46 protein-coding genes (1 of these 46 running past the window's edge) are annotated in these 51,864 nt (G+C 42.8%); 12 read left to right on the plus strand and 34 right to left on the minus strand.

Translation table 11 applies throughout. The features are described from left to right. The 3 genes from tig to G4407_RS02765 form a co-directional block, all read right to left on the minus strand. Nucleotides 1-1,043, minus strand: the 5' portion of a protein-coding gene (gene tig / locus G4407_RS02755; RefSeq protein ID WP_173687645.1) for a trigger factor. The gene continues 244 nt to the left of window position 1, outside the view; the window shows 1,043 of its 1,287 coding nt (coding positions 1-1,043); its start codon is at nucleotides 1,041-1,043; its stop codon lies beyond the left edge, outside the window. An 83-nt stretch (nucleotides 1,044-1,126) separates the two neighbouring features. Continuing rightward, nucleotides 1,127-1,807, minus strand: coding sequence for a hypothetical protein (locus G4407_RS02760; RefSeq protein ID WP_173687646.1), 681 nt, complete (start codon nucleotides 1,805-1,807; stop codon nucleotides 1,127-1,129). Further along, nucleotides 1,797-2,348 carry a DJ-1 family glyoxalase III gene (locus tag G4407_RS02765; protein WP_173687647.1) on the minus strand — a complete coding sequence of 184 codons (552 nt, stop codon included), beginning with the start codon at nucleotides 2,346-2,348 and terminating at the stop codon, nucleotides 1,797-1,799. Before G4407_RS02765 ends, G4407_RS02760 begins: the two co-directional genes overlap by 11 nt. A gap of 132 nt (nucleotides 2,349-2,480) precedes the next feature. Here G4407_RS02765 and G4407_RS02770 point away from each other — a divergent pair, with 132 nt between their 5' ends. Then, a complete protein-coding gene (locus G4407_RS02770; RefSeq protein WP_173687648.1) occupies nucleotides 2,481-2,930 on the plus strand; it encodes a CYTH domain-containing protein in 450 nt (149 codons plus the stop codon). 68 nt (nucleotides 2,931-2,998) lie between these two features. Here the strand turns inward: G4407_RS02770 and G4407_RS02775 are convergent, their stop codons facing one another. From G4407_RS02775 to G4407_RS02825, 11 genes are all read right to left on the minus strand, one after another. Beyond that, complete coding sequence (locus G4407_RS02775) at nucleotides 2,999-4,207, minus strand: aspartate kinase (RefSeq protein ID WP_173687649.1); 1,209 nt, start codon at nucleotides 4,205-4,207, stop codon at nucleotides 2,999-3,001. A gap of 26 nt (nucleotides 4,208-4,233) precedes the next feature. Then, complete coding sequence (locus tag G4407_RS02780; protein ID WP_173687650.1) at nucleotides 4,234-5,451, minus strand: homoserine dehydrogenase; 1,218 nt, start codon at nucleotides 5,449-5,451, stop codon at nucleotides 4,234-4,236. An 8-nt stretch (nucleotides 5,452-5,459) separates the two neighbouring features. Further along, nucleotides 5,460-5,900, minus strand: coding sequence for an ACT domain-containing protein (locus G4407_RS02785; protein WP_008374505.1), 441 nt, complete (start codon nucleotides 5,898-5,900; stop codon nucleotides 5,460-5,462). Beyond that, nucleotides 5,893-7,003, minus strand: a protein-coding gene (gene prfB, locus G4407_RS02790; protein WP_173687651.1) for a peptide chain release factor 2 whose coding sequence is annotated in 2 segments (ribosomal slippage) — nucleotides 5,893-6,927 and nucleotides 6,929-7,003 — 1,110 coding nt in all. Because the reading frame shifts where the segments join, the coding sequence is not laid out codon by codon here. The genes G4407_RS02785 and prfB overlap by 8 nt, the downstream gene beginning before the upstream one ends. A gap of 51 nt (nucleotides 7,004-7,054) precedes the next feature. After that, complete coding sequence (gene secA, locus G4407_RS02795; protein WP_173687652.1) at nucleotides 7,055-9,622, minus strand: preprotein translocase subunit SecA; 2,568 nt, start codon at nucleotides 9,620-9,622, stop codon at nucleotides 7,055-7,057. A 115-nt stretch (nucleotides 9,623-9,737) separates the two neighbouring features. Beyond that, the gene (gene hisA, locus G4407_RS02800) at nucleotides 9,738-10,511 is read right to left on the minus strand and encodes a phosphoribosylformimino-5-aminoimidazole carboxamide ribotide isomerase (RefSeq protein ID WP_173687653.1); all 774 of its coding nucleotides are present in this window, start codon (nucleotides 10,509-10,511) and stop codon (nucleotides 9,738-9,740) included. Between the two features lie 126 nt (nucleotides 10,512-10,637). Then, nucleotides 10,638-10,910 carry a hypothetical protein gene (locus tag G4407_RS02805; RefSeq protein WP_173687654.1) on the minus strand — a complete coding sequence of 91 codons (273 nt, stop codon included), beginning with the start codon at nucleotides 10,908-10,910 and terminating at the stop codon, nucleotides 10,638-10,640. Between the two features lie 73 nt (nucleotides 10,911-10,983). Then, nucleotides 10,984-12,936: a fructose-1,6-bisphosphatase gene (locus G4407_RS02810; RefSeq protein ID WP_173687655.1), complete on the minus strand. Its 1,953-nt coding sequence runs from the start codon at nucleotides 12,934-12,936 to the stop codon at nucleotides 10,984-10,986. A 34-nt stretch (nucleotides 12,937-12,970) separates the two neighbouring features. Beyond that, a complete protein-coding gene (gene dapB / locus G4407_RS02815; RefSeq protein ID WP_173687656.1) occupies nucleotides 12,971-13,729 on the minus strand; it encodes a 4-hydroxy-tetrahydrodipicolinate reductase in 759 nt (252 codons plus the stop codon). Between the two features lie 118 nt (nucleotides 13,730-13,847). Further along, nucleotides 13,848-14,738, minus strand: a complete 891-nt coding sequence (dapA, locus tag G4407_RS02820) for a 4-hydroxy-tetrahydrodipicolinate synthase (RefSeq protein ID WP_173687657.1) — start codon at nucleotides 14,736-14,738, stop codon at nucleotides 13,848-13,850. A gap of 56 nt (nucleotides 14,739-14,794) precedes the next feature. Continuing rightward, complete coding sequence (locus tag G4407_RS02825; RefSeq protein WP_173687658.1) at nucleotides 14,795-15,439, minus strand: single-stranded DNA-binding protein; 645 nt, start codon at nucleotides 15,437-15,439, stop codon at nucleotides 14,795-14,797. Between the two features lie 218 nt (nucleotides 15,440-15,657). Between G4407_RS02825 and typA the strand changes: the two genes are divergently transcribed. From typA to hpf, 3 genes are all read left to right on the plus strand, one after another. Beyond that, nucleotides 15,658-17,484, plus strand: coding sequence for a translational GTPase TypA (gene typA, locus G4407_RS02830; protein WP_173687659.1), 1,827 nt, complete (start codon nucleotides 15,658-15,660; stop codon nucleotides 17,482-17,484). A 79-nt stretch (nucleotides 17,485-17,563) separates the two neighbouring features. Continuing rightward, the gene (locus tag G4407_RS02835) at nucleotides 17,564-18,175 is read left to right on the plus strand and encodes a transporter (RefSeq protein WP_173687660.1); all 612 of its coding nucleotides are present in this window, start codon (nucleotides 17,564-17,566) and stop codon (nucleotides 18,173-18,175) included. Between the two features lie 208 nt (nucleotides 18,176-18,383). Continuing rightward, nucleotides 18,384-18,920: a ribosome hibernation-promoting factor, HPF/YfiA family gene (gene hpf / locus G4407_RS02840; RefSeq protein WP_022220288.1), complete on the plus strand. Its 537-nt coding sequence runs from the start codon at nucleotides 18,384-18,386 to the stop codon at nucleotides 18,918-18,920. Between the two features lie 113 nt (nucleotides 18,921-19,033). Here the strand turns inward: hpf and G4407_RS02845 are convergent, their stop codons facing one another. Further along, the gene (locus G4407_RS02845) at nucleotides 19,034-19,690 is read right to left on the minus strand and encodes a YigZ family protein (RefSeq protein WP_173687661.1); all 657 of its coding nucleotides are present in this window, start codon (nucleotides 19,688-19,690) and stop codon (nucleotides 19,034-19,036) included. Nucleotides 19,691-19,906: 216 nt separating this feature from the next. Between G4407_RS02845 and G4407_RS02850 the strand changes: the two genes are divergently transcribed. Next, a complete protein-coding gene (locus tag G4407_RS02850; protein ID WP_173687662.1) occupies nucleotides 19,907-22,618 on the plus strand; it encodes a transglycosylase domain-containing protein in 2,712 nt (903 codons plus the stop codon). Nucleotides 22,619-22,707: 89 nt separating this feature from the next. On the opposite strand, the gene G4407_RS02855 is transcribed toward G4407_RS02850, so the two are convergent. From G4407_RS02855 to ftsH, 12 genes are all read right to left on the minus strand, one after another. Beyond that, on the minus strand, nucleotides 22,708-23,865 hold the full coding sequence (locus tag G4407_RS02855) for an amidohydrolase family protein (protein ID WP_173687663.1): 1,158 nt from the start codon (nucleotides 23,863-23,865) through the stop codon (nucleotides 22,708-22,710). Continuing rightward, entirely contained in the window at nucleotides 23,865-24,935 is a 1,071-nt protein-coding gene (locus G4407_RS02860) for an amidohydrolase family protein (RefSeq protein WP_173687664.1), read from the minus strand. The genes G4407_RS02855 and G4407_RS02860 overlap by 1 nt, the downstream gene beginning before the upstream one ends. A 101-nt stretch (nucleotides 24,936-25,036) precedes the next feature. Next, nucleotides 25,037-26,725 (minus strand): peptide ABC transporter substrate-binding protein, encoded by a 1,689-nt coding sequence (locus G4407_RS02865; protein WP_173687665.1) that lies wholly within the window; start codon nucleotides 26,723-26,725, stop codon nucleotides 25,037-25,039. 27 nt (nucleotides 26,726-26,752) lie between these two features. Next, on the minus strand, nucleotides 26,753-27,742 hold the full coding sequence (locus G4407_RS02870) for an ABC transporter ATP-binding protein (RefSeq protein WP_173687666.1): 990 nt from the start codon (nucleotides 27,740-27,742) through the stop codon (nucleotides 26,753-26,755). Between the two features lie 2 nt (nucleotides 27,743-27,744). Further along, nucleotides 27,745-28,770 (minus strand): ABC transporter ATP-binding protein, encoded by a 1,026-nt coding sequence (locus G4407_RS02875; RefSeq protein WP_173687667.1) that lies wholly within the window; start codon nucleotides 28,768-28,770, stop codon nucleotides 27,745-27,747. A gap of 16 nt (nucleotides 28,771-28,786) precedes the next feature. Further along, entirely contained in the window at nucleotides 28,787-29,731 is a 945-nt protein-coding gene (locus G4407_RS02880; protein ID WP_156337622.1) for an ABC transporter permease, read from the minus strand. Between the two features lie 11 nt (nucleotides 29,732-29,742). Then, nucleotides 29,743-30,678: an ABC transporter permease gene (locus G4407_RS02885; protein ID WP_243259224.1), complete on the minus strand. Its 936-nt coding sequence runs from the start codon at nucleotides 30,676-30,678 to the stop codon at nucleotides 29,743-29,745. Between the two features lie 4 nt (nucleotides 30,679-30,682). Beyond that, nucleotides 30,683-31,345 carry a GntR family transcriptional regulator gene (locus G4407_RS02890; RefSeq protein ID WP_173687669.1) on the minus strand — a complete coding sequence of 221 codons (663 nt, stop codon included), beginning with the start codon at nucleotides 31,343-31,345 and terminating at the stop codon, nucleotides 30,683-30,685. Nucleotides 31,346-31,541: 196 nt separating this feature from the next. After that, a complete protein-coding gene (locus G4407_RS02895) occupies nucleotides 31,542-32,480 on the minus strand; it encodes an ROK family glucokinase (RefSeq protein WP_173687670.1) in 939 nt (312 codons plus the stop codon). A gap of 14 nt (nucleotides 32,481-32,494) precedes the next feature. Next, entirely contained in the window at nucleotides 32,495-33,418 is a 924-nt protein-coding gene (hprK, locus tag G4407_RS02900) for an HPr(Ser) kinase/phosphatase (RefSeq protein ID WP_055246743.1), read from the minus strand. Nucleotides 33,419-33,432: 14 nt separating this feature from the next. Then, complete coding sequence (uvrC, locus tag G4407_RS02905; protein WP_173687688.1) at nucleotides 33,433-35,328, minus strand: excinuclease ABC subunit UvrC; 1,896 nt, start codon at nucleotides 35,326-35,328, stop codon at nucleotides 33,433-33,435. Nucleotides 35,329-35,450: 122 nt separating this feature from the next. Further along, entirely contained in the window at nucleotides 35,451-37,598 is a 2,148-nt protein-coding gene (gene ftsH / locus G4407_RS02910; protein WP_173687671.1) for an ATP-dependent zinc metalloprotease FtsH, read from the minus strand. 159 nt (nucleotides 37,599-37,757) lie between these two features. Here ftsH and G4407_RS02915 point away from each other — a divergent pair, with 159 nt between their 5' ends. Both G4407_RS02915 and G4407_RS02920 read left to right on the plus strand, forming a co-directional pair. Then, complete coding sequence (locus G4407_RS02915; protein ID WP_173687672.1) at nucleotides 37,758-39,236, plus strand: DUF1846 domain-containing protein; 1,479 nt, start codon at nucleotides 37,758-37,760, stop codon at nucleotides 39,234-39,236. Nucleotides 39,237-39,527: 291 nt separating this feature from the next. Continuing rightward, nucleotides 39,528-41,138, plus strand: coding sequence for a CTP synthase (locus tag G4407_RS02920; RefSeq protein ID WP_173687673.1), 1,611 nt, complete (start codon nucleotides 39,528-39,530; stop codon nucleotides 41,136-41,138). Nucleotides 41,139-41,276: 138 nt separating this feature from the next. Here G4407_RS02920 and G4407_RS02925 read toward each other — a convergent pair whose 3' ends face one another. The 3 genes from G4407_RS02925 to G4407_RS02935 all read right to left on the minus strand — a co-directional run bounded on the left by G4407_RS02925 (nucleotide 41,277) and on the right by G4407_RS02935 (nucleotide 43,824). After that, on the minus strand, nucleotides 41,277-42,317 hold the full coding sequence (locus G4407_RS02925; RefSeq protein WP_173687674.1) for a D-alanine--D-alanine ligase family protein: 1,041 nt from the start codon (nucleotides 42,315-42,317) through the stop codon (nucleotides 41,277-41,279). Between the two features lie 119 nt (nucleotides 42,318-42,436). Then, nucleotides 42,437-43,159: an HAD family hydrolase gene (locus G4407_RS02930; RefSeq protein ID WP_173687675.1), complete on the minus strand. Its 723-nt coding sequence runs from the start codon at nucleotides 43,157-43,159 to the stop codon at nucleotides 42,437-42,439. Then, on the minus strand, nucleotides 43,159-43,824 hold the full coding sequence (locus G4407_RS02935) for a DUF1847 domain-containing protein (protein WP_173687676.1): 666 nt from the start codon (nucleotides 43,822-43,824) through the stop codon (nucleotides 43,159-43,161). Before G4407_RS02935 ends, G4407_RS02930 begins: the two co-directional genes overlap by 1 nt. 134 nt (nucleotides 43,825-43,958) lie before the next feature. Between G4407_RS02935 and G4407_RS02940 the strand changes: the two genes are divergently transcribed. Genes G4407_RS02940 through G4407_RS02950 form a run of 3 tightly spaced genes read left to right on the plus strand, consistent with a single transcriptional unit; the run spans nucleotide 43,959 to nucleotide 45,939 of the window. Further along, the gene (locus G4407_RS02940; protein ID WP_173687677.1) at nucleotides 43,959-44,750 is read left to right on the plus strand and encodes a DUF1295 domain-containing protein; all 792 of its coding nucleotides are present in this window, start codon (nucleotides 43,959-43,961) and stop codon (nucleotides 44,748-44,750) included. Between the two features lie 2 nt (nucleotides 44,751-44,752). Then, on the plus strand, nucleotides 44,753-45,244 hold the full coding sequence (locus tag G4407_RS02945; RefSeq protein ID WP_173687678.1) for a hypothetical protein: 492 nt from the start codon (nucleotides 44,753-44,755) through the stop codon (nucleotides 45,242-45,244). A gap of 47 nt (nucleotides 45,245-45,291) precedes the next feature. Then, a complete protein-coding gene (locus G4407_RS02950; RefSeq protein ID WP_173687679.1) occupies nucleotides 45,292-45,939 on the plus strand; it encodes a CPBP family intramembrane glutamic endopeptidase in 648 nt (215 codons plus the stop codon). A gap of 453 nt (nucleotides 45,940-46,392) precedes the next feature. Here the strand turns inward: G4407_RS02950 and G4407_RS02955 are convergent, their stop codons facing one another. Both G4407_RS02955 and G4407_RS02960 read right to left on the minus strand, forming a co-directional pair. After that, nucleotides 46,393-47,028, minus strand: a complete 636-nt coding sequence (locus tag G4407_RS02955) for a DUF5052 family protein (protein ID WP_173687680.1) — start codon at nucleotides 47,026-47,028, stop codon at nucleotides 46,393-46,395. Between the two features lie 47 nt (nucleotides 47,029-47,075). Beyond that, the gene (locus G4407_RS02960; protein WP_173687681.1) at nucleotides 47,076-48,293 is read right to left on the minus strand and encodes a hypothetical protein; all 1,218 of its coding nucleotides are present in this window, start codon (nucleotides 48,291-48,293) and stop codon (nucleotides 47,076-47,078) included. A gap of 170 nt (nucleotides 48,294-48,463) precedes the next feature. Between G4407_RS02960 and G4407_RS02965 the strand changes: the two genes are divergently transcribed. After that, nucleotides 48,464-48,634: a hypothetical protein gene (locus G4407_RS02965; RefSeq protein WP_173687682.1), complete on the plus strand. Its 171-nt coding sequence runs from the start codon at nucleotides 48,464-48,466 to the stop codon at nucleotides 48,632-48,634. A gap of 70 nt (nucleotides 48,635-48,704) precedes the next feature. Here the strand turns inward: G4407_RS02965 and G4407_RS02970 are convergent, their stop codons facing one another. Both G4407_RS02970 and G4407_RS02975 read right to left on the minus strand, forming a co-directional pair. Continuing rightward, the gene (locus G4407_RS02970; protein WP_173687683.1) at nucleotides 48,705-49,175 is read right to left on the minus strand and encodes a hypothetical protein; all 471 of its coding nucleotides are present in this window, start codon (nucleotides 49,173-49,175) and stop codon (nucleotides 48,705-48,707) included. Nucleotides 49,176-49,551: 376 nt separating this feature from the next. Beyond that, the gene (locus G4407_RS02975) at nucleotides 49,552-49,782 is read right to left on the minus strand and encodes a hypothetical protein (RefSeq protein ID WP_243259225.1); all 231 of its coding nucleotides are present in this window, start codon (nucleotides 49,780-49,782) and stop codon (nucleotides 49,552-49,554) included. 690 nt (nucleotides 49,783-50,472) lie between these two features. On the opposite strand from G4407_RS02975, the gene G4407_RS02980 reads away from it, so the two are divergent. After that, nucleotides 50,473-51,738 carry a type 2 periplasmic-binding domain-containing protein gene (locus tag G4407_RS02980; protein WP_173687684.1) on the plus strand — a complete coding sequence of 422 codons (1,266 nt, stop codon included), beginning with the start codon at nucleotides 50,473-50,475 and terminating at the stop codon, nucleotides 51,736-51,738. Nucleotides 51,739-51,864 lie beyond the last annotated feature (126 nt).

The following is a 51,864-nucleotide window of genomic DNA, read 5'->3' on the forward strand; positions in this document are numbered from 1 at the left end:
AGTTCATCCATCATCTTGTCAGCTGTCATGCCTGTGAACTGCATGTACTGGTCAAGAGTCAGTCCCTGCTGCTGCATTCTCTGAGCGAATTCATCAAGCATCTGTCTTGCCTGTGTATCAACCATAGCTTCCGGAAGATCCATCTTAGCTGATTCGATGATCGCATCTACAGCTGCATCTTCCTGTGCTCTCTTACCATCGTTTACTTTCTGCTCTTTGATCTTAGCTTTGATATCAGTTTTTAATTCATCAAGAGTATCGAATTCTGATACTTCTGAAGCAAATTCATCATCAAGCTCCGGAAGTTCTTTTGCTTTGATCTCATGAACTGTGCATTTGAATACAGCTTCTTTTCCTTTGAGGTCTTCTGCATGGTAATCTTCCGGGAATGTAACCTTAACTTCAACTTCTTTTTCCGGTTCTGCACCGATCAGCTGTTCTTCAAATCCCGGAATGAAAGATCCTGAACCGATTGTCAGCGGATAATTTTCTCCCTTTCCGCCTTCAAAAGCTTCTCCGTCTACAAATCCTTCAAAGTCAAGAACAACTTCGTCTTTATCCTGTACCGGACGTCCTTCTACTGTGATTGTTCTTGCGTTCTTAAGCTGTTCTTCCTCAAGCTTAGCGTCGATTTCTTTCTGTGTTACGCGGTTAGAATATTTCGGAACTTCGATTCCTTTGTATTCGCCAAGTTCTACTTCCGGCTTTGTAGCTACTTCAGCTGTGAAGATGAACGGTTTTCCTTTTTCGATCTGTGTTACATCGATCTTCGGCTGAGATACGATCTCAAGTCCGCTTTCATCGTATGCTTTTGAATATGCTTCCGGAATCAGAGCGTTTGCTGCATCATCATAGAAGATTTCCGGTCCGTACATCTTTTCGATGAGCTGGCGCGGAACTTTTCCTTTACGGAATCCAGGAACATTGATTCTGCCTTTCTGCTTCTGGTATGCTTTCTGAAGTGCTCCTTCTAATTCTTCTGCTGAAACTTCGATTGTGAGTTTCGCCATATTGTGTTCTAACTGTTCAACTTGTAAACTCATTACCATTTCCTCCTAAATTTACATATGCAAAAAGTCGACAGACTTATCTACATTACAATCATTTTACAAGTATAGCACAACTTCTACAGTTTATCAAGCTCTAAAATTCGTTCTATAAAGCCATTTAATTCCTCATCACCGATCGACCAGGTATTCCGCCCTTTTTGCGTCACGGTAAAGATATATTCCTGCTTCTCTCCATACTGCATATCGAGATAAGAACTTCTTAAAAGGCTGTATGCACCGGTCATATAATCCAGCACCATTGCCTCTTTGATTTCTTCATCTGTTCCGCTGTACTTTCCTGCATCTTTGTCTGCCTGGATCTTCTCGGACTCTTCCTTCAGTTTCGGCATGAAGCGGGTAAATACATCCACCGGCTGGTACTTTACTGTCACCTCACAGGTCTTACTCCCCGTCTTTTTCACACCACTTACCTGATAACGGACGGAGCTAAAGATCTCTTTGATCAATACACCATATGTCTCAGAAAAGTCATTTTCCGTCTCCACACCATTTAGCAGATAGTCCTGGACAAAAGCATTGATCCCGTTCTCATAGACCTTCTTCAGATCGCTGTCTGATGCTCCGAGGATTTCCTTTGCTTCCTGGGTTTGTCCCTGAAAAGTCAGATCCAGGTTCGCCTGCACATATTTTTCTGCCTTTCCTTCATTGATCCCACATCCGGCAAGCAGTGTGACCAAAAGCAGCACTGCCAGAAACTCACTGCCTGCTTTTCTCTTTTTCCGGAAACTACCGTTCATAGACTACCTGCCTTGAAATGGTATCTGCACTTTCTTTATCCCGCAGCTCGCTGATCAGCGCAAGTGCAAAATCAATCGCGGTTCCAAGTCCCCGGCTGGTTGTGATATGTCCATCTGTCACTGCCGGCTGACAGGTAACTTCCGCTCCGGTAAGTCCTTCTTCCATTCCCGGATAGCAGATTGCCTTCTTTCCTTTCAGGATTCCCATTCCGCCAAATACGGTCGGTGCCGCACAGATTGCAGCCAGATATTTTTTCTCTTCATTATGTTTTAAGATCAGCTCTTCAAGACCTTTGTGTTCTTTTAAATGGATTGTTCCCGGCATCCCTCCCGGAAGTACCAGCATCTTCACCTCTGAAAAATCTGTATTTTCAAACAGGCTGTCTGCTTTTACTATAATTCCGTGTGCCCCCCGGATCTCTTCCCGTCCCATGATGGAAACGGTTCTGGTCTCAATCCCGGCTCTTCTTAAAAGATCAACAACCGTAAGTCCTTCAATCTCTTCAAATCCATCTGCAAGAAATACACATACTTCACTCATAATCCTGTCCATCCTTTCTTTTTCCTGATGTTCCCCATTGTAACAGAAGCCTGCAAAAATGGCAACTTTCTGCCTTGTCTCCCCTGAAAAACTCCGCTATACTGTTAATGAACGTATAAGGAGGACTTTCCCATGGAAATCGAACGCAAATATCTGATCCATAAGCTTCCGGATCACCTTGAGGCTTATCCTCACCGCACACTTGAGCAGGCTTATCTCTGCACCGAACCGGTTGTCCGTGTCCGCAGGGATGCTGATGACTACATCCTGACCTACAAATCCAAAGGTCTGATGATGCGTGAAGAATACAATCTTCCTCTTACCAAGGAAGCCTACCACCATCTGCTCGAAAAGGCAGACGGACGCATTATCACAAAAGAGCGCTACTGCATCCCTTACGGAGATCATCTCATGATCGAGCTTGATGTCTTCGCCGGTGATCTCGCCCCGCTGCTCCTTGCCGAAGTCGAATTTTCTTCCGAAGAAGAGGCCAATTCCTTTACCCCGCCGGACTGGTTCGGTGAGGATGTCACCTTTTCCAGCAAATATCATAACAGTACACTGAGTCAGAAAAAGGATTGAGAAATTTCCCAATCCTTTTTTCTTCCGCAAATGCACCATCCGGTACATTTACGACCACATTCTTTTTATTAGTCTTCCAGACCAAATCCGTCATGGATTGCAACCAATGCACGGTCTGCATCTTTTTCATCGATCAGAACCGTGATACGGATCTCTGATGTAGAAATCATATTGATATTGATATTGGAATTGCTAAGTGACTCAAACATGGTCGCAGCAACACCCGGATTGCTGAGCATTCCGGCTCCTACGATCGATACCTTTGCAACTTTTTCGTTGTAATTCATCTCTCTGATCGTAAGGGCTTCTTTTCTGGCTTCCAGAACTTCCATTGCCTCTTTAAGATCATCCTGTGATACAGTAAATGTAATGTCTTTTGTTCCGTCACGTCCAACTGACTGAAGAATAATATCTACGTTAATATTATGCTTTGCAAGTGTATTGAAAATCTTAAATGCAGTACCTGGTTTGTCTTCTACACCCATTACTGAAATTCTCGCTGTATTTTTATCTGCCGCAACGCCGGTAATTAACATTTTTTCCACCTTTGCTACCTCCTTGACCAGGGTTCCTTCTTCTGTGTTCAGGCTGGAACGTACAACCAGCTCAACCCCGTATTTTTTCGCCATCTCTACAGAACGATTATGTAAAACCTTTGCCCCTGATGTTGCGAGCTCCAGCATCTCATCGTAGGTGATCTCTTCGATTTTACGCGCATTCGGTACCACTCTCGGGTCTGCAGTGTAAACACCGTCTACGTCTGTATAGATCTCACATTTGTCTGCATGCATTGCAGCCGCAAGTGCCACAGCTGTCGTATCGGATCCACCTCTTCCAAGTGTGGTATAGTCTCCATAATGGTTGACTCCCTGGAATCCGGTTACGATCACGACCTTGCGGTTCTCCAGTTCGTGGGTGATACGGTCTGTATCCACTCTTTTAAATCTCGCATTTCCGTTCCGCGCCGTAGAATGCATCTTTACCTGGAATGCATTCAACGAGATTGCCGGAACATTCAAAAACTGAAGTGCCATTGCCATCAGTGCTACAGATACCTGTTCTCCCGTGGTAAGGAGCATATCAAGTTCTCGTTTTGATGGGTACGGATTGATCTCGGCCGCCTTCTCAAGCAGTTCATCTGTTGTATCTCCCATTGCGGAGAGAACAACGATCACATCATTCCCCATCTGATACTCTTCTGCGCAGCGTCTTGCTACATTAAAGATCCGCTCTTTATCTGCAACTGAACTGCCGCCAAATTTCTTAACTACTAGCATAATTTCCTCCTACAGTTCCTGCATTTTTAGACTTCTTCTTCTACTCTTATCATATGCAGGATTTCCGGATAAGCTTTTGCTTTTTCCTCGTATTCTCCCTCGGTCATCACCGGTGTGACAAAACCAAATTCTCCATTGACTCCTGCCTCTACAAATCTGACTTCACCAAAATCATTGCCGATTCGTTCTTTGAACGCATCCACATTTCCACGGATTCGCACCAGGAACTTCTTGCTGGTCTTGCTTCTGTCTTCCAATGTAAGCTTTTCTTCGCTCCAGAAATTCATGATATCTCTGCCCTGATTCTGTACAACTGCCACAATGTCAGCCACAACCGCACTCGCAGTCGGAAGCTTTCCTGCCCCACTTCCGTAGAACATCGCATCTCCCAGCATATTCCCCTTTACAAATACGGCATTAAATACACCGTTCACACTGTAAAGCGGATGTTCTGCATGAAGAAGCACCGGTGCAACTCCCGCATAAAGAGTTCCATCCACATGCTTACATTCAGCAAGAAGTTTGATATTCATTCCCAGAGCCTTTGCATACTGCATATCTTCTGTTGTGATCTTTGTAATACCTTCGGTATAAATTTCTTCAAAATCTACATATTTTCCTGAGATGATCGATGCAAGGATCGCGATTTTCCGGCATGCATCCTGTCCTTCCACATCAGCAGTCGGATCTGCCTCTGCAAATCCATTCTTCTGTGCTTCACGGAGAACCTCTTCATAGTTCGCTCCCTCATAGAACATCCTGGTCATCATGTAATTGGTTGTTCCGTTCAGGATTCCTGCGATTTCTTCGATTTCATCACCTGTCAGGGATGATCCAAGTGCCCGGAGGATCGGAATCCCCCCTCCCACACTTGCTTCAAAAAGGAAATTCACATTCTTTTCCCGTGCTGTTTTAAGAAGCGCGGATCCATGTTTGGCAACCAACGCCTTATTGGATGTCACGACACTTTTTCCTGCTTCCAGTGCTTTTCTGACAAAGGTATTCGCCGGTTCCACACCGCCCATCACTTCTACTACAATTCCAATCTCCGGATCATTCAGGATAATCTCATAATCATGAACAATCTTTTCCTGGATCTTATCTCCCGGGAAATCCCTCAGATCCAGCACATATTTAACTTCAATTTCTTCTTTTGCCCGTGACGCGATCAGCTTCTGATTTACATCCAGAACCTCTACCACACCAGAACCTACGGTACCATAACCCAATACTGCAATCTTCATCTTTTTGTCTACTCCCTGCCTACGATTTTCAAATAATGCACACCTGAATGCTGTTCAATCTCTTCCACCATCTCCGACAGATTCTTCGTTGTCTGCAGCACCTCCACACTGAGCGTCAGTGTTGCCACCCCGTTGATCGGAATACTCTGGTGAATGGTCAGGATATTCGCCTGATACCTTGCCACCGCGTTTAAAAGCTCTGCCATAACTCCCGGTGTATCATCAAGCTGAATAACCATCGTAACAGTCCTTCCTTTTTCATTTTCGTGAAATGGGAAAATATCATCCTTATATTTATAGAAAGAACTTCTGCTGATACCGATCTCTTCTGTCGCTTCCTGAATCGTCATTCCACGTCTGGTTGCGAGCAGTCTCTTTGTCTCGACAACCTTTATGAGCACCTCCGGCACTGCTTTTTTCTTTACCACATAGTACTTTGTATTATCCATTGTTACTCCTCTGTTTCAGATAAGCATTGATAAATGGATCCAGCTCCCCATCCAGAACTGCACTTACATTTCCGGTCTCTTCTCCGGTACGGTGATCCTTGACCAGATTGTAAGGATGTAAAATATAGGATCGGATCTGGCTTCCAAAATTGATATCCTGGACTTCCCCCCGGATGCCGGATACCTTTTCTTCCTGCTCCTGCTTTTTCAAAAGATACAGCTTGGCTTTCAACATCTGCATCGCTTTGTCCTTATTAAAAAGCTGCGAACGTTCATTCTGACACTGCACTACGATTCCTGTCGGAAGATGCGTAATCCGCACCGCAGACGAAGTCTTGTTGATATGCTGTCCTCCGGCTCCGCTCGAACGGTAGGTATCGATCCGCAGGTCGTCATCATTCAGCTCAATGTCAATATCATCTTCAATATCCGGTATCACATCACAGGATGCAAAAGATGTCTGCCTCTTGCCTGCTGAATTGAACGGAGAAATACGCACCAGACGGTGCACTCCCTTTTCTGACTGAAAATAGCCATATGCATTATCTCCCGTTACTTCAAACGTGATTCCTTTCAGTCCGGTAATATCTCCGTCCTGATAGTCCAGCACGGTTATCTGAAATCCTTTTGACTGTGCATATCTTGTATACATACGATACAGCATATTTGCCCAGTCACAGCTGTCTGTTCCTCCGGCTCCTGCATGCAGTGTCACGATCGCATTGCAGGAATCATATTCCCCGGAAAGAAGTGTCCGGATCCTGAGATCTTCAAATTCTTTTTCAAATTTAGAGATCTCACGCTGGATCTCTTTGATCATCTCCCGGTCTTCTTCCTCTTCCGTAAGTTCGATCAGTGCATTGATATCTTCATATGAACTTTCCAGATCCTGGACCTCCTTCACACAGTCCTGCATTTTCCGGAGTTCCTTCATGATCCTCTGTGAAAGCTCTGTCTTGTCCCAGAACCCTGGTTCTTCTATCTTTCTTTCCAGCTCTTCAATCCGTTTTTCTTTGCCTGCCAGGTCAAAGTGAATCCCTCATTTCCTTCAGGGGTTCTTCATACGCATTTAATGTCTGCTTAAATCCGTCTAATTCAACCACTGTATCACCTCAAATCTCATAAAATTATATAAAAACCCAAACTGTCGTATTTTATTTTCTTCCGCAGCACTGTTTGTATTTCTTGCCGCTTCCACACGGGCATGGATCATTTGGATATATCTTTTTCTCGGCACGTACCTTTGGTCCCTTTGCAACACTGTCATCTTTATTGGTACCGGTTACTTTTGCAACCTGTTCTCTTTCAACCTTCTGTTCTACATTGACATGGAAGAGAAGTCTGACTGTATCCACTTCGATTGCACGTGTCATTTCACCGAACATATCATATCCGATCATCTTGTATTCAACCAGAGGATCTCTCTGTCCGTAAGCCTGCAGACCGATTCCCTGACGTAACTGATCCATATCATCAATGTGATCCATCCATTTTGCATCGATCACACGCAGAAGGAACACACGCTCTACCTCACGCAGATGCTCTGCTTCCGGGAACTGTGCTTCTTTTTCTTCATATGCTTTTGCAGCACGTTCTTTCAGGAGATGCTTGATCTCTTTTGGCTCTTTATCCTTTGCATCTTCCTCCGTAACCGGCGGAAGCGTTGGAATCACATCCAGAAGGTCTCGGTTCATTGCTCCAAGATCCCATTCTTCAAAATCCTGTTCCTCGGAAAGATTGGCATCGACGGTATTTTCCACAAAATCTGTGATCATATGGAAGATAGAATCTCTCATATTCTCACCGTCAAGGACTCTGCGTCTTTCATCATAGATGATCTCTCTCTGTTCATTCATTACCTGGTCATATTCAAGCAGATTCTTACGAATACCAAAGTTGTTGCTCTCAATCTTCTTCTGAGCCTTCTCAATCGCACTTGAAAGCATCTTGTGCTCGATCTGTTCTCCTTCTTCTACTCCAAGCTTGGTAAATACATCCATCAGTCTCTCGGAACCAAACAGACGCATCAGGTCATCCTCCAGAGAGATATAGAATCTGGATTCTCCCGGATCGCCCTGACGTCCGGCACGTCCACGCAGCTGGTTGTCAATACGGCGGGACTCATGACGTTCTGTACCGATGATCTTCAGTCCGCCGGCTGCTCTTGATTCTTCATCAAGCTTGATATCTGTACCACGGCCTGCCATGTTGGTTGCGATCGTAACAGCCCCATGCTGTCCTGCCTGTGCAACGATCTCAGCCTCCAGTTCATGGAACTTGGCATTCAGTACATTATGTTTTACGCCGCGTTTACTGAGCATCTTACTGAGGAGCTCGGAAGTTTCGATCGTGATCGTACCAACCAGAACCGGCTGTTCTTTTTCATGTGCTTCACAGATCGCATCAATAACTGCGTTAAATTTCTCTTTCTTTGATTTGTAAACAGCATCCTCCAAGTCAATTCTCTGTACCGGAACATTCGTCGGAATCTCAATAACGTCCATTCCGTAAATGTCACGGAACTCCTGTTCCTCGGTAAGGGCTGTACCTGTCATACCGGATTTCTTCTCATATTTATTAAATAAATTCTGGAATGTAATGGTAGCCAGAGTCTTGCTTTCTCTCTTGACCTTTACATGCTCTTTTGCTTCGATTGCCTGATGAAGTCCGTCAGAATAACGGCGTCCCGGCATGATACGTCCGGTAAATTCATCAACGATCAGAACCTCATCATCTTTTACTACATAATCCTGGTCACGGAACATCAGATTATGTGCACGCAGTGCCAGAATGATGTTGTGCTGGATCTCCAGATTCTCCGGATCAGCAAGGTTCTCAATATGGAAGAACTTCTCAACCTTCTTCACACCGTCTTCGGTCAGGTTGATGTTCTTTTCTTTTTCATTGACAATGAAGTCTCCGGTCTCTTCGATCTCTTCTCCCATGATCGCATTCATCTTGGAGAATTCCCCGCTTGCCTCACCTCTCTCCAGCTGTCTTGCCAGAATATCACATGCTTCGTAAAGTCTGGTTGACTTTCCACTCTGCCCGGAAATGATAAGCGGTGTTCTTGCTTCATCAATAAGAACGGAATCGACCTCATCGATGATCGCATATTTCATTCCACGCTGTACCAGCTGTTCTTTATAGATGACCATGTTATCACGCAGATAATCAAAACCAAGTTCATTGTTGGTGACATAAGTAATATCGCAATTGTACTGTTCTCTACGTTCGTCATTATCCATCTGGTTCAGGACAACTCCGACAGTCAGTCCCAGAAATTCATGGACTTTTCCCATCCACTCGGCATCACGCTTTGCCAGATAGTCATTGACTGTTACAATATGCACGCCTTCTCCGGTTAACGCATTTAAATAAGCCGGAAGAGTCGATACCAGGGTCTTACCTTCACCAGTTCTCATCTCAGCAATACGTCCCTGATGCAGGATGATACCACCGATCATCTGTACGCGGTAGTGGCGCATTCCAAGTACACGGACAGCTGCCTCTCTTACAACAGCAAACGCTTCCGGAAGAAGATCATCCAGTGTCTCTCCTTTTGCAAGCCTCTCCTTGAATTCTTTCGTCTTTTCTTTTAATTCCTCATCGGAGAGCTTCTGCATCTCCGGCTCCAGCGCATCAATATGATCCACGATCGGGTAGATCCGCTTCAATTCATGTTCGCTGTGCGTTCCAAATATCTTTTCAATAATTCCCATTTTATTAAGCTCCTTATATTCCTTGCTTATCACTTCTGTCTGAAGCGTTTTGCTTTTTTCCGCTATAGATAGACAGTATCCATTGTAGCACCATTTCTTTTATTCTTCAATCAGTTTATTTCACCGCTTCTGTCAGCCCGGCATACGGAATCTTACCGCCAAAAAGATCCAGTGCGCTGCCAATCGTATAGTCCAGCTTTTCCCCGCTGATCCGCGCAAACTCCCGCAGATCCTCCATGCTTCCAATTCCACCGGCATAGGTGATTGGAAGTCCGTTCCACGCCGCAAGCATCCTGACCAGATCCTCCTCTGTACCAGATGCTTTTCCTTCTACATCAACCCCGTGAACCAGAAATTCATCGCACCATCCGGACAGCTCTTCCAGAACCTCCGGTATCAGTCTGAGCTCAGTAAATGTCTGCCATCTGTTGGTCACAATATAATAACTGTCCTCCCGCCTCCGGCAGCTGAGATCCAGTACCAGATGCTCTTTCCCTACTGCCTTTTTCAGCCGGTCCAGCCGGTCATACCGCACCTGTCCATCCTGAAATACATAGGATGTAACGATCACATGACTTGCTCCCTCCTCCAGATACTCTGCAGCATTTTCTGCAGTAATTCCTCCGCCGATCTGCATTCCGCCCGGATAGGCATGTAGTGCTTTCAGCGCCTGCGTCTTTGTCGCATCATAGTATTCCGATGTCGGCGGATTCAGCAAAATAATGTGTCCTCCGGTAAGTCCGTCTTTCTTATACATTGTCGCATAATAGTCTGCATCCTGTCTGGATATGTAATTTTCTACCGCTGCATTTCCTGCATCCTTCAGGCTGCCACCCACAATCTGCTTGACTGCACCGTTATGAATATCTATACATGGTCGAAATTTCATGAAGTCCTCCGTTTTTTCTGTTGATCTCGTCTTTGCATACCGTCATATTGTATCACACCCACGGACACTTTACCACCTTTTGTCTGCAAAAAAGGCAAGACTTTTCCGCAAAGTCTTGCCTTTTCCCTATTCCTGACCATCTATTGTATGATTATCATTTACATTCCGGTCATCTGTCCTGTTTCTGGTCATATCATCGACTCCGTCTTCCACATCATCCACTACATCGTCAACACCATCTCCGATATCGTTTGTGACATCATTTACCGTTCCGTTCTGATTTGTTCCACCAGTATTCGTATCCGGATTTGCAGCGTTATCACCATTTCCACACGCTGTAATTCCTCCCATCAGCATCACACAGGTAAAAACCAGAGCCATTCTTTTTAGATATTGCATGTTGTAATTCTCCTTTTTCTGTAAAATACTTGTACTATTACTATCCGCAGAAAAAGGATTTTTATACTTATTTTTAAATTTTTTCGATGATCTGACCACTTCTGTAAGCATCCAGCAATGCCTCCAGATCCCGGATCCGTTCCTTCAGTGCTTTTCCAACATCAGTATCTCCTACCGTCTTGCGTTCGAGCGTCCGCTTTACGATCACACTGTCCGAATGGATATCTCTTTCTTTTTCAATAGCTGCCTCCGTCGACTCAAACGGGTCATGTGCCGCAAGGATCAGTCCATAGGAATTATAGATCAGTGTGTATCCTGCAATTCCGGTTTCTTTCTGGTACGCTTTTGAAAATCCACCATCAATAACAAGCACTTTTCCGCCACATTTGACCGGATTCTCTCCATTTTTCGTTTTCACCGGAACATGTCCGTTGATGATATGGGAAATCTCTCTGTCCAGACCAAATTCATCCAGGATTCCGTTCATCACATTTTCATCTTCAAGAAGTAGATAATACGCATTCTTTTTCTCTTTCCACAGCTCCTTTTCTGCAAGGAAATAACGCTCAAAGGTCGCCATTTTATCTTTGCCAAAAAGAGGAGAATTCGCACCCTGCCAGATATACCACATCAGGTCACGCCCTTTTTTCTTTTCATCCGGATCTACCGCAAAAAATCCTTTTCTCACATAGGACTCCATCACATCATAAAGTGCCCTTCCCTGATAGCTTTTACCGTATATCTTTACCTTTCTGAGTGATCCGTCATCATTCAGCGGAACACAGCCGTGATACAGCAGATTGGAATTGTAAATCTTGTAAAGACTTCCTTTGTTCAAAAGGAAACGCATATGCCGCTGCAGTTTTTCACAGCTCTGGAACGCTTTCACCAGGCGGTTCATGATCTCTTCTTCCTCAGCAGAAAGCTGATATGGATTCTTCGGATCTATGGTCGGAAAATAATCATCCAGAAGCTGATAGATTTTTCCTTCTATCGTTATGGTCCCTTCCTCGTAGTTGATCTTATCCAGAAAGTTTCTTCTCTGGAAACCAAATTCCGGATAAAGCTCTGCTGCCAGTCCTTCTACTTTGAACTGAATAACAGAAATTGCCTTGTGCATTTTCATATTCAGTTCCAGCTCCTGTGGTTTGCAGTTGTCCTGCCCTTTTAATAAAAAGCACTCACACGGATCTTTTGCATACTGTTTCCATGCGAAAGTTGCAAGTGGAAGCAGATTGATCCCATATCCATCCTCCAGAATATCCAGATTCCCATAGCGGGCACAGATACGGATCACATTCGCAATACAGCATTTCTGCCCTGCTGCCGCTCCCATCCACAGGATATCATGATTCCCCCACTGGATGTCCACCGAATGGTACTCCATCAGCTTGTCCATGATCAGATGTGGTCCCGGACCTCTGTCGTAAATATCACCGACAATATGCAGGTGATCCACAACCAGACGCTGGATCAGTTCACATAAAGCTACAATAAATTCCTCCGCTCGTCCGATCTGGATAATTGTACTGATGATCGAATTATAATATGATTCCTTATCTGTCATTCCTGACTTTTCTGTGATCAGTTCCTCGATCACATATGCAAAATCCTTCGGGAGCGCTTTTCTGACCTTCGATCTGGTATATTTGCTCGCCGAGCGTTTTGCTACCTCGATCAGACGGTACAGCATGATCTTGTACCAGTCATCCATATTCGGTTCTTCTTCCCGGATCCGCTCCATCTTCTCCCGCGGATAGTAGATCAAAGTTGCCAGTGTCTGCTTGTCCCTGCTGCTCATTGTGTTTGCAAATACATCATCGACCTTGCGCTTTACCGAACCCGATCCGTTCTTCAGCACATGTGCAAACGCTTCATATTCCCCGTGAATATCCGTCAGAAAATGTTCCGTTCCTTTTGGAAGATTCACGATTGCCTGCAAGTTAATAATTTCTGTGGACGCAGCTGCGATTGATGGAAATAATTCCGACAGCCCTTCCAGATATTTCTCCTCTAATGCTTTCATAACTTCCTCCCTCTTGTACAAAAGCTTTTTCTGCTTACAGTCCGATCACATCACTCATATCGTACATTCCTGCCGGTTTTCCGGCCAGGAATTTGGCAGCTTCTACTGCACCTTTTCCAAAAATTGCTTTTGAATATGCAGTGTGGTGGAATTCGATCACTTCATCTGCCCCCGCAAAGATGACGTCATGCTGTCCAACGATTGTGCCTCCACGTACTGCAACGATCCCGATTTCGTTTTTCTCACGTTTTTTTCGTTCATGGCTGCGGTCATAATTGTATACATACTGGTCAGCCATCGCTTCATTAATCGAATCCGCAAGTGCGATCGCTGTTCCACTTGGAGCATCAACTTTCTGATTATGATGTTTTTCAACAATTTCAATATCAAAGCCTGCCGGAGCAAGAACCTTTGCTGCATCCTTTAAAAGCTTCATCAGAAGATTGACTCCCAGCGACATATTTGCAGAGCGGAGAACTGCCACTTTTTCTCCTGCTTCTTTCACCTTTGCAAGCTGTTCCTCTGAAAGTCCTGTTGTGCACAGAACAACCGGAAGCGTTTTCTCCACACATACATCCAGAAGCTCATCAACTGCTGCTGCGTTTGAGAAATCAATAACAACATCTGCCTGCACATCACACTCTGCAAGGCTTGCAAATACCGGATATGGATTCTCGATTCCGGTAAATTTATCAATACCTGCCACGATCTCGATCACATCATCCTCCTTTATAAGTCCTGAGATCACCTGTCCCATTTTTCCGTTACATCCATGCATAATTGCCTTAACCATTTGTAGTCCTCCTTGTTATCTCTATGTTCTTGTGTATCTTTTCACAAATTCCTGTATAGCACAAAAGGAACTGATGGATACTCCAGTCAGTCCCTTTTCTCTATAATCTGACCCTTTATTATGCCAGTTTGATTCCAAATGCTTCCAGTTCTTTTGCAAGCTGTGCTGTATGTGCTTCTGTCATCTCTGTCAGAGGCATACGCAGCGGACCTGCCTGCCATCCCATCAGATTTAAAGCCTTTTTAACCGGAATCGGATTCACTTCACAGAATAACTTCTCGATCAGCGGAATCGCATCCAGCTGCATCTTACAGCTTCCCTTGACATCTCCTTCAAAGAACTTTGCACAGATGTCATGTGTATACTGCGGAGCCACATTCGCAAGAACTGAGATGACACCCTTTCCTCCAACAGAAAGGAGCGGTACAATCTGGTCATCATTGCCTGAATACAGATCGATCTTGCCATCTGTCAGCTGCATGATCTTCGAAATCTGGGAAATATTGCCTGATGCTTCTTTTACCGCAACAATATTCTCTATATTTTTATGTAAAGTCGCAACTGTCTCCGGAGCAATATTCACACCGGTACGGCTCGCCACACTGTAAAGGATGATTGGTGCTTTTGCTTCTTTTGCAACAGCGGTATAATGTGCGATCAGTCCGTCCTGTGTACATTTGTTATAATATGGTGTTACAAGCAGAAGTCCGTCTGCACCGTCTTCTACTGCCTCTTTTGACATCTGGATCGTTGTGTAGGTACTGTTGGAACCGGTACCTGCGATCACCGGGATTCTTCCCTTGACACGCTCGATCGCAAATTTGATGCATTCCATGTGCTCTTCTTCTGATAAAGTAGAAGATTCACCTGTTGTTCCGCAGATGATAATACTGTCGGTCCCATGTGTACAATGGTAGTCCAGCATTTCATCCAGTTTGTCATAATTTATACTCTCGTCCTCATGAAACGGCGTTACAAGTGCCACTCCTGATCCTGTAAATATAGCCATAATATTCCTCCTGACATGTTGCTTTATGATACTAAACGATTAAAATAAGTTTAGCATTAAATGCAGGCACTGTCAATCAGAGTCTTTTCCAGTTTACTGACCGAAACTTCATAGGCAACCCTCTTTTCTGTCTCGGTATCTGAAATCCGTTTTACATATTCCCTGCTCTGGATCCTTCCCAGAATCTGTACATGCTCTCCCACTTCAAAGCCGGAGGCATATCTTGCATTTCTCCCCCAGCAGATACATGGAATATAATCAGATTTTCCATACGGGCGGTTAACCGCAAGCAAAAGATCTGCGATCTCCCTTCCAAGCGGTGTCTTCCGGTAGATCGGTTCCTTGCAGATATAGCCATCCAGCCAGATACTGTTGGTCTTGGTCCCGTCAGGTTCTTCTTCCATAAAGGAAATCTCCCGTACAAATACGGATAATACCAGACGGTTTTTCTGCTCTTCATGCCGGTTGTAAGAGCGGAACTGTCCGTGCACCATAATATACTCTCCGGTATAATCCTGTGTCACGTCGATCAGTCTCTCTGAGATCATCAGCGGGATACGGTCTTCTGAATTGCTCAGTCTTTTCACTTCTACCTCTACCATATAAAACCCTTCTCCGAAGACCTCATGGCTGAATGAAAATTCAGTTGCTACCTTTCCCATGATCGTTACCTGGTTATTTTCAATAATCTTATCTGACATAATAATGTAAATCTCCTTCCTCTTCGCAGGCGTATTTTACCGCGTTTTTACTCTTGATCACTATTTAATCTATGAAGCTTTTCCAGTTTTTAGAACAAAAAGTAAACTCTTTTTTTGCAGAAAGTCAAATTTTTTTCTTACTACTTGTAAATTTTTCAAAATGTGATAAACTATACGGGTTGTAACTTTAAATAGGTAATAAGAAGGGTTTTGAGAATATGAAGACAAAACGTGAAGACATTAGAAATATCGCTATCATCGCCCATGTTGACCATGGTAAAACAACATTAGTAGATGAACTTTTAAAACAGAGCGGTGTTTTCCGTGAAAATCAGGAAGTAGCCGAACGAGTAATGGATTCCAACGATATCGAACGTGAACGTGGAATTACCATTCTTTCCAAAAACACCGCAGTTGTTTATAAAAATACAAAGATCAATATCATTGACACTCCTGGACATGCCGATTTCGGTGGAGAAGTAGAACGTGTCCTTAAGATGGTCAACGGAGTGGTCCTTCTGGTTGACGCTTTTGAGGGTGCCATGCCACAGACCAAATTCGTTCTGAAAAAAGCACTTGCACTGAAGCTCCCGGTTATCGTATGTATCAATAAGATCGACCGTCCGGAAGCTCGTCCGGATGAAGTTATCGATGAAGTCCTTGAGCTTCTCATCGATCTGGGCGCATCTGATGAACAGCTTGACTGCCCGTTCCTTTTTGCTTCTGCAAGAGACGGATATGCAACTTACAACATCGACGATGAACCGAAAGACATGGTTCCTCTGTTTGAGACCATCCTGGATTACATCCCGGCTCCGGAAGGAGATCCTGATGCAGGTACACAGATGCTGATCAGCACCATCGATTACAATGAATACGTTGGTCGTATCGGTGTCGGAAAAGTCGATAACGGAACTATTTCTGTCAACCAGGATGTAGTTGTTGTAAACCATCATGATCCGGACAAACAGAAAAAAGTAAAGATCAGCAAATTATATGAATTTGACGGTCTTAATAAAGTAGAAGTAAAAGAAGCAGGCATCGGTTCTATCGTTGCGATCTCCGGTATTGCAGATATTTCCATCGGTGATACGATCTGCTCGCCGGACAATCCGGTTCCGATCGAGTTCCAGAAGATTTCCGAGCCTACGATCGCAATGCAGTTCGTTGTCAACGACAGTCCGTTTGCAGGACAGGAAGGTAAATTCGTCACTTCCCGTCATCTCCGTGACCGTCTGTTCCGTGAACTGAATACAGACGTCAGCCTTCGTGTTGAAGAGACAGACAACACAGACAGCTTCAAAGTATCCGGACGTGGAGAGCTTCATCTTTCCGTCCTCGTTGAAAACATGCGCCGTGAAGGTTATGAATTCGCAGTCAGCAAAGCCGAAGTTCTTTACAAAAAAGACGAAAACGGCAAGAAGCTCGAGCCAATGGAAACCGTATACATTGATGTACCGGATGAATTTACAGGTACAGTTATCGATAAATTAAGCCAGAGAAAAGGCGAACTCCGCAACATGGGAATGTCTAATGGCGGATACACCCGTCTTGAATTCTCCATCCCGTCAAGAGGTCTGATCGGATATCGTGGAGAATTCCTGACCGATACAAAAGGTAACGGTATCATGAACACAGCCTTTGACTGCTACGCTCCGTATAAAGGAGATATCCAGTACAGAAGCCAGGGATCCCTGATCGCCTTCGAGACAGGCGAAGCTGTAGCTTACGGTCTGTTCAACGCACAGGATCGTGGAACACTCTTCATCGGACCTGGCGAAAAAGTTTACTCCGGTATGGTAATCGGTCAGAATGCGAAGACAGATGATATCGAACTGAATGTATGTAAGACCAAACACCTTACCAATACCCGTTCTTCAAGTGCTGACGAAGCCTTAAAGCTTACTCCGCCGAGAATCCTCAGTCTGGAAGAAGCCCTTGATTTCATCGATACCGATGAACTTCTGGAAGTCACACCGAAGAGCCTGCGTATCCGTAAAAAGATTCTGGATCCGAAACTCCGTAAGAGAAGCAATTTCCAGTAAAAAACTATAGATTTTTCTTTACACCTCCCCCTTGTATCCGTTACAATCTTTGTATACAACGAACAAGGGGGATTTTTTTATGAAAAAATACTTAAGCGCAGCACTCCATAAGCTGACCGTACTTCTGGAATTTATCATTTCATTCGTTCTGGCTGCCGGAATCATCATCCTGCTGATCCAGCTGGTCCTGTCCATGCCAAATGTTCCGGATCTGGATATTTATCCAAATTACGAAGACCTGGTAGAAACCTGTTTCAATCTGATCATTGGTGTCGAACTGATCCGTATGCTTTATCAGCACAAGCCTTCCACTGTGTTTGAGGTGCTGTTATTTGCCATCGCCAGACAGGTGATCATGGCACATAATAATCCGGTATCCAGCCTGATCGGTGTGGTTTCCATCGCACTTTTATTTGCAACCAGAAAGTTCCTTTTTATTGAATTTGATGAATCTGAGAAGATCATTTTCCGTGCTACTACCAAAGCTCAGATTGTAAACAGCATCCTGCACGTCCATATTCCATATGAAGATGAACAGACCTTATATGACGTGATCACGAAAAGATTTGAACAGGAAAAAACTGAAATTGGTGTTGGTGCAAGTACATTCTTCGATAATTTTGGTCTGCGCGTCGCCAAAATGCATAACGGCAAGATCAGTCGTATCGAAGTAATCCGCTCCATACATTAACAGAATTTTCTGATAATTCAGTTTTCTTTACAGAATTTTAATAATTTTTTTGCATTTACCATTGCATCTCCCCCCTATGATAGAGTATAATGTAGCTATAGCCGGAAGGATATAAAAACTATCTATACATCCTGCCGGTCAAGCTCTTATAGATGCACTTATCTCCGTACATACTATGAGAAATATGAGAAAAAAGGAGTTGAGCTGTATGAATTTTATCATTAGCGGAAGAAACATTGACATCACACCTGGTCTCAGACAGGCTGTAGAACAGAAATTAGGAAAACTGGAAAAGTATTTTACTCCTGAAACTGACATTATCGTTACACTCAGTGTAGAAAAAGAACGTCAGAAAATCGAAGTTACGATTCCTGTAAAAGGAAACATTATCCGTTCCGAGCAGGAAAGCAGCGATATGTATGTATCCATTGATCTCGTAGAAGAAATTATCGAGCGTCAGCTCAGAAAGTATAAAACCAAACTGATTGCAAAACAGCAGGGTGGACATGATTTCCGGCAGGAATTTATTGAATCCGATACTTCGGCAGCAGAGTCAGACGAGATTGAAATTGTCCGCACCAAACGTTTCGGCATCAAACCAATGTTCCCGGAGGATGCCTGCATCCAGATGGAACTTCTCGGACATAACTTCTATGTATTCAGCAATGCTGAGACAGACGAAGTCAATGTCGTATATAAGAGAAAGAATGGAACCTACGGTCTGATCGAACCGGAATTCCAGTAAAACAATAATCTCATACAGAGAACCTGCTATCTGCAGTTTCTCCTGTATACTAAGACATTACACCCCCATACAGAACGGATCCTCCGTTCTGTATGGGGGTTCTTTTTCCTGTTCTATTCCTCAAAAACCAGGATTTCTTTTCCATCCTCCGCAAAATAACAGCTGTCTCCTTTTTCGATCACAGCCTGTCCATTTGTCCCTTCTGTAATCTCGGAAACCACACTTTGCTCCTGATCATAAGGCAGAATCACCTTCATCAGCACCTTATCCGTATACTGTGTATCCTGCACACTGATCTGCCGCTGTCCGAGGATATACTGGATCTTCCCAAGTCCGGTATAATCCGTTCCAATCTCATACCGGTAACCCAGACGCTTTGTGATCACAGTACTTGCCTGAAGGCCTTCCTTTACTGCTCCCTGATAAGCCCGCACCAGACCACCTGTTCCCAGAAGCGTCCCGCCAAAATACCTGGTCACAACAACCGCCGTATCGTGAAGACCTTCCCCTGTAAGTACATCCAGCATCGGTTTTCCTGCTGTACCTGCAGGCTCCCCGTCATCACTGCATCTCAGAGTTGGATTCGTCACACCGATCACATAAGCAAAACAGTTATGTCTTGCATCCCAGTATTTTTTCTTAACTTCTTCTATAAATGCCAGTACTTCTTCTTCCGAGTGTACCGGTCTTACCGTTGCGATAAAACGGGATTTCTTTTCAACAATCTCCCCTTCGCCTCCCCGGTATACTGTTTTGTATTCTTCCTGCATGTCTGCGTTTTTCCCTTCATTTTCCTTATATTTTCACTATTTCCAGTATACAAATCTATTTCTTCAGATGCAAGAAAATTACAAAAATGTTACAATTTCCCTATATTTCCGAAGTTTTTCTTAATTTTGTAAAATGGAACATTGAAGTTTTCAAGTTTTCCTTTATTTAGATTATCAAGTTTGATATAATATTGCAATATGAAGGAGGAAGCATTCATGAATTATGGAAAGCGAAAAGCTTCTAAAAAGCAAAAACGCATAACATCGAAAAAGAATATGCGCAAAAAGAAACTGGGCGTTCGCCTTTTTAAAGGTTTTCTATTATGTATCTTTGTCTGCTGTATCCTCGCAGCGATCGGAGGTGGCTTTATCATCAAGCATGTGATTGATAATGCACCTGAGATTACAGCTGACAGCATCAAACCACAGGGTTATACGTCCACCGCACTTGCAGATGACGGCACGACAACAATAGCCGAATTTACCGGTGCAGGTGCCAACCGTGTATATAAGACGATCGATCAGATCCCGAAGGATCTGCAGCATGCATTCGTCGCAATCGAAGACTCCCGTTTTTACAAACATAACGGTGTTGATATTCAGGGTATTATCCGTGCTTTTGTTGTTGGTATCACTCATGGCGGCAACTTTTCTGAAGGAGCCAGTACCATTACCCAGCAGCTGATCAAGAACAATGTCTTCCCAGACTTTGTAAATGAAAGCACTTTTGAAGAAAAGCTGGAACGTAAGATCCAGGAACAGTATCTCGCAATTCAGGTTGAAAAGCAGCTCGATAAAGATTCAATCCTTGAAAGCTACCTGAACACGATCAACCTTGGTCAGGACTGTCTGGGAGTACAGTCAGCCGCACAGAGATATTTTAATAAGGATGTCAATGAACTTAACCTTTCCGAATCTGCGACCATCGCTGCGATCACACAGAATCCGGGAAGATACAATCCGATCACCAATCCTGAGGACAACGCAACCCGCCGTAAAAAAGTTCTGGATAATATGCTCGATCAGGGCTGGATCGACCAGGCTGCCCATGATGAGGCGCTGGCAGATGATGTATATTCCAGAATCCAGAACGTAAATACACGGATCGAAGAGACCAGCACCGTCAACTCTTATTTTGTTGATGCCCTGTCTGAGCAGCTGATCGAAGATCTCACCTCTGAAGACGGACTTGGATATTCCCAGACACAGGCAGAGAACGCATTGTACAGCGGTGGTCTCACCATTTATTCAACCCAGAATCTTACGATGCAGAACATCTGTGATGAAGAGTTGAATGATGACAACAATTATCCGGCCAATATTGACTGGGGTGTTGATTATGCCCTCACAGTCTATCATACTGATGGCTCGGTAGATAACTACAGTGCCGGACACCTGAAACAATTCGGGGCAGACCAGTACGGTGATGACGAAGGACTTCTCTTCGGATCACAGGAAGCTGCACAGGAAAGAATTGACGCATTCCGTAACAGTCTTCTCCAGGATGGCGAGACTTATGATGAGTACGTCAACCTCTCTCCACAGCCGCAGACTTCACTGACCATCATCGATCAGAAAACGGGGCAGATCAAAGCTCTTGTCGGTGGTCGTGGACAAAAGACAACCAACCGTGGACTTAATCGTGCATACAAGGGTTCTACCCGTAACGCAGGTTCTACATTCAAGATTCTTGCCGTATACGCTCCGGCGCTGGACAGTGCAGGTCTTACACTTGCTACTACCGAAGTTGATGAAGAATACTACTATCAGCACGACCTGGAACATCATCAGGTTCATAACTGGTGGGGCGATTACTATAAAGGTACCGTAACATACCGTCAGGCGATCGAACAGTCCATGAACATCATTGCAGTAAAGACATTGAATAAGATCGGTATCAATCTTGGTTTTGAATACTGCGAGAAATTTGGTCTTTCCACACTTAGCGAAGACGATGCTGTAGAGTCTCTTGCTCTTGGTGGTATTTCCCATGGTGTTTACAACTATGAACTGACAGCAGCCTATGCATCCATTGCAAACGGCGGTGTATATAACAAACCATCCCTCTATACAAAAGTATTGGATCATGATGGTAATGTCCTGATCGACAACTCCAACCCGGAAAGCCACACTGTGATCAAAGATACAACTGCGGCACTTCTTACCAATGCCATGCAGGACGTTGTCACAAAGGGTACTGCAACCGATGCACAGCTCAATAATATGCCTGCATCCGGTAAATCCGGTACAACCTCCGACAACCGTGACTTCTGGTTCGAAGGATTTACACCGTATTATACCTGTGGTATCTGGATGGGTTACGATGGTAACCAGGAAATGTCTGAAGGAAGCTGGAACTATCATTTCAAGATCTGGGCTAAGATCATGAACCGGATCGATGAAGCTTTGGGCCTTACCTACAAAGACTTCGAGATGCCAAGTTCTCTCGTTCAGAAGAGTGTATGTACAATTTCCGGTAAACTTGCCGGTTCCAGCTGTCCGTCACAGACCGAATGGTTTGATCCGGATACTCTCCCGACTGAGACATGTTCCGGACATGCAAGCAAATCAACTACCACCAACAGTACAAAAAATTCGAATGACAAATCCGATTCTAATAGTACAACAGGTGGAAACTCCTCCGGTAACTCTACCGGCACTAATGGGGATACTACCGGTGGTACCGGCGGTGATTCCGGCAATACCGGTGGCGATTCCGGTAATAACGGTGGTGGCACTGATTCCGGCAATACCGGTGGCGATTCCGGTAATAACGGTGGTGGCACTGATTCCGGCAATACCGGTGGCGATTCCGGTAATAACGGTGGTGGCACTGATTCCGGCAATACCGGTGGCGATTCCGGTAATACCGGTGGTGGCACTGATTCCGGAAATACCGGCGGCACAGATTCTGGCAATGGACAGTAAGAATCCCATCATCTAATTAGAGCAAAAAGAGATCAGTGAATGTTGAAATTCACTGATCTCTCTTTTTTTATCTCTATCGCTCTGGTCATCTATTTCTGATATACGATCTTACCTTCAATCATCGTATAGTATACCATTGCATCGGTATCAAGTCCGAGTTTTCCTTTCATTACAATAATATCTGCATCTTTTCCTTCTTCCAGGCTTCCCAGACGGTCTTCTACGCCCAGCACTTTTGCAGCATTGATCGTAACCGTTCTTACTGCTCTCTCCTGTGCAAGTCCTTCACGCACTGCTTCTCCCACATGATGATACAGGGATTCTTCACTCAGAATCGGTGAATCAGTGATCATCGCCACATTCACCCCTCTGTCATCAAGCATTTTTACAGCTTCCACATCCAGTTTCCTGCGCTCTCCCGGACTGCGATAAGTTGCAATTGGTCCGTAACATACATCGCATCCGCTTTCCGCGATTTCATCCAGATAATCGGTTGCTCCCCACGCATGCTCCAGTGAAAAGTGCACATGATACTTCTTCGCTATCTCAATTGCAGTGAGCATATCATATTGTGTACAGTGGATCTTACATGGGATTTCACCTCTCAAAGCCATTCCAAGTGCTTCCATATCCGGATCATATTCCACTTCTTTCCCCTGTTCTTTATCCTCTGCATACTTCTTTGCCTTCGCAAAGGTATCATCCAGCACTTTGGCAATTCCCATTCTCGTCATCGGGAGCCGTTTCATATCACCATATGTATTTTTCGGATTTCCTCCAAGTGCGATCTTCACCGCACATGGTGATTTGATCGTCATATCAAACACATTGTTTCCATAAGTCTTAAGTGCAAACGGAAGTCCGCAGAATACATTTCCGCTTCCAGGTGTCAGAAGCATGGTTGTGATTCCGTGCTCATAAGCTACTTTAAATTCTCTTGCTTTTGGATTGGTTCCAAAACGTGCATCAACAGAAAGAGTAACCGGATTTGTCATCTCATTGGCATCGTCTACACACGGATCCACATTGAAATCAAATAATCCAATGTGAGAATGTGCATCGATAAGTCCCGGAAGAACATAATATCCTTCTGCCTCAATGAGATTATCTCCATCCTCTAAGCAGTCTTCACTGATATGTTCTGCTACTTCTTTGATCTTTGTTCCTTCGACGAGAATATCACCCTGAAAGATGCCCTTATCCTCTGTCATTGTATATAAAATACCATTTTTGATTAATGTCTGCATTACGATAATACCACCTTTCCATTTATCATACAAAACTGTACGTGTGCCGCATAAGATTTTACAGGATGATCACTGTAAATTGTGATGTCCGCGTCTTTTCCAACTTCGATACTTCCGATCTGATCTGCAACACCAAGCATCTCGGCTGGCTGGATCGTCATCATTTTTACTACATCCTCGGCATCGATTCCTGCACGATATACTTCGATCGCACTCCAGATGAATACTTCTCTGCCTTCTGAAGCACCTTTGCATGTGTTTGTAAATGCGATGCGGTTTCCGTTTTCTACCAGTTCTTTTAATCTGGAAAGGTCAATTTCATGTTTTGAAATCTGTGACAGGTTGCTGAAATTACCAAAGATAATTCCAACTTTCTTTTCTTTCAGTTCTTCGATCGCATCGCCGAATTCAAATCCGTCTACGATTGTAAGCTGGATATCTTCATCTTTCAGAAGCTCCATAAGACACTGAATCTCACCTGCAGTTTCTGCAGCGATGACAAATGGCATCTGATATTTCTTCAAAAGGTCATCTTTTCTGATTGCTTCTTTGAGCAAATGGAAAATTCCCATTCTTGTTTTCGGCATCTGGTTACTTGCACCATATACATCCTTAACGGTTGAGCATACGCTTCCCTTCATTGCTGCGTGCTCTTTTACAATACGGTTTGCCATATGATCCGGAGCTGTCTTACACACTGTAATCTGTCCTCCGATCACATTGCTGTGATCCGGCGAAAATCCAACAGATGTAATTCCTGATTTATAGAATTCCTGTGCATTCACTTCATCTGGATCGATAGCATACTTCACGCTCAGATCCGGATTAATTACATTTGTAGTTTCTGCATTATCTCTGTAACGAGTCGGAATCCCCGTAGCTCCGATAGAAGAATGTGGATCGATGAAACCAGGAAAAACCTGTTTTCCTGTTGCATCGATAATTTCTGCATCTGCTTCGCAGATATTCTTTTCGATTTTCTTAATCTTTTCCCCCTCGATTAAGATATCATAGTTTTCAAGCACTTCACCAGTTCCGGTATGAATGGTTCCATTTTTAATTACATACATAATCATTTCTCCATTTACTTTTATTTTTTTAACCTAAAGTGCCATAGAGGTTTTACAACCTCTATGACATTTCAATTTAGTTTACTCTGTAAGTCAATATACTATTTTTCAATATAAACCTGAGAGAAATCAACCTGACCAACTGTAGATACGAAGTAGTTCTTCACATATTTCTTAACAAATGTAGGTGCTTCTTCAAGATAAGTAGGTTCGATCAGTCCTGACTTAACAACCAGTTCTTCTGCCTGCAGATAAAGCTCTGCTTTCTTCTGGTCATCAACTTCATATTTTGCTTCATTCAGAAGTTCCTGATATTTCTTAGGATCTTCTCCAGACCATCCTGTCTTTTCTGCGTTGAAGTATCCATTATCCGGATCGAACAACTGAAGAAGGGCACTTGGTTCATTGTAGTATGGTCCCCAGCCGCCTGTTGCGATATCGTAATCACCGGCATCAATCTTATCCCACATGATGTTCCATTCCATCATATCGATTTCGACATTGATTCCAAGAACGCTTTCCCACTGCTGCTTCATCCATTCAGCAATCTTTTTAGATAATTCGTCTGTACCACGGCTTGCATAGCGGATTGTCACTTTTGACGGGTCTGGATCTTTACCAAGTTCTTTTAACCCTTCAATAAGTAAAGCTTTCGGATCTTTGATTTCATTCTGAAGTTCCTGAACGAAATGATTCTTTCCGCCAACTAATTCTGTGTATGTTTTTTCTCCAACCTGAATGGTATCTGGCATCATAGAATAAATCGGAACACCTTTTCCATTACGAAGAGTATCGATCATTTCCTGACGGTCATAAGCTACTGATAAAGCCTGTCTGATCTTTTCATTGCACAGATATTCGTTTGCTGCATTCAGCATGAAGAATTCCGGTGAACTATCCGGAACCTGATAAGATTCAGATTCTCCCTGTTCTTCGATAGTCTTTCCCCAGTTTGCATCCGTTGTACCGATCACATCCAGTTCACCGTTGATATAAGACTGAACTGCAGTAGCTGATTCCTGAATGATCTTGTAATTGATCTTGTCAAGTTTCACATCGTCGGCTCCCCAGTATTGGTCATTTCTTACCACTACCATTTCTGTATTCTGGCTCCAGCTTTCAATCTTGAATGGTCCGTTAAATACAGTCTTTGTTTCAGATGTTGCATAATCACTTCCAAGCTCTTCATACATTGCTTTGTTTACCGGATAAGCTGATGAAGAAACCAGTTCCAGGAAGTAAGATGCCGGGTGGATAATTTTGATTTCCAATGTATCTTCATCAATGGCGTGTACACCGATTTCTTCCGGTTTCTTTCCCTGATCGTAAAGCGCTTCTGAGAAGTTTTCGATAATACCGTCAAATAACCATGCGTTTGTTGCTGCAACAGATGGAGTTGCCATCTTCTGGAAAGTAAATTCAAAGTCATTTGCTGTTACTTTCGTTCCATCACTCCACTTTGCATCTTTGTTCATGTGGAAGGTATAAATAAGTCCGTCTTCACTTATATCCCAGCTTTCTGCTGCAGCAGGAATGATCTCATAAGTATTTCCATCCCGAGTTACTCTTTTAACAAGTGGGTCTAACACCATATTAAATGCTGCGTTATCAGGACCAGTTGTGTTGATCAGCGGGTTCAGTCCGACAACCACACTGTTGTTGGAGATATTCAGAACCTGTTCTGTTTTTCCGTCAGAACTTGCTTTTTTGTCATCTCCTCCACATCCGGCAAGACAGCTGACTGCCATTGCTACTGCGAGTCCCATCGCTAATGTTTTTCTTTTTTTCATAGTCTTCCTCCTTTATATCCAGCAAGATTACTCTTGCGGGTGATCTTCCATCAACTCTTTTGCTCTGTGACAAGCTACGAAGTGTTCCGGTACGAGTTCTTCAAGCTTCGGTGTTTCCTGATGACATTTTTCTGTTGCATATCTGCATCTCGTCACAAATCTACATCCAGGTTTTGGATTAACCGGACTTGGGATCTCTCCCTCGAGTCGAATTCTCTTCTTCTGTTCTTCTGTGTCCGGATCCGGAATCGGAATCGCTGCCATCAGCGCCTTTGTATATGGATGAAGTGGATTCTGATATAATTCATCACTCTCTGCAAATTCAACCATATTTCCCAGATACATTACACCGACACGGTCCGAAATATGTTTTACCATAGACAGATCATGTGCGATAAAGAGATAGGTCAGGTTTTTCTTCTGCTGAAGTTCGATCAGCAGATTGACAACCTGTGCCTGAATGGAAACGTCAAGAGCTGAAATCGGCTCATCACAGACGATGAATTCCGGTTCGATAGCAAGTGCTCTTGCGATTCCGATACGCTGTCTTTGTCCGCCTGAGAATTCATGAGGAAAACGAAGCGCATGTTCTCGGTTAAGTCCGACCAGTTCCAGTAATTCATAAATCTTTTCCTGACGTTCTTTTCCGGTGTAAAGCTTATGGATATCTATTCCTTCCCCGATAATGTCCCCGACTGTCATTCTCGGATTCAGTGAAGAATACGGATCCTGGAAAATAATCTGAGCTCGCTTTGTAAACTCTTTCTTTTCTTTTTTATTCAGTTTATTAATATCAACTCCGTCAAAAAGAACTTCACCGCCTGTTGCCTGATAAAGCCCCATAACGGTCTTTCCGCAAGTTGTTTTACCACAGCCGGATTCTCCTACGATACCAAGAGTTTCACCTTTATAGATCTTAAAGTTTACTCCGTCCACTGCCTTCAGTGTCTGGTTTCTTCCAACCTGAAAATATTTCTTCAAGTCTTTTACTTCGATCAGTACTTCTTTCTTATCCATGGTTACTGTCTCCTCCTTATCATATTCTCAGGAAGATTGCGCACATCCGCTCTTGGATCGTGAAGCCAGCAGTTGCATTCCTGTGTATCGCTGAATTTTGTAAGCTCCGGATATTTCTTTCTGCAGATATTCATTCCATACTCACAACGTGGAGCAAAAGAACATCCAACCGGCGGATTGATAAGATCCGGCGGCGTTCCTTTTAAGGAATATAAGGTTTCTTTGTTTGTAGAATGAATCTTCGGAACGGAATCCAAAAGAGCTCTCGTATAAGGATGTGTAGACTGATAGAAAATTTCACGTACATCACCACGTTCTACAATTTTTCCTGCATACATAACCTGAATCTTATCTGCAACACTCGCTACAACACCTAAGTCATGTGTTACAAGGATCATCGCCATATCCAGTTCTTTTTGCAGTTCTCCGATCAGTTCCATGATCTGTGCCTGGATCGTTACGTCCAGAGCAGTGGTCGGCTCATCTGCGATCAGGATTTCCGGTTTACATGCAAGCGCAATTGCGATCATCGCTCTCTGTCTCATACCACCAGAAAACTCAAATGGATACTGTTTCATTCGTTTTTCTGCATTTGGTATCTTAACCAGCTGCAACATTTCCAAAGCTTCTTTATAAGCTTCTTCTTTTGATATCTGTCTATGGATCAGAATACTTTCCGCAATCTGATCTCCGATCTTCATGGTCGGATTCAGCGAAGTCATTGGATCCTGGAAGATCATTGAAATCTTACTTCCTCGAATGGAAACCATTTCATTTTCTGATTTTTTCAGAAGATCTTCTCCGTGGAACAATACTTCAGAATTTTCATTTATTAATGTGTTCGATTCTGGAAGCAATCGCATGATTGCTTTTGAAGATACCGTCTTACCACAACCAGACTCTCCTACTATCGCAAGAGTTTCTCCTTTATGAAGATTAAAATCGATCCCTCTTACTGCATGTGAGATTCCGGCATAGGTCTTGAAAGATACCTCTAGGTTTTTCACTTCCAGTATTTTTTCTTTCATCTCGTAGTTCCCCCTTTTATTTTCTCAGCTTCGGATCCAATGCATCTGAAAGTCCATCACCGATCAGATGGAAGGTCAGCATTGTAAGTACGATCATCAGACATGGGAAGAACAATTCATGCGGGTAAAACATAAGCTGCTGCTGTCCTGCTGATGCAAGTGCTCCCCAGCTGGTTTCCGGTGGTCTTACTCCAAGTCCGATATAACTTAAGAAAGCCTCACTGAAAATAAATCCTGGAACTGACATCGTAATATCAACCATAATAATTCCAAGTGTATTCGGAAGAAGATGTTTGATAATAATACGTCCCGTTGACGCACCAAGTGCTGTTGCTGCCTGCACATAATCCTGTTCCTTGATCTGAAGGATCTGTCCTCGTACCATACGCGCGGTTCCTACCCACGCGGTAAGGCTCATCGCAAAAACAAGAGAGAACATACTTCTTCCAAGTACCATGGATAAAATTACTACAATGATCAGATACGGCAGGTTTCCGATAAATTCACAGATACGCATGATAATATCATCTACAAGTCCGCCTTTTAATCCTGCCAGTGCACCAAGAAGTGCTCCGATCACAAACATTACCAATGTACAACATAAACCGATATAGATTGAAATACGTCCACCGACACAGACACGGGTAAAGAGATCTCTTCCCATATCATCAGTACCGAACCAGTGTGCACTGCTTGGTCCCTGGTTCTTGATCGACGCATCGATCAGCTGATAATCCTGTCCTGTGATCAGCGGTCCGACAAACAGGATCACTACGATCACAGCTAATAATATAAGACCAAATATCGCAAGTTTATTTTCCCTGAATCTTCTCCAGACATCCGCCCAATAGGTCAGGGATTTCTCTCCGATATCTTCACCAGATAATCCTTCCGTCCCAACACGTTCAAAATCATCTGATTCATTCCATTCTTCTGTCATTACTACCTCTTTTGTACTCATCAGAAGCCCTCCTATTTCTTACCTTTTGCAACTCGGATTCTCGGATCGACGATTCCGTACAGAATGTCTACGACAATCAGCGAGCCCACGAACAAAATAGCAAAGAAAATTGTAAGACCGATTACCATCGTATAGTCATTATCCGAAACTGCTTTTACATAATAGAATCCAAGTCCCGGAATCGCAAACATACGTTCAAGGATGAATGATCCTGCGAAAATCCCTGCCAGAGAAGGTCCGATCATAGTAATGATAGGAAGCATTGCATTTCTCAAAACATGTTTCCGTACCACTCTTTTTTTCGTACATCCCTTTGCTTTCGCTGTGATAATATAATCTTCCCCAATTACAGACAGTGTACTGCTCCTCATATATTTTGTATAAGATGCAATTCCTCCGATTGCATAGGCGGCAACAGGAAGAATATAGTGTTTTAATTCTCCCCAGCCAAATACCGGCACCAATTTCCATTTGAATGCAAGAAAATACTGCAATACCGATGCAAATACAAAACTTGGAACACAAATTGCCAATACAACGAGTACCCTTATGACATGATCCACCGGTTTTCCCCGGTTCAGTGCTGCAACCATTCCAAGACTGATACCAATCGTCACCTGGAACAGCAATCCCAATAACCCAATCTTCGCTGATACCAACGTATTATTTTTTATAATATCATTTGCTGACTGTCCGGTATAAATGATTGACTCCCCAAAATCTCCGGTCGTCAGAAGATTCTTCATATACGTTGTATACCGCTTTACTACCGGCTGGTCCAGTCCGTATTTCTCACGGATGATTTCCTGTGCCTGTTCCGGCATCTGTCCGACTTTTGCAGCGATCGGATCTCCCGGAGCACCTGCTACCAGAAAAAATGTTGCTGTGGTAATCAAGAACAGTGTCAAAACAGCATATGCCAGCCTTTTCCCAATAAATTTAACCATACCTTCAGTTCCTTTCCCCTTTTTTCTTTTGATTTTCATATAAAACATGCGGGACAACCATGTAGTGGAATTCTATCTCTTTACAGATATCTTCGACTGTCCCATTATGAAACAGATCCAAAATTCTCTGATGATTGATGTGAACCACATCAAATGGTACCAGGGTTTTCGTATCCATCGTATAATATGCCGCCGTATTCCCTCCTTCCAGTATTTTCCAGATTCTATGAAGTTTTTCACTGTGTGCGGTCTTCACAATACATTCATGGAACTGTTCATCGAATTTTATAACATCATACAGATTTTTCTGATTGGCCGCTTTCTCCATGGAAAGGACAAGCTTCTGCATCTCTTCATCCTGTTCTTTGCTGATCTCTCCCCCGCACATCTGCACTGCCAGTTTCTCAAGCGTAGACTGGATCAGGTATGTTTCCTGCATCTCTTCATAAGTCATCGTCTTTACTACGCAGCCTTTCTGCGCTTCATATACAACCAGCCCTTCTTCTTCGATCTGCCTGAGAGCTTCTCTTAAAGGGCCTCTGCTGACTTTCAGCTCTTCTGCTACTTTTGCCTCTATAATTCGTTCTCCCGGTTTGATCTCTCCTGATAAAATCTTATGTCTTAAAATTTCAACTACTTGCTCTCTTAATGTTTTACGTATTATCATTTTGTCTTCCTTTTCACAATTATTTAGAGTTCATAGACTTATTTAATAATGTTACTACGATAAGTCTACATCATTTTGTGCAGAATGTCAAATATAAACATTTGTCATTCTTCATTTTCTTCTGCAAAAAACAAAAATCTTGCAAGAATGTTAAATATTTCTCACAAGATTTTTGTTTTTTTATAATATCTTTTACTTATTCCAGTACCAGTTTTGCTGCTCCGCAGATTCCTGCATCATTTGCAAGCTCCGCAAGTGCAAATTCTGTATCTTTATCTGCAAAGAATGCCATTTCTTTAAATGGTCCTTTGATGTAATCCAGCAGAACCTCTCCGGCTTTTGATACACCTCCGCCGATTACGATAACCGCCGGATCACAGGCAGCTGCAAGGTTCGCCAGCGCATGTCCCAGATAATTTCCAAATTCTGTTGCGATTTCGATTGCAACTTCATCTCCGGCTTTCACTGCATCAAACACTTCTTTCGCAGACATCTCTGCCACATTTCTGAGGGTACTTGGTTTCTCATCTTTTGCAAGACGCATATTGGCAAGTCTTGTGATTCCTGTTGCAGAAGCATACTGTTCCAGACAGCCTTTCTTTCCACATCCACAGGTTTCTGTCTCCTGATAGTTTACACACAGATGACCGATCTCTCCGCCAGCTCCGTGTGCCCCTACAAGGCACTTTCCATCCACGATGATTCCACCGCCAACACCCGTTCCAAGGGTAACCATAATGACATTCTTGTGACCTTTTCCACCACCTTTCCACATCTCACCAAGTGCAGCTACATTTGCATCATTCCCCGGAATTACTTTCATTCCGTCAAGAAGCTCTTCCAGTTCACGTGTCACTTCTTTGTATCCCCATCCGAGATTTGCTGTGTTCTGAACAATTCCATCCTCGTTTACCGGTGCCGGAAGCCCCATTCCAAGTCCGATGATCTGTTCTTTCACCAGGTCCTTTTCTGCCATCTTTGCTTTCACTGCCTGTGCAATATCCGGCAGGATTGCTTCTCCCTGGTTCTCAGTACGTGTCTTGATCTCCCATTTGTCAAGAAGCTCTCCGTCTTCCTGAAAAAGTCCCATCTTTACTGTCGTTCCGCCTATATCGATACCAAAACAATATTTCATCTGTCTCCTGCTCCTTACATTTTCTTTTTTAGATTTTCCTGTACCCGGCGGTACAGCTCCTGAGCTGCGTTATAGCCCATTTGTTTCTGTCTGTGGTTGACTGCCGCTGATTCTACGATAATGGCAACATTACGTCCCGGACGGATTGGAATACTGTGACATACAACCTTATTACCAAGAAATTCTGTATACTCCTCAGTAAGTCCAAGCCTGTCGTACTCACGATCCTTATTCCAGTCCTCAAGTGTAATGACAAGATCAATATTTTGTGTCTCTCTTACGCTCTGCACACCAAACAGCGTCTTTACGTCAATGATACCAATTCCGCGAAGTTCGATGAAATGGCGGGTAATATCCGGTGCTGTACCAACAAGTGTATCATCACTGACCTTCCGGATCTCCACCACGTCATCTGTTACCAGACGATGACCTCGCTTGATCAGCTCCAGTGCCGCCTCACTTTTACCGATACCGCTGTCTCCCATGATCAGAACACCGACTCCATAACAGTCCACCAATACCCCGTGAATTGAAATACACGGTGCCAGTTCCACTTTCATCCAGCGGATCAGTTCTGCTGAAAAGGAAGAAGTCTGTTTATCCGTAATAAATACCGGAATATTGTTTTTCACTGCTTTCTCCAGAAATTCCGGATCCGGCTGCAGATTTCTGCAGAAAATAAAGCATGGAATCCCATAATTAAGCAGTGTATCATATATTTTCATCTTATGCTCATATTCCAGTGTCTGCAGATAAGTGTACTCTACATATCCGATAAGCTGAATTCGTTCGCAATCAAAATGATCAAAAAATCCGGCGAGCTGAAGTGCCGGACGGTTAATATCCGGAATTTTTACTTCCCGCTGTGTCATATCGACATCCGGAGTAAGATTTCTAAGTTCCATCTTCTCTACGATTTTTGTTAATGTAACTCCCATATTCCTGTCTCCTTTTATTGTTCTTCCATCAGAGTAGCTTCTGTATCTTCCGTTTCGCTTCCTCTGAAAAAATTATACACGCTTTTGGCCGATTTTTCATCCATTGATGGAATTTTTTTCAAATCTTCCACCTCTGCATTCTTAATCTCATCCAGGCTGGCAAATGTCCGCATCAGTGCTTTCCTTCTCGCAGGTCCGATTCCCGGAATATCATCCAGGATCGAATGCACTTGTCCCTGGCTACGCAGTTTCCGGTGAAATTCAATAGCAAACCTGTGCGCCTCATCCTGCACTCTTGTGATCAGCCGGAACCCTTCGGAATTGCGGTCGATCGGAATCTCAATATTCTGATAGTAGAGTCCTCTCGTCCGATGGTGGTCATCTTTGACCATACCGCATACCGGAATGGATAAATGAAGTTCATCCAGTACTTCCAGTGCTATATTAACCTGTCCTTTTCCACCATCCATCATGATCAGATCCGGAAAAACATTAAAACTTCCCAGCTCTTTTCCGCTTTTCTGTTCCTCCAGACCATGCCGGAATCTTCTGGTGAGGACCTCACGCATACTTGCATAATCATCCGCACCCTGCACACCCTTGATGTGAAACTTACGATAATCGTTTCGTTTCGGTTTTCCCCTCTCATAAACGATCATCGACCCTACCGAGGCAAATCCATTGGTATTGGAAATATCATACGCCTCCATACGCACCAGGTTATTAAGACCAAGCAACTTTTCTATTTCTTTTACTGCACCGATCGTTCTTCCTTCTTCACGCTTGATACGCTCCTTATCTTTTTCCAGTACCATCTTTGCATTTTTCGCCGCAAGCTCAACAAGCTTTTCTTTTTCCCCTTTTTTCGGGATACGGAAATGAACCTTATGCCCGCGTTTTTCTCCAAGCCATGCTTCCAGGATCTCCCGTTCTTCCGGTTCCACCGGAAGCATCAGTTCGCCCGGAATATATGGCGTTCCGGCATAAAACTGCTTGATAAAGCTGGAGAGGATCTCTGCATTTTCATCTCCCTGGGCAATCCGCAGATAAAAATGATCTCTGCCGATCAGACGGCCATTACGGATAAAGAATACCTGTACCACCGCATCCTCACGCTCTCTTGCAAGAGCCACAATATCCCGGTCCTCGCCCCCTGTATCGGTAATCTTCTGCTTCTGTGCAATCTGCTTCACGCTGTGCAGAAGCTCCCGGTATTCAATTGCTTTCTCAAATTCCAGATCATCCGATGCCTCCTGCATCTTTTCCTCCAGATCCTTTAAGATTTTATCATAATTTCCTCCCAGGAATTTGAGTACTTCATCAACCGACTCTCTGTATTTTTCCTGCGAAATATACCCCTGACACGGTGCATCACACTGCTTGATATGATGATAGAGACAGCATCTTTCTTTCCCGATATCGCGCGGAAGAATGCGGTTACAGCTACGCAGATGGTAAAGCTTCCGGATCAGTTCGATCGTATCTTTTACCGCCGTCACACTGGTATAAGGGCCAAAATACTTTGACTTGTCCTTCTTCATCTGCCTTGCCATCATAATCCTTGGATATGCTTCACCGGTTGTCACTTTGATAAATGGATAACTCTTATCATCCATCAGCATCGTATTGTACTTTGGCCGGTGCTCCTTGATCAGATTGCATTCCAGAACCAGCGCTTCCAGTTCCGAATCCGTCACGATATACTCAAACCGGGTGATATGCGTCACCATCTGGTCAATCTTGGCTCCCCGGTTCCTGCTCGGCTGAAAATACTGTCTGACACGGTTCTTCAGGCTGATCGCCTTTCCAACGTAAATGATCTCGTCCTTTTCCCCATGCATCAGATAGACTCCCGGTTTCCCCGGAAGTTTTTTAAGTTCGTCTTCAATAATAAATGTCTGATTTTCCATAGTCACATTATACCTTGCTTCCTGCAGACAATACAAGTCATTCTTGCAAAAGAATCTACCGAAGAAAAAAGAGGCTCCAGAACCTATTGTTCTGAAACCTCTGTATCTTCGGTTATTCTAGACTAGTCACGCTTCTGTGGAAGGATGAATCCGTCTTCATCTCTTTCTACTTTCTTCTGTATTTCTTTCTCTTCCTGCTGTGCAGCTTCGGTATCTGCCTCTTTCTTCGGCATCTCGATCGTCTGCTCTTTTACAGGATTCTCTTCTTTCTTTTCTTCCGGTTCCGGAATTCCTTCACATCTGCGGTAAATCTTCATGAATTCTTTTCCGGTGATCGTCTCTTTCTCAATCAGGAATCCGGCGATCTGATCCATCGTCTCTCGATGCTCGGAAAGCATTCTCTTCGCTTCAGCATATGCTCCCTTCAGCATCTTCATAACTTCCTGATCGATCTCTGCCGCGGTTGCCTCTCCGCAGTTCATAACAGCTCTTCCGTCCAGATAACGGTTCTGGATAGATTCCAGTCCGATAAGTCCGAATTTTTCAGACATACCATACTGTGTTACCATCGCTCTTGCAATCTTGGTTGCCTGCTCGATATCGTTGGATGCCCCGGTTGTAACGGTATCAAACACCAGTTCCTCTGCCGCACGTCCTGCAAGTGCTGTTACCAGCATGGCTTCCAGTTCTGCTTTGGTATTCAGGAACTTCTCTTCCTCCGGTGTCTGCATAACGTAACCGAGTGCTCCCATGGTTCTCGGAACGATCGTGATCTTCTGTACCGGCTCTGCGTCTTTCTGGAGGGCAGTTACCAGTGCATGTCCAACCTCATGATAAGATACGATCCGGCGCTCTTTCTGGCTCATGATACGGTCTTTCTTCTCTTTACCTACAAGAACGACCTCCACTGCCTCAAAAAGATCTGCCTGGGATACCACATTTCTTCCTTTTTTTACTGCATTGATCGCAGCTTCATTGATCATGTTCGCAAGATCAGAACCAACCGCTCCGGAAGTTGCAAGTGCGATCTCTTCCAGATTGACCGTCTCATCCATACGGACATCTTTGGCATGTACTTTCAGGACATCGATACGTCCCTTGAGATCCGGCTTATCTACGATGATACGTCTGTCAAATCTTCCCGGACGGAGAAGCGCCGGATCCAGGATCTCCGGTCGGTTCGTTGCCGCAAGAAGGAGCAGACCTTTGTTGCTGTCAAATCCATCCATCTCTGCAAGGAGCTGGTTCAGTGTCTGTTCTCTCTCGTCGTTTCCACCGAGCTGGGAATCTCTGCTCTTTCCGATTGCATCGATCTCATCGATAAAGATAATACACGGAGCCATCTGCTGTGCCTGCTTGAAAAGGTCACGTACTCTGGATGCTCCGACACCGACATACATCTCAACAAATGCAGAACCCGAAAGAGAGAAGAACGGTACTTTTGCTTCTCCAGCAACTGCTTTTGCAAGAAGTGTCTTACCGGTTCCGGGAGGGCCTACAAGAAGTGCTCCCTTCGGAAGCTTCGCTCCGATTCCGGTGTATTTGCCAGGGTTATGCAGGAAATCGACCACTTCCTGCAGGGATTCTTTTGCTTCATCCTGACCGGCTACATCCTTAAATGTGACTCCGGTAGATTTTTCCACATACATCTTGGCATTGCTCTTGCCAACGCCCATCATGCCGCCGCCCTTTGTCATACGGCGCATCAGCATCACGCCCAGACCGATCATGATCACAAGCGGAACAATGTTGACCAGAAGATTCATCACCATATAAGATGTAGAATCCGGTATCTTCTGTTCATACTCAACACCTGCTTTATACAGTCTGTCCGAAAGGGTATCATCCTTCACAATACCAGTATAATACTGCTTCCTTGTCACATTACTGAACAGACCTGTACTGTCATCGCTGCTGTCCTTACTGCTGCTGTCGTTGTTATCTGCTACAGAACCTTCGACCACATCGCTCTCAGAAGCGCCTTTCTTCTTGCTGTTCTTCATCTCAGCTTCTGTCTTCGCTGTGATTACGATCTTGTCATCCTCGATCACAACTTTCTTAACTTCCCCGGAATCTACCATGTTCAGGAACTGGTCATAGGTAATCTCCTGGGCATCTGTGTCTTCCCGGAACTGATACAGCGCAAATACGATAAACGAGATCAGCATAACGGTAAATAATATAATATTCCATCTCTGACGGTTATTTTTATTATTCGGATTATTATTTCCCGGAAGGTTTTGCTTATTTCTATTATTCTGGTTATCCATACCTACCTCCTAAATGTCGTCTTCTCTATTATAAGTAGGCGTTTTTTAGAAATCAATGAAAAATTTATGAAAAGATTGTAAAAAAGTCATATTTTATAGTATACTAGGTTTGGATTGCTTCTATGAAAGTAAAATTATGGACAAAAAGGATGGAACTTTATGAAAATTGGGTTTGATAATGAAAAATACCTGCAAATGCAGTCTTCTCACATTCGTGAGCGAATCAATCAGTTTGACAACAAACTGTATCTTGAATTCGGTGGAAAGCTTTTCGATGACTATCATGCTTCCCGCGTGCTTCCTGGATTTCAACCGGACAGCAAATTACATTTACTAAAAGAATTATCGGATACCGCAGAGATTGTGATCGTTATCAGTGCAGCCGATATTGAGGCTAACAAAGTCCGCGGTGACCTCGGGATCACTTATGACACTGACGTTCTCCGTCTGAAAGATGAATTTGAAGCCAATGGTCTCTTTGTCGGAAGTGTTGTTATCACACAGTACTCCGGTCAGAACAGTGCCGATCTTTTCAAAGGACGTCTGGAAAAGCTTGGCATTAAAGTTTATATCCATTATGTAATAGAAGGTTATCCTTCCAACATCCCGCTGATCGTAAGTGACGAAGGATACGGAAGGAACGAATATATTGAGACAAGCAGACCTCTGGTTGTCATCACCGCACCGGGACCTGGAAGTGGAAAGATGGCTACCTGCCTTTCCCAGCTCTACCATGAGCACAAACGCGGAGTCCGCGCAGGATATGCCAAATTCGAAACCTTCCCAATCTGGAATATCCCGTTAAAGCATCCGGTCAACTTAGCATATGAAGCAGCTACCGCTGACCTTAACGATGTAAATATGATCGACCCGTTCCATCTGGAAGCTTACGGTGTTACTACCGTCAACTACAACCGTGACGTCGAGATCTTCCCTGTACTGAGTGCAATTTTTCAGCGCATTTACGGAGAAAATCCATACAAATCACCAACAGACATGGGTGTTAACATGGCTGGTAACTGCATCTGTGACGATGAAGTCTGTAAAGAAGCTTCCCGTCAGGAGATCATTCGCCGCTACTACCGCACCATGGACCGTTTCCTTTCCGGTGAATGCCCGAAGGAAGAGACTTATAAGGTCGAGCTTCTGATGAATCAGGCAGGAGTTACCGTACATGACCGTAAGGTTGTTGATGCCGCTCTTGCACGCGCTGAAGAAACCGGTGCACCGGCTGCCGCTCTGGAGCTTCCGGACGGACGCATCGTAACAGGAAAAACTTCTGATCTGCTTGGCGCATCTGCTGCCCTGATCCTGAACGCCTTAAAAGAACTCGCCGGAATCGATCATGATATGCACCTGATCTCACCGACTGCCCTGGAACCGATCCAGAAAGTCAAAACCGAATTCCTTGGAAGCAAGAACCCAAGACTTCACATAGATGAAGCTCTGATCGCACTTTCTATCAGCGCTTCTTCCAATCCGGTTGCCGAACAGGCACTCAGACAGGTTCCGAACCTCAAAGGCTGCCAGGCACATGTATCGGTTATGCTTGCCAATGTTGATATCCGTCTGTTCCAGAAGTTATCGATCCAGGTAACATCCGAACCAAAATATGAGAAAAAACCGATCTATCAGTAGGAAAATGAAATATTTCTGATTTTTATACACCCATTTCGAAAAAAATTGTTGTATTTTTTTCTGGAATGGGTGTATACTTTTAAAGTATTTTATAGGGGAATTGATTTCAAGGGGAAATCAAAGTAGCGAGGGAGCCACATAAATTTTTTATGGGGTTTTTTTCTATTTTTATCCGTCAGAGGGTTCTTTTGGAATTTCCTGATGAATAAAAATCACATTCTAACTTATTTTTTACAGAACACAATGAGTAGTAGACACAAAAAAGGATACCATAAGGAGGGAACTGGAACTATGGCAGTTAAGTATGTATTTGTTACCGGAGGCGTTGTCTCAGGTCTTGGAAAAGGAATCACAGCAGCTTCTCTTGGGCGTCTGCTCAAGGCACGCGGTTACACAGTTACAATGCAGAAATTTGATCCGTACATCAACATTGACCCGGGTACTATGAATCCGGTACAGCACGGTGAAGTTTTTGTAACAGACGATGGAGCTGAGACAGACCTTGACCTTGGACATTATGAAAGATTTATCGATGAAAGTCTTACCAAGAACTCGAACGTAACGACAGGAAAGATTTACTGGTCCGTTCTTCAGAAAGAACGTCGTGGAGATTTTGGTGGAGGAACCGTACAGGTCATCCCACATATCACGAATGAGATCAAGAGCCGTTTCTATCGTAATCCTGCTGCTACAGATACCGAGATTGCGATCATCGAAGTCGGCGGAACCGTCGGAGACATCGAAAGCCAGCCTTTCCTGGAATCTATCCGTCAGTTCCAGCATGATATGGGACATGACAATGTTGCACTGATCCACGTCACACTGATCCCATATCTGCATGCTTCCCAGGAGATGAAGACCAAACCGACTCAGGCAAGCGTAAAAGAATTACAGGGAATGGGAATCCAGCCGGATATTCTGGTCTGCCGTTCTGAGCATCCACTGGATCAGGGAATCAAAGACAAGATCGCCCTCTTCTGTAACGTGCCATCTGATCACGTTCTTCAGAACCTGGACGTGGAATACCTTTACGAAGCACCACTCGCCATGGAAGAAGAACATCTCGCTTCCGTTGTATGCGAATGCCTGAAGCTTGACTGTCCGGAACCGGATCTGAAAGACTGGAAAGAGATGGTCGAATGCCTGAAGCACCCGACACAGGATGTAACAGTCGCCCTGGTCGGCAAATATATCCAGCTCCATGACGCATATATCAGTGTTGTTGAAGCATTAAAACATGGCGGCATCTACAGCCACACAACCGTAAATATCAAATGGGTTGACTCTGAAACTGTCACACCGGAAAATGTCGATGAACTTCTCGGTGATGTAAGTGGTATCCTCGTACCTGGCGGATTCGGCGACCGTGGTATCGAAGGTAAGATCGAAGCCATCAAATATGCAAGAACACACAAGGTTCCGTTCCTCGGACTCTGCCTCGGAATGCAGCTTGCCATCGTAGAATTCGCAAGAGACGTTGTCGGATATCATGATGCACACAGCGTAGAACTGAATCCAAACACCACACATCCGGTCATCCACATCATGCCTGACCAGATCGGTATTGAAGACATCGGTGGAACCCTCCGCCTTGGTTCTTATCCTTGTGTTCTTAACAAAGAATCAAAGGCATATAAATTATACGGAAAAGAAGAAATCCACGAACGTCATCGTCATCGTTATGAAGTCAACAATGACTACCGTGATGCTCTTACCCAGAACGGTATGCTCTTATCCGGACTTTCTCCGGACGGCAGAATCGTAGAGATGGTGGAAATTCCGGAACATCCTTGGTTCATCGGAACACAGGCACATCCGGAACTCAAATCCCGTCCGAACAAACCACATCCGCTGTTTAAGGGATTTGTGGAAGCTTCTCTGGAATATAGTAAAAAGAACTAAAAAGTGAAATTATATCGTTTCTAAGTAAAATAAACTCCAGAATCAGCAGTATAAAATTGATTCTGGAGTTTTTTATTGCTACATAATGCAAAACTGCCGCCAGTTACGGCGGCAGCAAAAAATCTTCTATTTTTGTAATTAGTTCTCATCAGCAATTTCAATCAGCTTATCCAGCAGTTCAGAATAACTATATCCATAATCTTCCATCAACTGCGGATACATGGAGATACTTGTAAATCCCGGAAGGGTATTGATCTCATTCAGGTAAACGTGATTGGTCTTCTTATCCAGGAAGAAATCCACACGGCTCAACCCATGTCCATCGATCGCCTTAAATGCACGTACTGCATACTTACGGATCTGTTCCTGAATCTCTTCATCTACTTTCGCAGGGATACATGTCTTACTCTCTGCATCTTCGTATTTGGATTCAAAGGTATAGAATTCACCATGAGGCATGATCTGTCCGACTCTGGATACGATGATGTCATCATTTCCAAGAACGGCTGTCTCAAGCTCGATACAGTCTACACATTCTTCTACAACGATGTGTGTATCATACTTCGCAGCTTCTTCCAGCTTTGCCATCAGATCTTCCTCTTTATCGCAGCGGTAACATCCAACACTGGATCCGGAACGGCTTGCCTTGATAAAGCATGGCATACCAAGTTCTTTCATAATCGAAGCTTCTACTTCTTCTGTTTCTTCCATGTTCTTTTCCACTACAACCAGCTTTCCATCATTGCGCTTCTTCACATATACAGATTTAACCTGTGGGATTCCTGCACTTTCAAATACTTTCTTTGCAAAAATCTTATCCATACATGCACTGGATGCAAATACACGGCATCCTACATACGGAAGCTGTGCCAGTTCAAATAATCCCTGGATGGTTCCGTCTTCTCCGTAAAGTCCGTGAAGTACCGGGAATGCAACATCCTGACTTCTCAGAAGATTGAATACACCCTCTACCGCTTCTGCTCCATCAAGCCAGGTATCTTTTGACAGGTCATTATCTTCCTGCTTTAAGATGTACCATTTCCCATCTTTTGCAATGCCGACAAGTGTAATCTCATATTTATCTTTATCCAGATGCTTCATCACTGAATTACAGGAAATTCGTGAAATTGAATGCTCACTGGACTGTCCACCACAAACAACAAGTAACTTTTTCTTCATATCAGTTTCCCTCTGTTTCTTATTATATACTCTTCTCCGGTTTCCGCCGGATACTACTTAGAATAATTTACCACGTCCGCCTTGCATTTACAATAAAAGATTGGAATTTCAATAATTTTTTAAGCATTTTCCAGGCTTTCCACAAATGCAAGCAACTCTTTCATCGATCCTTGGTAATCACTTTCGATTGGAAGGTTCTTTTTATTTTCCATCGTATCCGTCACAAGAAAAGTCTTTGCACCCAGTTTCCGGATTGCAAGATCCTCTTCCACATCATTTCCCACCATCAGACATTCTTCCGGTGCAAGCTGAAAGCGTTCGAGAATTGTCCGGTAATAATCTGTATTTGGCTTGCAGTAGCAATTGTCTTCGTAAGTCGTGATCAGTTCAAAATCTTCTGCATCCAGTCCCGCCCATTTGATCCGGTTCACCGTTGCCACCTTTGGAAATACCGGATTGGTTGCAAGGTAGGTGCGGATTCCTTTTTCCTTTGCCTTTTTCACAACCTTGTCCGACAGACTGTTTGGCTGCGTCACCGCAATTGCCTGGTTAAATTCATTTGCATAGAAATCAAGGGCAATCCGTTCGGAATTCTCAGAATCCGTTGGAAGCAGTTCGTCCATATACTGCCAGAATGCTTCCCGGTTGGTACAACTTCCGTCATTATTCACCATTGCTCCATAGCCCTTCCACACGGATGCGATAAATGCTTTCGGATCAAAGGAAATCCCCTCGGATATATATTTTTTTGCCAGAAGCGGCATATAAAAGGTAACAAATTCGTCCTGGTTCATCGGAAGCAGCGTTCCGTCAAGATCAAATAAAATATGTCGAATGTGCATTATTCTTCCTCCAGATTCAGATGATGTAACTTTTTGTAATAAGAGTCCAGCGTATACAAAGCAGCCACCGGATTATTTCCAAGCACACGGTCCTTTACAACCAACGTCGTACTTGGCGCCTCGGCATACTTATAAAAGAGACTGTCATGGCCAACACAAAGTCCCATCACGATATTAATATCTGTCTTTTCTTTGTTCAGCACCTGCGCCTGCAGAATCGGGTTACACATGTGTACGCCAACTTCTTCGCACCGCTCCGGAATACCAACCTCCGTCTTCGGAACTTCCCCGATCTTACATCCCACGCCGTACACTTCAAATCCATACTCTCGCAGAAGTCCTGCAAGCAGATGACTTTCTTTTAAAAGTCCCACACAGCTTGCGATTCCGATCTTCTTTGCACCAAGCTTTTTCGCCCAACGGATCGTCTCCTCCACCCGGGTTGCCTGACAGTAAAAATCGTGCTCGATCTCAGCACTTGCACGCATGATCTTCAGATCCTTTTCATCTCCCATGTAAGTATCCAGTGCCTGCTGCCGGTCTTGGGAATCCATATTATTTGACACGCAAAATCCTGGATATGGTTTATGATTCTCTATATTCTGCTTTGCATTGCATTTCTTGACATTACAGTCTATACATGACAACTTTTTCGTTTCTTCCATTTTTTCTGCCTCCTCCTGATATACAGATAAGGATAACTGGTATTTTTGGGAAATGCAAGATGAAATAACTCTGCTTTACCTGTTTCCACAAAAGTGCTATCATTATACTAATTCTATAGAAAAGAGGCATACCTATGAAGTTTCTTATTTTACTGATTATTGCACTGGTTATCAGCTCGATCGGGTTTAAAAAATTTGTCTGGTTCATCTCGCTTGGATACGGGTTCTCCATTGCCGGGATTGGCGCAGGACTGATCGTACTATTCTGGAGAGAACTGACCATCCCGACTTTGGTAATGGCACTGCTTTTCATCGTGTATGGATGCAGACTTGGTGGATATCTGCTGATCCGGGAACAGAAAAGTACTTCCTACCAGAGTACGATGAAAAATGATATCAAAGACGGTTCTGACATGAATTTCTTTTTAAAGGTACTGGTCTGGGTAAGCTGCGCACTGCTTTACTGCTGCGAGACTGCCCCTGTCTTCTTCCGCCTGGAAAATCATGCCGGCTCTGATCTGGTCACTTCCCTTGGATCACTGATCATGGCAATTGGGATTCTTCTGGAATCATTTTCTGATTTCACCAAAAATAATTTCAAAAAAGAGCATCCACACGCTTTCTGTAATGTAGGACTTTTCCGTTTTGTACGCTGCCCGAATTACCTTGGCGAAGTCATCACATGGACCGGTGTCTTTGTATCCGGTACCACTGCTCTGCACGACACTTTGCAGTGGACTGCTGCCCTAATCGGATGGCTTGGGATTATCTATATTATGTTCGGCGGAGCAAGACGTCTGGAACTCAGACAGAACAAGAATTACGGCAACGATCCGGAATATCAGAAGTATGTGAAAAGTACACCGATCCTGATTCCGTTCGTACCGCTTTACAGTGTTGCAAAATATAAATGGCTGGTGGGATAATGATGGAAAAGAAAAAATATGACAATTTTACACTTTCACTCGCGCTTTTTGATGCCCTTCCGGTGCTCTTTTTCAGCATTGCGATCCTACTGATCGGATTTCGTTTCCGAAATGTGATCTTCTTTATCGGAGCCACGCTCTGCTCGCTTGCCGGATGCGGAAAGGTTCTCTGGAAAATCCTGCTTGCCGGATCCGGGAAAGATTTCCAGATCCTGAACCGGCAGATGCGGGTTCTGATGCCTTCCGGATTTGTTGGAATGATCGCCGGGCTGATTATTGGACGGCATGTGATTGATTTTTCAGTTCTTAGGAATGAAATTTTTTCGTTTCCTGCGGTAGTGTTTTTTGCGATTACAGTTATTGGGATGATCTGTATGAGCGTGTTTGCAGTAAAGCTGGATGGGACGAAGGCGAAGAATAACTGGATCGAGCAGATCACGAATGCGGTAGCACAGGGGTGTTTTCTGGCTGGGGTGATTGCGGTTATCTGGTAAATAAAACTCAAGTTTTATGATATAAAAAATATGAGGGGGGTATTATAATGACACGCACAATAAAACAATGGATATTTTTCTTAGCTCTCCCAATTTATACTCTTTTAGGTGCGTTTTTATTGCAAAGAATTATCTATGTATATTTGAATGGTCTTATTTCAGAAATGCTCTTTTTATTGATTACGATTATTCCGTCAATTGCAATTATGATTTATATTTCTGTCTATAATGAGTCTCTTGAAGAATACGGATTTCATTTACATAAACCAATAATTCAATTATTTTGTGGAATCATTCTTTATGTATTTATGGGAATCTTTTTCCGTTTTACTTTCTTATCCCCACCACCTTTTTCTGAAGCACTCGGTAATATAATTACTAAATTTGACCTAATAAACATAGATAACTTTTTTTACATATTGAATATGCTTTTAAATGTACTGACCGAAGAAATTCTTTGGCGTGGATTTGTTTTGACTTTTTTATCAAAGAAATCAACTAATTTCTTTGCTATTATTATTACTTCTGTTTTCTTTGGATTGATGCATTTTCCTGTTACTTATTCTTTTACACAGGTTATTAATACATGTATTATTTCCATTTTATATTGTTCTTTAAGAACTTTTTTCCCTGATAAATTTAGCATTCTCTCACTTACAGTTACTCATTTTCTTTGGAATGTGTCTCTCTATTAAAATATAAGGTTTTAACCTCAATTTAAAGTAAGAAATTTGACATTTCAACAGACACATGATAATATGACTATAGAAAAAGAGTGCTACCGATAGACGGTTAGCCCTTATACTAATTGATTAAAAATAACCGTTCAGTTGGCAAGCTTGGGCGGTTATTTTTGTGTCTTATTATTATCTTTGCCGAATGTGTATCCGGCACAAAAGCAGGTGATTCCAAAACTCACAACTGCAATAAAATCCAAAATACTCATTGGCTTAGCCCTCCTTTCCAGCAGATTCCTTATCAAGGTTTCTATGTAATCAGAGGGTCACAGGTCTCCGTTCTACTTCGGTCGTTGCAAAACGAGTGCCACTAGCACTCTGCACCCTCTGAAGAAGGACTAACCGCCTACTGTTATGGTAGCACCCATGTTTTGATTATATCAGCTCTAAAACTTTGATGCAGTAAATTTATCAGTTGGACTCTAACAAACTCTTATCAATGATCTGGAAATTCGCCCGGTGTATGTACAGCGCTTTCCCATCAATCATCAGCTTCGTAAACTTCGGCAGATCATCCGGGATTTCCCAGTACACATCTTCTCCACTATACGCTACAATCGGCTGTCCCAGTTGGGATTTGATAACAACCACTCTGGCTTTTCCAAACATATTCTTATATTTATTTAAGACACCGGCAATTGCCGTATTATCCGTAATCTTACCGCTTGCATTGCTTTCAATATCCTCCTGCGTAAAATCCACATCCGCTTTCAACGCGTCCTGCGCAAAAATACAGGTATCGCCACAGCTCTCGATTTCCTTTCCATCAATCGTAATTGTGATAACCGAAGAAAGCTCATAGCCGGTAATTACGTTTCCGTCCGAATCATAGCTTGAAGTTTCCACGGCATTTCCCTGCACATTGATCTTGTCTCCTGTGGTTGTCATCACACGATTGCCATAATTATCATAGGTCGTGATCGTGTACGAATTACCCACTAATTTTCCTGTAATGTCATTTAATTTGGAGCTGAGCATACTGCATCCCGCAAGTGCTATAGTCATGACTGCGCATGCTGCTACCATTGTAAATTTTTTCTTTTTCATAAATTTTCTCCTTTGTCCTTTTGCTGAATCATATTTTTGCTACTCTCTTATTTTACAGAAAGTATCCCTGTATAATTATGTAAAATATCGTCCGGCTGCATTGCATCCGATACCATAGCGATCTCAAGCTTATACTCTGCATCTGCATCACCAATGGATCCCTGAACCGGCACATACCGGTCAAAGCAGACATTTTGTTTCTTCTTAGTTGTTACAATTATCGTAACATAATCTTCCGTTGTCTGAAGCTTGTAGTAAACATCCTCTTCTGGAAATGTATCTTTCGCCCGGTCGATCATATCCGCATAATTGTAATATTCTGATTCATCACCAAGACCTGGCGTTTTTTCCTCAATCGCATCCTGCAGATTCTCTAAAACAGCTGCCGTCCTTGCCTCATTTTGCCTTCGTTCGATTTCTGACGTAATACTCACATGCAGGGAAATGACAAGTATGATCCCTGCCATGACCGCAATCGATGTCAGCCAGACCATAACAAGCTTTGATCTCTTTTTCTTTTCTTCCTCTTTTGTAAGATGCACGTTCGAAAATTCTTTTACAAAATATGCAGGATTTTCATTTCCGTAGGCAATCACCGCATCGACTGTGTCATAGCCTCTTTCCACACTATATTTCTGCCAGACACCATATTCGGAATAAAACTTTTCCAGCCTGTAGTAGAACGGCAAAAACCATCCTGTGTATTTTTTCCTTCGCATAAAAAATGCACAAAGACTACCGATCAGGATCGCAAAATATCCGACTCCCATTACGCCATAATAAAGACCTTCTATTTTCGATACCTGCTTCTCCGGCAATACCGCAAGTAACTGATATTTCCCATTCTCTTCTTTTTCCCAGTATGTCTGGAACCGGCTGCCGTAAGAATACTTAACCGGATCCAACCCAAGTTCTGCAAGTGTATAACTCACATGCTCGCCTTTATTCGGATCTTTCAGGCGCAGCGACTCGCCATCCTCCTGTACAACCGCAGTGACACCTTTTTTCCCTATGAGTTTATAGCCTGTTACACTTTCAAATGGATCATACTGCCCGACTCCGAAAAACCATACCAGTGAAAGGATCATATAAACGACAATTAGTTTTATGAGTTCTTTCCATACGTTGTATTTTAAAGACCTTTCTATGATTTCTTTTTCGTGCGCCGGGATTCCAGGCAGTGTACTGTACCAGGAAGCAAATCGTTCTCTTTTGGCTTCCTCATCCATTGCTTTTCTTAAATTCATTGCTGTTGCAAGCTGCATTTTATTTCCTCTCTGCTTTTGTAAAATGATTGTTTAGGATATTATAGCTTATTTGAACCTTGTCTTTCAACTGCCTGTTTTATATAATAGAAAGCAGAGACGATCTATTACAAGAAATGCTTCCGCTGGTTCTGGAATGTAAATTCGTCAGATTTACCGAAGAGGGAAATGTGATCGGCGAAATTGTCAATATCAATGCGGATGAGAAGATTCTGGATGAGAATGGAAATATTGATGTTGCAAAGCTTAAACCGATTGCTTATGAGCCTGTGCATAATGAGTATTATGTGATGGGTGAGAAGGTTGGAAATGCATTTAGTGATGGGAATGCGTTAAAATAATAGTGTGTGGATGAAAATATCCTGCTCAATTCTGATATCACTTATATCGGAATGAGCAGGATATTTTATGTTAAATTTCTTTTCCTTCTGTTATGGTAAAATAGGTAAACTTTTTATGATCCATTTGGATTTTTATTGTGATGGAATGATTCTTTGATTTTTCTTCTTTTATCAGTTCTAAATCTACCTTTACTAAGTATCCGTTGGATTCCTTTGTTACGTTAAGTTCTGTTAAATTATAGGAATCGTATTGTTGCAGAATTTTCACTGGTAAATAATAAAATGTCTTTAGAAAAGACTGGAATGACTCTTCTGTTATGAAATATTTTTGCAAAGGCTGAGATAACGCCTGATTGTCACTTCCGGTTTCCAGAATTCTTTTATATTCTGTTTCTGCCTTGGAATCGTCATTTAGCCATTCATGCATGAATGTTGTAATGATTTCCTGATCTGGCTGATATTTTTGTAGCGATATTATAATGATCGCACAGAGGACTATAATCGCACCAATGGAACTGGATAATCTTTTTTTCATAGGCATTATTTTAAACCTCCTTTGCTTGTTCTTTATAAATATCATATATATGATTTTTATTGATGGCAATAATTTTTTCAGTTTTTCATATTTATTTTTTTCTTCATTGATACACATTTTTACATGCGTTATATTGAAGAAAAATGATTGAAAAACTCAAAAGTCGAAAATAAATCAATGAAATAAATAACTATTGTTGATTTGAAATATGCAAAATTTAAAATGAATCAACGAAATAAGGAACTATTATTGACTTAGATATTGTAAAATTCAAAGCTAATCAACGAAATATGCAGATATAGTTGATTTAGAATTTCAGAAATTAAAAACAGATCAACAAATTCGGTCTATCTGGTTGATTGAAAATTACAGAAATCATAAACTAATCAACAAATTCGGCGTATAATGCTTCTCTATTTGTACAGCTGCCATCATTTTTAACCATTGCTTCATAGCCCTTCCATATGGAAGCAATGAATGCTTTGGGATCAAACTGAATTCCTTCCGATAAATATTTTTTCGCCAAAAGTGGCATATAAAAAGTAACAAATTCTTCCTGGTTCATTGGAAGCAGCGTTCCATCAAGATCAAATAAAATGTGCTGAATCTGCATCTTCTTTTCCTCCTTTGTACATCTTCTTAAGGATAACTTGTATTTTTTTGAAATGCAAGCGTCCTCTGGTATTCTTCGAAAATCAACAAAATCATACAAACTACTTCGTTTTCAAAAAATTCCTTTATATTTTTTTGACATCGTTTTATTTTTGTGTTAAAATTCAGATACTAAGACATATACATCATTTAAATTCAATCAATTATACTTTGTAATTTTTAAGGAGGGATCATACCAATGTTCAATTTTAAATTTTACTAACTAAATATATTGTAGTAGAAAAAAGAATACTTTATGACCATTAAAGCAAAAAAAATTAGTACAATAATATGTTCATTGATAATACTCTTAAGTCTTTATGCTACACCTGTAAGTGCTGCATCAGGAGCTAGAGGTACAATTTGTCCAGGTTGTTCTGGAAATATGTTACCAAGTACAACTTATGGAACATGGACTTCTTATCAAAAAGCTTGTTCTCACGGCTATACATATGGTACAGATAAAATGGAACAGCGAACCGTTACAACTGTAGTTAAGTGTACTAGATGCGGACTCGCATACCCTCCAACAACTTCAACACAAACACGTTTTGTAAGTTGCCATGGTTATAACTAATATATAAATACTCTCTGGAATAACAAATATATTTATACACATATTTTTATTCGAATACAGCGAAGGCGTGATACTATGAAACCTAAACGGCTTGCTCTTCTTCCACTCCTCATCCTTTCAATTGGATTATCCGGATGTACAAAGCTAAATAAAGATGTCTCCAAAACACTCTCTATTGTTATAGAACCTGCTTTTAAGGAGCAGGTCCTTGATGCTGTAAAATATGCCACATCCAAAAATAACTCTCTGGAATTTGAAATTAAAATATTATCTCCTGATCCTGATAAAAGATCTGCAGAAATTCAGAAACTCCGTACACAGATCATGTCTGGAAAAGGTCCTGACTTATATCTTGTTAACTGTTCCACCGATGGAGCTGCGCAGATGAACGAACCTCTTTTTGAAAATCCTTATAAGGCAATGCAAAGTGGTGTATTCGCCTCATTGGATAAATATATGAAAAAAGATTCTTATTGGCAAAAGGAAAACTATAATCCGTCTTTTCTTCTCCCCGGTCAATATCAGGAAAGACAATATATTCTTCCTCTTTCCTGCCACTATAATATGTTAATCTCCGATACTGTACTTGATTATACACAGGAAAATGATACCTTAGAAGATTGGATTTCAAATATAAAAAGTTCTTCTGACCACGCTCTGAAAAATGCACTATTCGAATTAGATAATATCAGTGGTAACTGGTTTCAACCTGCTGCGGATTACAATTCCGGTCAGATTTTCTTTGATAAGGAAAAGTGGAGTAATTTCGCATTAGAATACTTATTATTTAAACAAGATTATTTACAAAATAAAAAGACAAATAATACTGATACTAGCTCTTCGCATATTTTAATCTCATCTTTGGATGACATAAACGAACACACAACGCAAATAGACATAATCCCTGATATTCAGGGAAAAAAATTGGCTGCCATTCGTTGCTTTGGTGCTGTAAGTATGGCATCTGATTATAAAGAAGAAGCTTATCACTTCTTAATGTATTTTTTAAATAACGTAATTCAGGAATCAACTAGTACTAATGGAATGTCACTAAGCGCAAATGGTGTCCTTGGAACAGATTATCCGGTACAAGTATCTGCCATCCGTACAAAACTGTCCTTCTTAGATCAGTCAAAACAGGATTTAGCTATAAAAGCATTTCAGTCCTTAGAAGGAGCATATTTTCCGACAGAAGTTGAACATTTTATTTATGAAGAGATTATAGAAAATAGTAGTTTATTATATGGTCCGCAAACTGATTTTAAAAAGATATGGCAAGATAAGCTTTCGGCTTTAGCAGACAAAGCATGGAATGATTATCATACACAGGTGACAGAATAGTTTTAAGTGAAAGCGAGCGTGATGCAATGAAAAAAAAGAAGAAGGGATTCTTACTGGCTTTCCCTGCAATATGATATGCTACCCTCATATAGGACAATGAAATATAAAAGTCCTATATGGGGGTAT

The organism is Allocoprococcus comes (genome assembly GCF_013300725.1).
GTDB classification, from domain to species: domain Bacteria; phylum Bacillota; class Clostridia; order Lachnospirales; family Lachnospiraceae; genus Allocoprococcus; species Allocoprococcus comes_A.

Coding starts and splice junctions, on each gene's coding strand:
- hisA (WP_173687653.1), bottom strand. CDS start 10,511: ATGAAATTTCGACCATGTATAGATATTCATAACGGTGCAGTCAAGCAG.
- G4407_RS02970 (WP_173687683.1), bottom strand. CDS start 49,175: ATGCCTATGAAAAAAAGATTATCCAGTTCCATTGGTGCGATTATAGTC.
- G4407_RS02890 (WP_173687669.1), bottom strand. CDS start 31,345: ATGATAATACGTAAAACATTAAGAGAGCAAGTAGTTGAAATTTTAAGA.
- G4407_RS02775 (WP_173687649.1), bottom strand. CDS start 4,207: ATGCTAGTAGTTAAGAAATTTGGCGGCAGTTCAGTTGCAGATAAAGAG.
- G4407_RS02780 (WP_173687650.1), bottom strand. CDS start 5,451: ATGAAGATTGCAGTATTGGGTTATGGTACCGTAGGTTCTGGTGTGGTA.
- G4407_RS02880 (WP_156337622.1), bottom strand. CDS start 29,731: ATGAGTACAAAAGAGGTAGTAATGACAGAAGAATGGAATGAATCAGAT.
- G4407_RS02975 (WP_243259225.1), bottom strand. CDS start 49,782: ATGCAGATTCAGCACATTTTATTTGATCTTGATGGAACGCTGCTTCCA.
- G4407_RS02920 (WP_173687673.1), top strand. CDS start 39,528: ATGGCAGTTAAGTATGTATTTGTTACCGGAGGCGTTGTCTCAGGTCTT.
- G4407_RS02925 (WP_173687674.1), bottom strand. CDS start 42,317: ATGAAGAAAAAGTTACTTGTTGTTTGTGGTGGACAGTCCAGTGAGCAT.
- G4407_RS02945 (WP_173687678.1), top strand. CDS start 44,753: ATGGAAAAGAAAAAATATGACAATTTTACACTTTCACTCGCGCTTTTT.
- G4407_RS02915 (WP_173687672.1), top strand. CDS start 37,758: ATGAAAATTGGGTTTGATAATGAAAAATACCTGCAAATGCAGTCTTCT.
- dapB (WP_173687656.1), bottom strand. CDS start 13,729: ATGGTTAAGGCAATTATGCATGGATGTAACGGAAAAATGGGACAGGTG.
- hpf (WP_022220288.1), top strand. CDS start 18,384: ATGAATTTTATCATTAGCGGAAGAAACATTGACATCACACCTGGTCTC.
- G4407_RS02770 (WP_173687648.1), top strand. CDS start 2,481: ATGGAAATCGAACGCAAATATCTGATCCATAAGCTTCCGGATCACCTT.
- G4407_RS02860 (WP_173687664.1), bottom strand. CDS start 24,935: ATGTATGTAATTAAAAATGGAACCATTCATACCGGAACTGGTGAAGTG.
- G4407_RS02760 (WP_173687646.1), bottom strand. CDS start 1,807: ATGAACGGTAGTTTCCGGAAAAAGAGAAAAGCAGGCAGTGAGTTTCTG.
- uvrC (WP_173687688.1), bottom strand. CDS start 35,328: ATGGAAAATCAGACATTTATTATTGAAGACGAACTTAAAAAACTTCCG.
- G4407_RS02825 (WP_173687658.1), bottom strand. CDS start 15,439: ATGTCAGATAAGATTATTGAAAATAACCAGGTAACGATCATGGGAAAG.
- hprK (WP_055246743.1), bottom strand. CDS start 33,418: ATGGGAGTTACATTAACAAAAATCGTAGAGAAGATGGAACTTAGAAAT.
- G4407_RS02950 (WP_173687679.1), top strand. CDS start 45,292: ATGACACGCACAATAAAACAATGGATATTTTTCTTAGCTCTCCCAATT.
- G4407_RS02870 (WP_173687666.1), bottom strand. CDS start 27,742: ATGGATAAGAAAGAAGTACTGATCGAAGTAAAAGACTTGAAGAAATAT.
- G4407_RS02895 (WP_173687670.1), bottom strand. CDS start 32,480: ATGAAATATTGTTTTGGTATCGATATAGGCGGAACGACAGTAAAGATG.
- G4407_RS02930 (WP_173687675.1), bottom strand. CDS start 43,159: ATGCACATTCGACATATTTTATTTGATCTTGACGGAACGCTGCTTCCG.
- G4407_RS02875 (WP_173687667.1), bottom strand. CDS start 28,770: ATGAAAGAAAAAATACTGGAAGTGAAAAACCTAGAGGTATCTTTCAAG.
- G4407_RS02955 (WP_173687680.1), bottom strand. CDS start 47,028: ATGAAAAAGAAAAAATTTACAATGGTAGCAGCATGCGCAGTCATGACT.
- G4407_RS02845 (WP_173687661.1), bottom strand. CDS start 19,690: ATGCAGGAAGAATACAAAACAGTATACCGGGGAGGCGAAGGGGAGATT.
- G4407_RS02805 (WP_173687654.1), bottom strand. CDS start 10,910: ATGCAATATCTAAAAAGAATGGCTCTGGTTTTTACCTGTGTGATGCTG.
- G4407_RS02935 (WP_173687676.1), bottom strand. CDS start 43,824: ATGGAAGAAACGAAAAAGTTGTCATGTATAGACTGTAATGTCAAGAAA.
- G4407_RS02940 (WP_173687677.1), top strand. CDS start 43,959: ATGAAGTTTCTTATTTTACTGATTATTGCACTGGTTATCAGCTCGATC.
- typA (WP_173687659.1), top strand. CDS start 15,658: ATGAAGACAAAACGTGAAGACATTAGAAATATCGCTATCATCGCCCAT.
- dapA (WP_173687657.1), bottom strand. CDS start 14,738: ATGGCTATATTTACAGGATCAGGAGTGGCACTTGTAACGCCGTTTCAT.
- G4407_RS02855 (WP_173687663.1), bottom strand. CDS start 23,865: ATGCAGACATTAATCAAAAATGGTATTTTATATACAATGACAGAGGAT.
- secA (WP_173687652.1), bottom strand. CDS start 9,622: ATGGGAATTATTGAAAAGATATTTGGAACGCACAGCGAACATGAATTG.
- G4407_RS02765 (WP_173687647.1), bottom strand. CDS start 2,348: ATGAGTGAAGTATGTGTATTTCTTGCAGATGGATTTGAAGAGATTGAA.
- G4407_RS02980 (WP_173687684.1), top strand. CDS start 50,473: ATGAAACCTAAACGGCTTGCTCTTCTTCCACTCCTCATCCTTTCAATT.
- G4407_RS02850 (WP_173687662.1), top strand. CDS start 19,907: ATGAATTATGGAAAGCGAAAAGCTTCTAAAAAGCAAAAACGCATAACA.
- G4407_RS02810 (WP_173687655.1), bottom strand. CDS start 12,936: ATGAAAGCATTAGAGGAGAAATATCTGGAAGGGCTGTCGGAATTATTT.
- G4407_RS02865 (WP_173687665.1), bottom strand. CDS start 26,725: ATGAAAAAAAGAAAAACATTAGCGATGGGACTCGCAGTAGCAATGGCA.
- G4407_RS02835 (WP_173687660.1), top strand. CDS start 17,564: ATGAAAAAATACTTAAGCGCAGCACTCCATAAGCTGACCGTACTTCTG.
- G4407_RS02785 (WP_008374505.1), bottom strand. CDS start 5,900: ATGGATAATACAAAGTACTATGTGGTAAAGAAAAAAGCAGTGCCGGAG.
- G4407_RS02960 (WP_173687681.1), bottom strand. CDS start 48,293: ATGCAGCTTGCAACAGCAATGAATTTAAGAAAAGCAATGGATGAGGAA.
- ftsH (WP_173687671.1), bottom strand. CDS start 37,598: ATGGATAACCAGAATAATAGAAATAAGCAAAACCTTCCGGGAAATAAT.
- G4407_RS02885 (WP_243259224.1), bottom strand. CDS start 30,678: ATGGTTAAATTTATTGGGAAAAGGCTGGCATATGCTGTTTTGACACTG.